The organism is Delftia sp. PE138 (genome assembly GCF_018320755.1).
Taxonomy (GTDB): Bacteria; Pseudomonadota; Gammaproteobacteria; order Burkholderiales; family Burkholderiaceae_C; genus Comamonas; species Comamonas tsuruhatensis.
Map to the genome: position 1 here is coordinate 1 of NZ_JABEPN010000010.1, position 56,620 is coordinate 56,620.

Below are 56,620 nucleotides of genomic sequence, written 5' to 3' on the forward strand. Positions count from 1 at the left end.
AGCTACGCCTACGGCGACACCGGCCGCGCCATCTTGAGCGTGCGCGGCCCGCCGGACAGCCAGCAGGAAAAAGTCACCCTGGACCTCAGCCAGCCCTGGAAGAACACCCTCACCAACAGCCTTGGGCAAACAACCACCTACCACTACGACACCATTGGCGGGCAATGGCGATTGCTTGAAGTGCGCGGCCCGGGCTGCGCCAGCTGCGGCCCCGGCGACATGCGCTACCGGTACGACGCGCAAGGGCGCCTGACCGACGCCACGCGGCTCGATCCCGCAGGCCGCCCGCTGGAAGGCACGCGCACCGAGCTGGACCCCTTCGGCCGCCCGCTGGCCGTGTACCGCATCGCCTACACACAAGGCCAAGCCCGGGCCCCGCAGCTGCAGGTGCGCTACGGCTACGGCAAGGACCCCTGGAAGCAATACGCGCCCGAACTCATCGCCCGGCCCAGCGTCGTGCCCGGGCGCGAACACCAGATCCGCATCCGCTACAACAGCAGCCGCCAGCCGCTGCAGATCACCGAGACGGGCTTCAGCCCATTGGATGCCCAGGGCCAGCCCGCAGGCAATGCGGACGGCGCCACGCCCATCGAACGCAGCACGCGCTACCGCTACACCGAGATCAACGGCCGCAGCGTGCTGGTGGACATCGACGGGCCGCTGCCCACCTCGCTGGCAGGCTATGACGACGGCAGCCCGGCGCAGAACGATCTCACGCGGCTGCGCTGGGACCGCAGCGGCAGCCACGTCACGCGCGTGCTGCAGCCCGATGGCACCGCCGTGGCGCTGGAGCATGACCAGGCCGGGCGCATCACGACCCGCACCGAAGACGACGGCGTGCGGCGCCTTCAGCGCCAAATGCGCTACAGCCCCCCGTCCGCCAACGCCCTGCAGGCCGAAGAAATCACCACCAGCGGCTGGCTGCTCGATGCCGATGGCCAGCCCCGCGCCAGCAGCCGGCTGAGCCTGAATCCATACCGCATCCGCCACGACGCCCTGGGCCGCCCCAGCCAGGCCATCGACACGGCAGGCCGCAGCATCACCTGGGCCTACCAGGGCAGCACCCAGGCTAGGCTCGATGGCCTGGGCAACCGGGGCCAGATCGAACGCGACAGCGAAGGCCGCATCAAGCGGCTGGGCCTGTACCGCGAAGGCCAGGACCTCCCCGAACGTGCGGCCTACTACGGCTGGAATGCGCAAGGGCGCCTGAGCCACCGCCTCCTGCCCGATGGGCGCCTGGACAGCTACACCTACGGCGACGCGGGCGAGTTGCTCCAGCACACCGATGGCGACGACACCCGCACGCGCTGGCTGGACAACGGCAGTCTCCATGCCAGCCTGTCGCAAACGCCCGATGGGTCGGTACGGCTGGCATTGCAAGGCCCGGCCAGCGCGGCGATGGAGCAGATCACCAGCCAATCCCGGAGCACCCAACCCGCCGAACGCCGCCAGGCCCTGCACGACGACTTCGGCCGCACCGTCTGGCTTCAGCTTGCCGATCATGGCCGCCAAAGCGCACGCTACAACGAAGCCGATCAATTGCTGGTGCACACCCGCGCCGACGGCAGCAGCACCCACTACCAGTACGCCCCCAGCGGGCGTCTGCTGGCCAAGCGCTACGAAGCGGCGCCCGGGGCAGATCGTCGCTCTTCCTCGCAAACCCGGCTGCACTACCAGGGCCGGCTGCTGCAGACCATCGACAGCAATTGGCAGCGCGAGTCCATCGAATACGACGCCCTGGGCCGCCCCTTGGCACGCACCATTGCGCTGGCCACGCCCGACGGCAAGGCCGAACATACCTATCGCACCGCCACGCGCTATGGCCCGGACGGCCGGGTCCACAGCCGCACCCTGGCCGATGGCCGCGTACTCGTCACCCGGCGCGGCCCCGCCAGCGAAGGCGCCAGCGTGCAAGGGCTGCAACTGCAAAGCGCCTGGGTGGCCGGCCTGCTGCAGGCCAGCGACCACTGGCTGGGCGCCGGCGCCACAGGCTTGCTCGAACGCCTGCTGCCCGTGCAGACGGTGGTCGGCGACATCCAAACAGACGCCTTCAACGGCCTGCAGCACTACACGGCAGGCAATGGCCTGGCCACCTCGCGCCAATACGACATTGCCGGGCGCCTCACGCAGCAGACCACCGGGCAAGGCACATCACAAGGCACATCGCAAGGCAGCGCACCCATCCTCAGCCAGCGCTACCGCTACGGCGTGGGCCCGCGCATACGCGCCATCGAGCAGGAGGGGCCACCAGCGGGCCTGCACAAGACCGACTACCGCTACCAGGGCTTCGGCAGGCTAGTGCAGGACAACGCACCGTCAGCACCAGCGCCCGTGCAGCGCGACAGCCAGGGCCGCACCGTCCAAGATGCGCTGCACCGCTACACCTACACCGAGGCAGGACAGCTCCAGGGCATCAGCGACCACCAGGACCGGCCCATCGCCAGCTACCGCTACAACAGCCTGGGCCAGCGCGTGGGCAAGACCGTGCACCAGGGCGATGGGCAAACGCACAGCCACTACCTGTGGCAGGACAACCGGCTCGTCGCGGAAATGGATGGCGAAGGCCGCATCACCAGCCAGTACCTGTACCTGAGCGAGGGGACTCGCACCCTGCCCATCGCCAAGCTGGAATCCGCGCACAACCGGGACAACGCCAGCGGCAAGGCGCGCATGCTGCACATCCACAACGACCACCGGGGCAGTCCGCAGGCCATGACGGACGCAGGCCAGCGCGTGGTCTGGCGTGCCCGCCAGACGCCCTGGGGAGCGCCGGCCATGCATCAGGCCGGCCACACAAGCCTGCCCCGGCAGCAGGCCGTGCTCAACCTGCGCCTGCCGGGCCAGTACTTCGACGAGGAAAGCGGACTGCACGACAACTGGCACCGCAGCTACGACCCGGCCAGCGGCCGCTACCTGCAGCCGGACCCGCTGGGCTACCCGGACGGGCCCGATGCCTACCTGTATGCCGGCGGCGACCCGCTCAACCGCATCGATCCCACCGGGCTGTACCAGGAGGACATGCACTACTACATGGTCTTCTTCCTGGCCCTGGCCGCCGGCCTGGACTACGAACCTGCGCGCATCACGGCGCTGGCTTCGCAGTACGTGGATGACAACCCCATCACCAAGCCGCTGGACGATGCCAACACCCTCACCACGGTGGGCTCGATCTTCAAGAACCACCGGCAACTGCTGTGGTACCACTTCACGCTGTCCGACGACAAGGGCACCACGCTGCCCCAGTACGCCAACGACAACGTCAACAGCGTGGTGGGCAACCTGAGCCCGCAACTGAACAACCTGCTCAACGCCAGCCGGCTGGGCAACCCGGCCCAGCCCTGTGCCGAATACCAGTTCCTGGGCGAATTCCTGCACTCCTACCTGGACACCTTCAGCCACCGGGACAAGGACAACCGGCCGTTCGATGCCATCAGCGCGAAGCTGGGCATAGGGCATGGGTTTGCGGGGTCCGAGCCGGATTACACCTATGACGAGGACATGCCAATACTGGGAAATATGCCTGATCCAGAAGTGCCTTATTGGGACAAGCGGGAGTATCGATCGCTGCAAGGGGAGAAGGCGGTTTATGAGTTTTTAACGGCGTATGGAACTAGCCCTGCGCTGGGGTTTGAGGAGATCAGGAATGTGCTCGAGAGATTCAATGCAATCAGGGAAGAGGGTGCGGATTTTCCTGGAAAGGCTAGATTTTTGAAAGAGACCATTAATAAACTGATTAAGGATGGAAAACTTAAACTAACCAAAAACACAGAAAATAGCGAAAAAACCAGAATTGTGGAAATAAATATAGAAAAGGGAGGTAGCGATGAATATAAAATAAAAGAGGCAGAGAAAAATAGAGGTAAATACTTAGAAAACCTTGCAGGTCAAGAACATAAATATCCAGGCGTTTGCTTGCCAGGCAGTAAAATATGCAAAGAAGTATAGTTTTTCTCTATTTTTCTGCTTTTGCTTGCATTGTCTTTGCAAGCTGCCAAGCTTTCCCCAAGAAACCACTCACGACGGAAGAATGGGCAGCGCGCCGCCATCCACCTAGCGACAAGGGCCCGCTGCCTGAGGGGTGCAAGCCCGTCAAGTATAGAGGTGGCTACTACCCTATCACGGAAGCTTTTGAAGGTTCTGGCCGTCACTGCGTCATTCATGACTTTGTGCAGCGTAAAGCGCGTGACTGGATCGAAGGGGGAATAGAACGTGGTAACCCACGAGGTGCAATTTTAGATTTCTACCACAGTAATAATGCTGACCTTGATTTGCGAGGACATCTTGTTACAGGAAGACCATTTAATAATAATAGCGGCATTGGAATATTATCTGGTGGAGAGGTAGTTTTCAATCTAAGAGTTCATAATGGAATAATAGAAACTCCAGGTCTATCGGGTATTGGCGTAGAACTTTCTCCTAAATTGGGTGCACGCAATAGAATTGAGAAACTGGAGGAAGACTTTCCTGTAATAGAAAATTCCAGATGGAACATCGAAACCCAAAAATTCAATAAAATCCCTTGGGATTATTTCCCTCCCACCTTCTACACCGCAGAAAACCTCCAAATCAAATCCGGCGGCCGCGCCGTCATCATGGCCGGCTCCGACAACGTGGTGCGCAACAACACCATCGAGGTCGATGGCCGCACCGCCGTCTATCTGTACGGCCCGCGCTCGCTGGTGGAGGGCAATACCTTCATCGTGCACATGGACCCGCGCGACAAGGCCCCGCTGCCCGCCATCCTCAAGCTGCGCGATGCCGATGGTTCCATCATCCGCAACAACCGCTTCATCGTGAAGCGCAGCGGGCTGTTCAGNATGGCCGGCTCCGACAACGTGGTGCGCAACAACACCATCGAGGTCGATGGCCGCACCGCCGTCTATCTGTACGGCCCGCGCTCGCTGGTGGAGGGCAATACCTTCATCGTGCACATGGACCCGCGCGACAAGGCCCCGCTGCCCGCCATCCTCAAGCTGCGCGATGCCGATGGTTCCATCATCCGCAACAACCGCTTCATCGTGAAGCGCAGCGGGCTGTTCAGAAAGAAGGAAGAGGAACCCCAGGCAGGCATCAACCTGCTGGAGTCCAAAGGCGTTGTGATCGAAGGCAATGTGTTTGAAGAGATCACATTGCCGGTGCGCAAGGATGCAGCCAGTACCACAACGGAGAGTGGAAACATTTCAAAAGGCAGCCCCTGATGGAATGGAGGTATTCGACGGCCATATGCGGCAACCCACTCAACCGGATCGATACCACGGGCTGTACCAGGAGGACATGCACTACTACAGGTCTTCTTCCTGGCCCTGGCCGCCGACCTGGACTACGAGCCGGGGCGCGCATCACGGTGCTGGCTTCGCAGTATGTGGAGACAACCTGTCCGACGACAGAGGAACCACGCTGCCCCAGTACGCCAACGACAACGTCAACAGCGTGGTGGGCAACCTGAGCCCGCAACTGAACAACCTGCTCAACGCCAGCCGGCTGGGCAACCCGGCCCAGCCCTGTGCCGAATACCAGTTCCTGGGCGAATTCCTGCACTCCTACCTGGACACCTTCAGCCACCGGGACAAGGACAACCGGCCGTTCGATGCCATCAGCGTGAAGCTGGGCATAGGGCATGGGTTTGCGGGGTCCGAGCCGGATTACACCTATGACGAGGACATGCCAATACTGGGGAATATGCCTGACCCAGAGGTGCCTTATTGGGACAAGCGGGAGTATCGATCGCTGCAAGGGGAGAAAGCGGTTTATGAGTTTTTGACGGCGTATGGAACTAGGCCTGCGCTGGGGTTTGAGGAGATCAGGAATGTGCTCGAGAGATTCAATGCAATTAGAGAGGAAGGGAAAGAATTTCCAAAGAAGATCGATTTCCTGCAAAAATCCGTTAATAGATTCATTGCCAATGGCAAATTAAATCCAAAAGGAAAGAATGACAAAGAAAATCAAGAAATAAATTTTCTTGATAAGATGAGCGAAAAATATGATAAAGATCAGGCGCAAATCAATAGAGAGATTTTTCTAGGAAATCTTATCGGACAGGAAGAAAAATACCCAGGGGTTTGCCTTCCGGGGAGCAGCGTATGCAAAGAGGTATGATCACTCTATTCTTGATGCTTAATTCCGCACTATTGATTGAATGTCATTCAAATCAAAAAAAACAGCCAACAACAGAAGAATGGGCGGAGCGTCGTCACCCACCTAGCGATACTTCCCCCCTACCGGAAGGGTGCAAAGCGATTAAATATCTCGGAGGCTATTACCCTATAGCAGCGGCTATTAGAGGCAATGGCCGCTATTGTGTAATTCACGATTTTATACAGCGAAAGGCCATTGACTGGATAGAGGGTGGAACAGTGCATGGCTCACCCACGGATAGTCAAGGCAATGGAAGCGTACTGACTTTTTACAAAAGCAGTCTATCTGAATTGGATTTGAGAGAACATCTAATCTCCGGTAGACCATTTAAGAATGTAAATGGAATAGGAATATTGGGCAATGATCAAGTTTTTTTAAAAGTTCATAACGGAAAAATAGAGACTCCTGGGGTTTTTGGCATAGGTGTTGAGATGGCGCCAAATATTATGATAAATAAAAGAATGAAAATGCTAACAGAAGACACTGCTGTTACAAAAGAATCCAACTGGAACCCGGAAACCGAGGCTTTTAACAAAATACCTTGGGATTATTTCCCTCCCACCTTCTACACCGCAGAAAACCTCCAAATCAAATCCGGCGGCCGCGCCGTCATCATGGCCGGCTCCGACAACGTGGTGCGCAACAACACCATCGAGGTCGATGGCCGCACCGCCGTCTATCTGTACGGCCCGCGCTCGCTGGTGGAGGGCAATACCTTCATCGTGCACATGGACCCGCGCGACAAGGCCCCGCTGCCCGCCATCCTCAAGCTGCGCGATGCCGATGGTTCCATCATCCGCAACAACCGCTTCATCGTGAAGCGCAGCGGGCTGTTCAGNATGGCCGGCTCCGACAACGTGGTGCGCAACAACACCATCGAGGTCGATGGCCGCACCGCCGTCTATCTGTACGGCCCGCGCTCGCTGGTGGAGGGCAATACCTTCATCGTGCACATGGACCCGCGCGACAAGGCCCCGCTGCCCGCCATCCTCAAGCTGCGCGATGCCGATGGTTCCATCATCCGCAACAACCGCTTCATCGTGAAGCGCAGCGGGCTGTTCAGAAAGAAGGAAGAGGAACCCCAGGCAGGCATCAACCTGCTGGAGTCCAAAGGCGTTGTGATCGAAGGCAATGTGTTCGAGCAGATCGCCGTGCCGGTGCGCAAGGATGCGGCCAGCACCACGACGGAGTACGGCAACGCCGTGGATTCTCGCTAGGAGACGATGCGCGGGCCCTGCCTGCAGGCTCAGCGCAGGGGCAGCTGCACCACATGCGCGGTGGGCATGACATCGCCGAACACATCCTCGATCTCGGCCAGCGCGGCACGGTGCAGGCTGTCGGCGTCCACGGATTCGCCATTGCTGCGCGTGATGGCACGTGTGGCCACGGCGTCGCTGGCCACGACGACCTCGAAGCCCAGCGGCGCGGCATCGCGTGCGGCGCCGGCCACGCAGGCGTGCGTCATGAGGCCGCAGATGACCACGGTGGTGATGCCACGCGCGCGCAGCTGGTCGGCCAGGTCGGTGCCGACGAAGGCGCTGACGCTGCGCTTTTGCACCACGGTGTCGCCCGCGCGCGGCTGCAGGCCGGGGTGGAACTGGACGGTGCTGCCATTGACGGCGAACACGGGTGCACCTTCCGGGGCAATGTGCTGGATGTGGAACACGGCAACCTGCCCGGCATCGGCCCATTGCAGCAGGCGCCGTGCCTGTTCCAAGGCCTGCGGGCCGCGCGGGATGGGCAGGCGGCCGCTGAAGTACTCGTTCTGGAAGTCGATGACCAGCAGCGCCGTGGCACCCCGTGGCAACTGGCTGCGCCCCGGCGCGCCTGACAGGGCGCGGAGGGTGGGATGGCTGGTGGATTGGGTGGCCTGGCTGGCCTGTTCTGCGAGGGACATGCAGCGCTCCTGGAAACGGGAAGTGGTTGATGCCTGCAGTCTAGAAACGCACAGGGCCCACCACAACGCCATGGAGCGGCCAGCATCTGTGCAGGTTCTGCACAGATCACCCATGCTTTGAAAAATGCCCCATCTCTGTGATGGCGCAAACGGCCTTGGGCCTTGCATCGCTCCAACCGGCTGCGTGCCGGTGAAGGTGGCGATGCCGCGTTGAACCATGGCCTGCGGCCCTCCCGATCGCGGAAGGGCCGCAGGCCGGCACGGCGCTAGTTCTGCAGCTGCTGCCAGACCTTGTCCAGCCGCTTGATGCTGACCGGGTAAGGCGTGCGCAGCTCCTGGGCGAAGAAGCTCACGCGCAGCTCCTCCAGCATCCAGCGGTACTCCTGCATGCGCGCATCGATGTGGCCCTTGCGCTCGGCCACCAGGCGCCAGTAGCGCTGCTCCAGCGGGCGCAGCTCGGCCAGGCGGCTGGCGTCGCGCGCAGGGTCGGCGCGGTACTTGTCCAGCCGGCTGGTGATGGCCTTGAGGTAGCGCGCGTAGTGCTGCAGCTGGGTCCAGGGCGCGGCTGCGATGAAGTTCTTGGGCACCAGGCGCTGCAGTTGCTGGGCGGCGTCGGCCGTGGCGTCGGGCGCGTTCTTGGTGTCCTTGATCTTGCGCTGGGCCGCCGCGTACTCGACCAGGATGGTGGAGGCCATGCGCGCCACCTCGTTGGCGATCAGCGTCAGCCGGCCGCGCCCGTCCTGCACGCGCTGCTTGAACTGCGCGTCGTTGGTGGGCAGCGGCTCCTGCAGGAAGGCGCGGTCTATGGCCACGTCGATGATCTGCTCGCGCAGTTCCTCCTGCGTGCCCAGCGGCATGTAGGCGACGGCCATCTTCTGCAGGTCTGGAATGTTCTTTTCCAGGTACTTGAGCGCGTCGCGGATCTGCAGCGCGAACAGGCGGCGCAGGCCCACGCGGTGGCGCGCGGCCGCGACCTCGGGCTCGTCGAAGACCTCGATGCCGACGGCATCGCCATGGTCGATCAGCGCAGGGAAGCCGATCAGCGTCTGCCCGCCCCGGCCGATCTCCATCAGCTCGGGCAGCTCGCCAAAGCTCCATTCCTTGTAGCGGCTGTCGGCGGGCTGGCTGGGCTTGGCATTCCTGGCAGGCACGGCCTGGTCGGGCTTTTCCGCCTTGGCAGCGGGCGCAGGCTTCCTGCCGGTTTCGGGTGCGGTAGCAGCGTTGGCAGCGGGTGCAGCAGGGGCCTCCGTGACCGACGCCACCTTCAGCGCGGCCAGCGCCTGGAAGGCGCCGCGCGCCTTGGCGCCCAGTTCGGCCTTGAGCGCGCCCAGGTTGCGGCCCTGGCCCAGTTGGCGTCCATGCTCGTCCGTGATGCGGAAGTTCATGAACAGGTGCGGGCTGAGCATGTCCAGCTTGAAGTCGGCGCGCTTGACGTCCAGCGAGGTCTCGTCGCGCACCTGCTTGAGCAGGGCATCGATCAGCGATCCCTGGCCCCAGCGCTCGGGCGTGGTGAAGAGTTCGGCCAGGCGCTGGGCGCTTTCGGGCAGGGGCACGAAGCGGCTGCGCGGGCGCTGCGGAAGGCTCTTGAGCAGGGCCTGGAGCTTGTCCTTGAGCATGCCGGGCACCAGCCATTCCACGCGCTCGTCGCTGACCTGGTTGAGCACGAACAGCGGCACGGTGACGGTGATGCCGTCACGCGCGTCGCCCGGGCTGTGCAGGTAGCTGGCCGTGCAGTCCACGCCGCCGAGCTTGACCACCTTGGGAAAGGCCTGGGTGGTGATGCCGGCAGCCTCGTGGCGCATCAGTTCGTCGCGCGACAGGCGCAGCAGGTCGGCGTTTTCCTTGGCCGCCTCGCGGAACCAATGGTCGAAGGTGGCGCCGCTGAACACGTCCTTGGGGATCTGCTGGTCGTAGAAGGCGTAGATCAGCTCGTCATCGACCAGCACGTCCTGGCGGCGGCTCTTGTGCTCCAGCTCCTCGACCTTGCGCACCAGCTTGAGGTTGGCGGGCAGGAAGTGCCAGCGCGTGTCCCACTGCCCCTCCACCAGGGCCTGGCGGATGAAGATCTCGCGCGCAGACTGCGGATCGATGCGGCCATAGCTCATGCGCCGGCCGTTGTAGACCACCAGGCCGTAGAGCGTGGCGCGCTCCAGCGCCACCACGTCGGCCTGGTTCTTGGACCAGTGCGGATCGAGCAGCTGCTTCTTGAGCAGGTGGGCGCCGACTTCCTCCAGCCACTGCGGATCGATGGCGGCGATGCCCCGGCCGTACAGGCGCGAGGTTTCCACCAGCTCGGCCGCCACGATCCAGCGCCCCGGCTTCTTGGACAGGTGGGCGCCCGGGTGCGGATGGAAGCGGATGCCGCGCGCGCCCAGGTAGGCGTCGCTTTCATCGCCCTTGTAGCCCAGGTTGCCCAGCAGGCCGGACAGCATGGACAGGTGCACGGCGTCGTAGCCCGCAGGCTCGGTGTTGACCTTCCACTTGTGCTCGTTGACCACGGTCAGCAGCTGCGAGTGGATGTCGCGCCATTCGCGCACGCGGCGGATGTTGATGAAGTTCTGGCGCAGCAGCTGCTCCCACTGGCGGTTGCTGAGCTTGTGCGAGGGCTCGTCATCCGTGCCGGGACCGGTGTCCTGCGGATGGAAGGCCGCCAACGCCTCGGCCGCCGGGGCGGCCACGCTCTGCCCGCCGCTGCGCTGGGCCACGGGCAGGAAGGCGGCATTGCGCGCCGACGGCTTGGCAGCCGGTGCCTGGGCCGTGGCCATTTCCTTGCGGCTCTTGGCAACCACCTTGCCACCGCGCGCATCCTGCAGCCATTTCCACAGGCGCAGGTAGCCGCTGAATTCGCTTTTCTCGTCGTCGAACTTGGCGTGCTGCTGGTCGGCCTGCTGCTGGGCCTCCAGCGGCCGGTCGCGCACGTCCTGCACGGACAGGGCGGAGGCGATGACCAGCACCTCGGCCACGGCGCCGCGCGTGCGCGCCTCCAGGATCATGCGGCCCACGCGCGGGTCCAGCGGCAGGCGCGACAGCTCGCGGCCCATGGGCAGCAGCTCGCCGCGCTCGTCCACGGCGCCCAGCTCGCCCAGCAGCTGGTAGCCGTCGGCAATGGCACGGCCCGAGGGCGCTTCGAGGAAGGGAAAGTTCACCACGTCGCCCAGGCCCAGCGACTTCATGCGCAGGATGACGCCGGCCAGCGAGGAGCGCAGGATTTCAGGGTCGGTGAAGCGCGCGCGCGTGCCGAAGTCGGCCTCGTCGTACAGGCGGATGCAGATGCCGTTGGCCACGCGGCCGCAACGGCCGGCGCGCTGGTTGGCCGCTGCCTGGCTGATGGGCTCGACCAGCAGCTGCTCGACCTTGCTGCGGAAGGAATAGCGCTTGACGCGCGCCGTGCCCGCATCGATCACATAGCGGATGCCGGGCACGGTCAGCGAGGTCTCGGCCACGTTGGTGGCCAGCACGATGCGCCGGCCCGTGTGGCTGTCGAAGATGCGGTCCTGCTCGGCCTGCGACAGGCGCGAGAACAGCGGCAGCACCTCGGCATGGCGCAGCACGGGCTGCTGTGCCAGGTGCTTGCGCAGGTGGTCGGCCGCCTCGCGGATCTCGCGCTCGCCGGGCAGGAAGACCAGGATGTCGCCACCCGCGCCGCCGGCCCACAGCTCGTCCACGCCTTCGGCGATGGCGTCGTTGAGGTCATGGTCGCGCTTTTCCTCGAACGGGCGCCAGCGCATCTCCACGGGGTAGGTGCGGCCCGAGACCATGATCACCGGCGCAGGCCCCTTGGGTCCTTCGAAGTGCCTGGCAAATCGCTCGGCATCGATGGTGGCCGATGTCACCACCACCTTGAGGTCGGGGCGCCGGGGCAGGATCTGCTTGATGTAGCCCAGCAGGAAGTCGATGTTGAGGCTGCGCTCGTGGGCCTCGTCGATGATCAGCGTGTCGTAGGCCTTGAGCAGCGGATCGGTCTGCGTCTCGGCCAGCAGGATGCCGTCCGTCATCAGCTTGACCGAGGCGTCCTTGGACAGCCGGTCCTGGAAGCGCACCTTGTAGCCCACCACATCGCCCAGCGGCGTGTTCAGCTCCTCGGCAATGCGCTTGGCCACCGAGCTGGCGGCAATGCGGCGCGGCTGCGTGTGGCCGATCAGGTGGCCGCGCACCTGGCCCTTGTCGTCGGGCGTGGCGTTGACCTTGCCCCGGCCCAGCGCCAGCGCGATCTTGGGCAGCTGCGTGGTCTTGCCCGAGCCCGTCTCGCCGCACACGATGATGACCTGGTGCCGGTCCATGGCCTCCATGATTTCCTCACGGCGGGCGGATACGGGCAGGGATTCAGGGAAGCTGATCTTCAAAGGCATAAGGGGCTGGATTATCCCCGCGCCATGCCGGCGGCGCCACGCGGCTGCAGATTTCCATACGCCGGCCCTGTGCCGCCCGCATGAAAACCCCCGCATGCCAGGGCCTTCGCCAAGTCAGGCCAGCGGCATGCAAGGCATTGCGCACAATCGGCGCTCGCCTTGCCGCCCGCTCCCGGCGCTGGCCGCCTCACCCGCCTTCCTCGATCTGCTCCCCATGGTTACTCTTGCCGCCCTCGTCATCCCGCTACTGGCCCTGTGGCTGTGGTGGCCCGTCCGCCTGATGCCGCGCCGCGCCCGCCTGATGGCGGCCGTCGCCACGGCGGCCCTGGGCTGCACGCCCGCCCTGCTGCTGGTGCTGCTGCGCGAGGGCACGGTCGAGTACCGCACGCTGGCCTATCTGCAGGTGCCGGGCGGCTGGGTGCTGGCCCTGCTGCTGATGCTGGCCGTCTTCATCGTGCTGCGCGACGGCCTCTGGGCGCTGGCCGCCGTGGCCCGGCGCGAGGACTGGAAGCAGCGCCTGCACGCACCGCTGCTCACGGCCGGCGCACTGGCCCTGGCGGGCCTGCTGTCGGCCTGGGGCGTGGCCAATGCGCTGCGCCCGCCCGAGGTGCACGAACGCACGCTGCGCCTGCCCGGCCTGCCCACCGGCCTGGAAGGCCTGCGCGTGGCCGTGCTGGCCGACATCCACGCCAGCCCCATCAACAACGCGCGCTATGTGCAGACCATCGTGGACCGCACGCTGGAGGCGCGGCCCGACCTCATCGTGCTGCCCGGCGACATGGTGGACGGCGACGTGGGCAGCGGCCGCGCCAACGTCGCGCCGCTGGCGCAGCTCAAGGCACGCCACGGCGTCTGGGCGGCGCCCGGCAACCATGAGTACTACAGCGGCTACGACGCCTGGATGGCCGAATTCCGCCGCCTGGGCCTGAACCTGCTGGAAAACCGCATGCAGCTGATCGATGTGCAGGGCGCGCGCCTGGCGCTGTCGGGCATCGGCGATCCGGCCTATGGCCGCCTGTCGCGCCAGAACACCGACCCGTCCGTGCCCGAAGGCGTGCCGCCCGACATCGACACCGTGGCCCGCCAAGCCAAAGAGGCTGGTGCGCAATACCACCTGCTGCTGGCCCACCAGCCCAAGACCGCCCGCGACAACGCGGCCCACGGCGTGGGCCTGCAGCTGTCGGGCCATACGCACGGCGGCCTGATCCTGGGCATGGACCAATGGCTGGTGGCGCCCGCCAATGACGGCTTTGTGCGCGGCGAGTACGAGGTCGGCGCCATGAAGCTCTTCGTCAGCGCCGGCGCAGGCCTGTGGGCCGGCTTTGCCGTGCGCCTGGGCGTGCCGGCCAGCATCGACCTGCTGGTGCTGCGCGGCGCCTGACCTTCAGGCCGCAGGCGCAACCGCTGCGCCCTGGATGCCGTGGCGCTGCAGTGCCTCGGCCACAAAGCCCGAGGCCTTGGCCTCTTCCACAAAGGCCGCCAGCACGCGCAGGGCCTCATCGCCCCGCCCCTTGGGCAGGCCCATGGCCTGCTGGATCACCATGAAGCGGCCCGGCAGCAGGCGCAGGCCGGGCAGGCGGGCGGCATCGGCCTCCAATTGCTGCTTGACGCCGGCGGCCACGTCGGCCGTCGATTCCACAAAGGCCTGCACCACGGCGGGCGAGGACACGGCGCGCTCTATCTGCGCATGCTTGAGCTCGCGGCTCAGGTACAGGTCATAGGCGCTGCCCTTGCCGACCACGACCGTGTGCCCGGCCCGGTCCACCTGGGCGTTGTCGGTCAGCGGCGAATCCTGGCGCACCAGGTAGCTGCCCTCGATCAGCACATAGGGTGCCGTGAAGCCGATGCCCGCGCCACGCACGGGGTCCACGGCAAAGAAGCCGAAGTCGGCCTCCTCGCGCGTGACGGCATCCACCGACTTGGCGGCCGTGTCGAAGACCACCAGTTCCAGCTCCAACCCCAGCTGCTGCGCAAAGCGCCGGGCCAGGTCGATGGACACGCCCGCAGGCCGGCCGTCGGCATCCAGCCGCGCAAGAATGGGATTGCCGGTGTTGATGGAGGCGCGGATGCGGCCAAGCGGCGCGAGGGTGGACAGCAGCTGGGAGGAATGGTTCATGGATGGCTTTCGAAGTGGCAGACAGAAGGGGCGGCGGTCTTCAAACCTTCATTGTCTGCGCACACGGCCGGTGCAAGGTCCGGGTGTCATCTCACCAGCGAGCATGGCTTGCCGGTATTGGGTCTTGGATTGCCATTGCGTCCAGCACTGGAATTGGGGTTGGACTTCATCGCAATCCCTGCTGGTCAAGCGGCATGAAATCCGCACACAACCCATTGTTATAAAAGGAAAAAACAACACCTTAAAATCAGACCATGTAGAGATCGTCTGAGGCAGAGAATGAACCTGGACAGCAAACTTCAGATATCGCTGAGCAAGCGCTCCGGCAACATCGTGCTCCGGCGTGATCTGAGCAGATTGGCAAGCGCTTCCCACCTCAGCGAGGCCTTGCATGACTTGGTCTCGGACGGCCGCCTGATCCGCCTGGGCGCCGGCATCTATGCCAAGGCAAGGCCCGACGCCAGCGGCGATCCGCAGTTGCTCGCCCCCAGCGATGAGCTGGTCAGGGAGGTGCTGGACAGACTGGGAATCAGGTTTCGCAGCGTGGATCTGGTCAACGAGGCGGGCCAGGCCACGCTGCTGATCGATGCAGGCAGCCAGCGCATCTCACGCAGGCTGAATCTGGGCGATGTCGCCGTGCGCTATGTCCGCAATCCCTCGGCACCTGATGAACCCGGCGAAACCTTGCCCGCAGACGTGAACGCCCTGCCCACCAAAGGTGTACGCCAGTTTGTCGAGCGGCTGGCCCGCACGCACCACATCCAACACCAGCGTACCGGACTGGACGACTATGCACAGGCAGTCACACGCGCTGCAGGAGATGAAGTGGAGCTCGACAGCACGGGCAAGCTGCTCGTGGCCTTGAAGAAAAAACATGTCATCAATGGCCGGCAGCTTGCCAGGCTGATGACCAATCACATGAGGGAGGTGCAGGATGTTCGATCCGTTCGGGGACTTCGAAAGCGCGGGCTACCTGCGCAACATTGAAGGACTGAAAGACGCCCGTGAGGTCAAGATCCAGGAACACCTCTTTTTCGAGGCCAACCTGGAAGAAGCACTTGCCTTTCTAGCAAGCATCCGGGGCCGGATTGGCTACCGCGATTTTTTGCGCGTTCACGCCATCCTGTTTTCCGACTTCTACCCCTGGGCCGGCCAGGACAGGCGTGCGCTGGGCGTGGGCCGGCTCGTCGGCAGGGGTGCAGGCCTGCAATTCGAAGTGTCAGAGCTGTGCCAGCGCGCCGTCGAATGGGGCCTGGACATGGGCAACGATGCAGGCACCCTGCGCGACAAACCTGGTGCTGTCATGGGCGCGTTTGCCTGGGGTCATCCCTTTCTCGACGGAAATGGACGCAGCATGCTGCTGATCCATGCCGAGCTGTGCCACCGCGCGGGCTTTGCCATCGACTGGCTGGCCTCCAACAAGGAGGCTTATCTGAAGGCACTGACCCAGGAGATCCAGAACCCGCAAGGCAGACACCTCGATGCCTATCTGCGCCCCTTGATCACCTCTGCCAACACGCAGACCACCTTGCTTGATCATCTGCGGGCATTGCCAGGGCTGAAGGGTCCGGGCGATGACGTGCATCGCCCGGACATGAACGTGGCATACCGGGCCGAAGACCAGGAAGCAGCCCAGTCCTATCTGGAGATGAAGCGCGCACGCGGCGAGCATGCCGCTTGACAGCGGTACAGCAACCCTCCCCCTCCCCTACCCCTCATTGACCAGCAACGACAGGGCATGCGCCTCGGTAGGCAAAGGCACATCCCAGCGCTGCAGCAGGCCGAGCAGGGCCGCGTTGGTCAGTGTGGTGTCGCGCGCGCGGTTGCGGGCCAGCAGGGTTGGGCGGCTGGCTTCCAGGTGCACGAGCTCCACGCGGGCGCCGTAGGCCAGGCACAGGTCCACGGTCTTGCCGCGCATCTGGCGCGACAGGTGGGTGGCGTTCCAGACGAAGGGCTGGCCCGCGCGCAGCAGGGCCTTGGCCTTGTCCACGGCGTGGTGGGCGGCCGCGCCCTCGTTCTGGCCGTGGCGCAGGCCCAGCTGCGTACGCGCATCGTCGAAGGAGACCACGGGCAGGTCGCCATGGTGGGCGGCCACCCAGGTGTTCTTGCCGCTGGCCGGCAGGCCGCACATGACGATGGCGCGCGAGCCGGCCTGCGCGTGCAGCGCATAGTCGGGATGCAGCTGCGCGCCGCGGAAGTAGCGCACCGCCGTCTCGTCCGAGGCAAAGCGGCGCGGCGTGCGCAGGCAGCCCTCTTCCAGCGCGAACTCGCGCACCAGCTCGATGTTGACCAGCACGGACGCAATGTCCGGGCAGATGCGCCCGCGCATGTCGGCCCGCGCCAGCAGGGTGAGCAGGTGCAGGTCCACCTGCCAGGACAGCTCGCGCACGATGAACTCGGGCGAGAGGCCGCGCCGCGAATCGGCAAAGGCGAAGAACGGCACCTGGTGCACGGCGATCAGCCGGCAGATGGCCTCGCGCTGGTCCACGGGCGCGCCGGCTTCCCAGAGCATGAGCCGCGCATCCAGCGCACCCCGGCGCGAATGGCCGGGCTGGCCGATGCGGCCGTCCTCGCCCACCACGGTGGTCGAGCACTTGGCCACGTCGTGCAGCAGCGCGGCCAGGAAGACCGTCTCGCACTCGGTGGCGGTGAGTGCCGCATGGTCGGGATCGGCCAGCAGCTCGCGCACCACCATCTGCGTGTGCGTCCAGACATCGCCTTCGGCGTGGTAGACCGGGTCCTGCGGCGTGGTTTTGGCCTGCTCCAGCTGGGGGAAGGCGGCCAGGCAGGCGGCGAAGTCGGGGTCGGCGCCGGGCTGCGGCACCAGGGACTGGATCTGTTTCCAGTTCGTCATGGCAATCTCCTTGCGATGGGTCTGCGCTGCAGGCCTCACCAGCTTTTTGAAATATCGGCCGCAAAGATGTCTGCGCCTTCGCGCAGCCCGTTGGGGACGATGGGCCGCTCGCTGTGGTGCGAGCCCGAGTCGAGGATGACCTGCACGAAGTCCGGCCGCACGAACTTGTAGCGCGCCACGGTCTGGCCGTCCTCCTCCACCTTGAGGTAGAGGCCTTCGGCCAGCTCGGAGCCGTCGGTCTGCCGCCAGCACAGCGGCAGGTCCAGCTTCTGGCGGGCCACCACCTGCTCGAAGGCCTGGCGCCAGCGCGCGCTGCGGCCCAGCGAGGGGGCCAGCAGCGCCAGCAGGTCCTGCATGCGCCGGGGCGCCGCCCCGCTGTAGAGCACGGGCACCGAGACCACGGGCACGCCGGCCAGCAGGGCATGGCGGCGCGGCGTGTCCAGGAAGCACTGCGCCGAGCGGTCCCAGATGTCGAACTCGCAGAACCAGTGCGGCAGCGCGTCGTAGAACAGCGAGTGCTTGGCATACATCCACTCGCCGAACACCTGGTAGCGGTCGTCCAGCAGGGACAGCAGCGCGCCCTCATGGGCCTGGGCCCATTGCTTGAAGAGGTTGAACTGGCGCTCGCGCCCGCCGGGCCGCTCGCTGTCCAGGTAGTGGCCGCGCGACTGCAGCAGCAGCTGGCCGTCGCCGGCAAAGCTCAGCGCGGCGTTGGCGCCGTCGAGCTTTTCCTCGACGACGATGTGCCGGCCGGCCAGCCGCTCATAGGGCACGGCGTCGTCCTGGTCGCCGGCCTGCAGGCGCGAGCCGCGCAGGTGCGGCGTGCGGGGGTACTTGAGGATCTCGATGCTCGAAAGAAAACGAGGGCCTGGAGAAATGGATGGGGTCATGTCGTGCTTTCCGAAAACGATGCAGCACCCCACGGCGCCATGCCATGGGGCGGGAAAAGCCGACGACGACGCCAGGCGCCGCAATGCAGGGGATACAGCGACAGCGCGGCCTGGCCCGTGGTGGCCGGGCCGGCAGGCTGTCGAAGGGGAAGATGGCAGGACTGTCGGGGCCGTCCGCAAAAAGGACGGTCAGCCGCAAGCCCTCAAAAGGCCACGCACCGCAGCGCACACGCAAAAGACATCCGGGGCAAGGCCAGGATCAGCGTATGACGAAGTCGTTCAGCAGGAAGCTGTGCGGCGGGGCATGGTGCACCTCGAAAGGGTGAGGGTGGATGGGAGGGGTGCGAGTCTATCGCCCGTTGCCCCGCAGGCACAAGCGGCTGCGCGCCATGCCGGGCCGATTGTTGGTTGCTAGCCACGCACGGCGGACTTGAAGGCGGCGCCCAGCGCATCCAGCGCTGCGCGCGGCCGGCCTTCGCGCACGCGGGTGTGCAGCAGCACCGGCAGGCGCGGCAGCGTGGGCAGGCCCAGGCGCGGGCCCACGTCCACGGCGCCCAGGGCCAGCATGCGCGGCGCCAGCGCGGCCACGCCCAGCCCCGCCATGACGGCGGCCGAGACAGCGGCCACGCCGCCGCCCACGAACACCTCGGTCCACGGCATGCGCGCCGTATCCAGCAGTTGCCCGGCCATGGCGCGCACGCCGCAGGGCTCGGCCAGCGTGGCCAGCGGCAGGGGCTCGCCCGCGCGGTGCTGCCAGCCGGGCGCGGCAAACCAGCCGAAGGGCTCCTCGGCCAGCAGCTCGCCGTCGTCACGCCCGGCATGCGTGCGAACGATCACCGTGTCGTACTCGCGCCGGTCGAATCCCTGCAGCAGCGGGCCGGACGATGCGATGCGGATGTCGATCAGCAGCTGCGGGTCCTGCGCATTCATGCGGGCGATCAGGGCCGGCAGCTCAGGCCCGGCCACGTGGTCGCTGATGCCGATGGTCAGCCGCTGGCGCGTGCTGACGGCCAGCGCCAGTGCGCGCTCATGGGCCTGCAGCAGTTCGCGCGCATGGGGCAGGAAGTCGGCACCCAGCGCCGACAGCTGCACGTGGCGCGGCGTGCGCTCGACCAGCCGGCAGCCCAGCCGCTGCTCCAGCCGCTTGAGCTTGAGGCTGACTGCGGCCTGCGTGGTCTGCATGGCTTCGGCCGCGCGCGTGAAGCTGCCCAGGTCCGCGATGTGCACGAAGCCTTGCACGGCATCCAGGTCCAGAGGTCGTTGAATCATTTCAATCCATTATTACTGATATCAGCAATCATGGCTTTTCAAAATATCTGGCGCGGCCTACCTTCGAGGCTCCCACAACGCAAAGCAACGCAACTCAACTCAACGCAAAGGAGCCACACCATGCCCATGACCCGGATCAACATGCGCGCCGGCAAGTCCCCCGCCTACCGCCAGGCCATCTGCGACAGCCTCTACCGCGCCATGCGCGAGACCTTCAACGTGCCGGAGGACGACCAGTTCATGACCATCACCGAGCATGACGGCGACAACTTCCGCTACGGCGCCTCCTACCTGGGCGTGGCGCGCAGCGACGATCTGGTGCTGGTGCAGCTCACGGTCAGCAACACCCGCAGCCTGGAGCAGAAGAAGGCGCTGTTCAGCCGCATCGCCGAGCTGCTGGTCGAAAGCCCCGGCCTGCGGCCCGAGGACGTGTTCGTCAACCTGGTCGAGGTGGACAAGGAGAACTGGTCCATGGGCCACGGGCTCGCGCAATACGCAACTTAAGACACGCGGATCGGCGCAACACCCACAGCGCCGCGCTCAGGTCGGCACCGCCAGCGCCGCCACGAATTGCTGGCCCACGGCGGTGATGATCTCGGCGCGCGCCGCCGTGCGCAGCTGCACCAGGGCGATCTGCCGGCTCTCGGCGGTCTGGGCAAGGGGCAGCACGCGCAGGCGCGGGTCGCCCTCCCAGCCATGCCGCGCCAGATTGGGCAGCATCGCCACGCCCATGCCGTCGCGCACCAGCTCCACGATGGTCTCGATGGAGTTGAGCTCCAGGAACTCCTGGGGCTTGGCGCGCAGGCGGCGCAGCGTGCGCTCCACCAGCTCGCCCGTGTGCTCGGTGCGGTCGAAGCGGATGAAGGGATAGCGCTCCACCATGTCGGCGGGCGCCGCGGGCCGGGCGGCGCGCGGCGCCAGCAGCACCATGGGCTCGGCATACAGCGGTGTCCAGACCAGCGAGGGGCGCTTGATGGCCGGGTTGTAGACCACCACGGCCGCATCCAGCTCATGGTTCTCCACCTGGGCGATCAGCCGGTTGGACTTGCCCGAGACCACATGCAGGTCCACCGCCGGATGGTGGCGCTTGAGCTCCAGCGTGGCGCGCACCAGCTGGCTCAGCGCCGAGACGATGGAGCCGAACTGCACGGTGCCGGCCAGCGGTGCGTCGGCCCGCGTGCCGTGCTTGGCCTGCTCGTACAGCGCCACCAGCTGGGTGGCAATGGGCACCAGCGCCCGGCCCTGCTCGTTGAGCGTGACCAGCTTGCCCTGGCGCGCGAACAGCTTGCGCTTGAGGTCGTTTTCCAGCGTGCGCATCTGCAGCCCCACGGCCACCTGGGTCAGCGCCACGCGCTGGCCTGCCGCGGTGAAGGAGCCCTCCGCCGCCACGGCCAGAAAAGTGCGAAGAATGCGCAGGCTTGGCATAAAAGTTTTGCTTTCAAGATTCGTAAGAAATTCCAGCTTTCACCAAACAGTTTCTATCATCAAAATCGCTGGCAACCGATAGCCGATCGTCCTGATCGCGCCCTCCCACTTCCCGGATTTCTGGAGATCTCCATGCCTGCACCCGTGTCCCGCCGCCTGCTCGTCTGCTGCGCCGCCCTGTTGACCTGCGCCACGCCCGGCTGGGCCGCGCCCGCCGCCGATGCCTGGCCCTCGCAGCCGCTGAAGATCATGGTGGGCTTTGCCGCCGGCGGTGCCAACGACATCGTGGCCCGCATCCTGGCCAAGGAGCTGCAGCAGCGCCTGGGCCAGAGCGTGGTGGTGGAGAACCGCGGCGGCGCGGGCGGCCTGATCGCCAGCGAAGTGGTGGCCAAGGCGCCCAAGAACGGCTACACGCTGCTGCTGGGCTCCATCGGCAGCAACACCGTGGCGCCCGTGCTGGCCAAGAAGCTGTCGTTCGACCCGCGCAAGGACCTGGAGCCCATCACCCTGGTGGCCGAATCCGGCAACGCGCTGCTGGTGAACGCCGCCCTGCCCTACAAGACGGTGCAGGAAATGATCGAGGCCGCGCGCAAGGCGCCGGGCAGCATCAACTACGCATCGTCGGGCAACGGCTCCACCCTGCACCTGGCCGGCGCGCTGTTCGCGCAGCAGGCCGGCGTGAACCTGGTGCACGTGCCCTACCGCGGCAACGGCCCGGCCATCACCGATGTGTCGGGCGGCCAGGTGCAGGCCATCTTCTCGGGCATTCCGCCTGCCATCACATCGGCCAAGACCGGCCAGACCCGCATCCTGGCCGTGACCACGAAGCAGCGCGTCAAGAACCTGCCCAACGTGCCCACCGTCGCCGAGGCCGGCCTGCCCGGCTATGCCTTCACGTCCTGGTACGGCCTGTTCACCACGGGCGGCACGGACCCGGCCATCGTCGAGCGGCTGGCCCAGGAAGTGCGCAAGATCATGGAGCGCCCCGAAGTGCAGGCCCAGTTCGAGGCCCAGGGCCTGGACCCCGAGACCAGCGACCCCAAGTCCTTCAAGCAGCAGATCGACCGCGAGCTGACACGCTGGAGCCGTGACGTGAAGACCATGGGCATCACCGCCGACTGAGGCAGGTTCTTTCATGCACGCCTCTTCCTCTCCCTTCACTCCCGGCAATCCCTACGACTCCAAGCGGGTGCCCGTGTTCGCGCGCAATGCCGTGTCCACTTCCCACCCGCTGGCGGCGCAGGCCGGCCTGCGCATGCTGTGGGCAGGCGGCAACGCGGTGGACGCGGCCATTGCGGCGGCGGCGGCCATGACCATCGTCGAGCCGGTGAGCAACGGCCTGGGCTCGGACGCCTTCTGCATCCTCTGGGATGGCAAGGAGCTGCACGGGCTCAACGCCAGCGGCCGCGCACCGCAGGGCTGGGCGCCCGAGTACTTCCACCAGCGCTACGGCCGCCAGGACAAGCCGCCGCGCCGGGGCGTGGACTCCATCACCGTGCCGGGCGCCGTCAGCGCCTGGGTGGCCCTGCACGAGCGCTTCGGCAAGCTGCCCTTTGACGCGCTGATGGAGCCGGCCGCCGAGATCGCCGAGCGCGGCTACCTGGTGCCGCCCGTGGTCCAGCAGAAATGGGCCGCAGGCGCGCCCGAGCTGCAATCGCAGCCGGGGTTCAGGGAAAGCTTCCTGCCCCGGGGCCGCGCGCCGGAAGTGGGCGAGCTGTTCCGCTTTCCCGCCGCAGCGCGCGCCCTGCGCGCCATTGGCGCCACGCGCGGCAAGGCCTTTTATGAAGGCGAGATTGCCCGGGCCGTGACCTCGTTCGTGCAGCAGCACGGCGGCTGCCTGGGCATGGCCGACATGGCCGCGCACGAGGTGCAATGGGTGCAGCCGCTGGCCAAGGACTATCGCGGCCACACGCTGCACGAGATCCCGCCGGGCGGGCAAGGCATTGCCGCGCAGATCGCGCTGGGCATTCTGTCCAACTTCGACCTGGCCAGCCTGCCCGTGGATGGCGTGGCCTCCCAGCATCTGCAGATCGAGGCCATGAAGCTGGCCTTTGCCGACATCTACCGCTACGTGGCCGATGCGGACATGGAGGTGACGCCCGCACAGATGCTCGACGACGCCTACCTGGCCTCGCGCGCCAGGCTCATCGATCCGCGCCGTGCGCAGGACTTCAAGGCCGGCAACCCCGTGCGCGGCGGCACCATCTACCTGACGGCGGCCGACGAGAACGGCATGATGGTCAGCTTCATCCAGAGCAACTTCTCGGGCTTTGGCTCGGGCGTGGTGGAACCGAGCTTCGGCATCAGCCTGCAAAACCGCGGCCACGGCTTCGGCACCGACCCCCAGCACCCCAACCGCGCCAACCTGGTGGGCCCGGGCAAGCGCCCCTTCCACACCATCATTCCGGCCTTCCTGACCCGCGACGGCCAGCCCGTGATGAGCTTCGGCGTCATGGGCGGCAACATGCAGCCCCAGGGCCACATGCAGACTGTGGTGCGCATGCTGGACTACCGCCAGTCGCCCCAGGCGGCCTGCGATGCGCCGCGCTGGCGCGTCAACGAAGGCCTGTCCATCAACGTGGAAGGCGGCATGGACCCGTCCACCATCGCCGGCCTGCAGGCGCTGGGCCACCAGGTGGAGGTCATCCACGACCCCTACCAGGACTTCGGCGCCGGCCAGTTCATCTGGCGCATGGGCGATCCCGCCGTGGAGGGCTACCAGATCGCCAGCGACCCGCGCCGCGACGGGCTGGCGGCCGGGTACTAGAGGAACGGAAAAATGCGCGCGGCGGCTACTCCGCGCGCAGACGCCCCTGGCGGGTCAGCCGCGCCGCCAGCGCGGCTTCTTCGCTGACCAGGCGCTGCAGCACGGCCGCGCTGGCCGGGAAGGGCTCGCTGCCCAGCTCGCGGATCAGGCGGCTGAACTCCGGGTCGGCCACAGACTGGGAGATCCAGCCATACAGGCTGTCCACGCTGGCCGTGGGCGCACCCTTGGGCGCGAACACGCCCACGAAGGTGGTGGCATCGAACACCGGCAGGCCCAGCTGGGCCAGGTCGGGCACATCGGCCAGCCCGCCCCCGGCGCGCGGCCCCAGCACGAACAGCGCGCGCAAGGCGCCGCTCTTGATATGCGGCGTGGAGCTGGTGATCTGGTCCACCACGGCATCGATCTGCCCGCCGATCAGATCGACCAGGGCCGGCCCCGATCCCTTGTAGGGCACGGGATTGACGCGCACCTTCACCGCATCTTCCAGCTGCAGCACGGCCAGGTGATTGGGCGAGCCCGGGCCGGCATGGCCCACGGTCACGCTGCCATCCCTGGCCTTCATCGCCTTGATGAAATCGGCAGCGGTCTTGAAGCGCGCGTCGTTGGCGCGCACCACCACGACCACGGGCGTGCGGCTGACCACGGCAATGGGCGCAAAGCTGTCGGCGCGGTAGGGCAGCTTGATCATCTCGGGCAAGGTGCCCAACTGGCCCGGCGTGGCCACCAGCAGCGTATGCCCGTCCGGCTCGGCGCGCGCCACCCAGCCCGAGCCCACGGCACCACCGCCGCCCGCACGGTTGTCCACGATCACGGACTGCCCCGCATGCCGGGCCAGCGGAATGCCCAGCGTGCGGGCCACGATGTCCACGTTGCCGCCCGGCGCAAAGGGCACGACCAGCGTGAGCGGCTTGGCGGGAAATGCGCGCGCCTGCACTGCCGATGCAGCCGATGCCGCAGCCAGCGCCGCGAAAGATACCGCCGTGCGGATAAAGCCTCTGCGGTCCGATGTGATTCGATTCATTTTCTCTGTCTCCTGCTATTTGAAAATCAATGACCCCAATACAGGCACGCGGGGTTATCGACCAATACCGTGTGCCTGTGTTCCTCTGGAACCCAATCCACCAGTGCCTGCGCCAATTCGCCAGCGGAATTCGAACGGGCCTTTATTCCGGGATGCGGCCAGTCCGACCCCCATACGATCCGGTGCGGATTGGCCTGCACCAGGGCATGTGCAATGGGAGTCACGGCCGGGTCCACGGCCGATGCCGTTGCCGATATCCGGTAGGCGCCCGAGAACTTCACCCAGGCCCGCCCTTCCTTCATCAGCGCCTGCAGGTTGCAGCTGCCCGGCCCGCCGGCGCCCAGCTGGCGCGACGGGTGGCCGAAGTGATCCACCACCACGGCCACGCCCATGTCGGCCACGCGCTGCGCCAGGCCAGGGTCGTCATCCACATTCACCAGCAACTGCATGTGCCAGCCCAGGCCCCGGATGCGGTCGGCCACGGCCCGCAGGCTGGAGACGGAGACCCCGCCCGAAAACAGCGCATTGCACCGAGCGCCGCGCACGCCCAGGGCGTGCAGCGCTTCGATCTCCGCATCCGGCGTGTCCTCGTAGATCACGGCCACGCCACGCATGCGGCCCGCTTCGGCATGGCGCAGCGTCTGCTTGAGAAGGCCGTGGTCGCGGCCATACACGCTGGGCTGGACCAGAACGCAGCGGGCCACGCCCAATGGGCGAAAGGCTTTCCAATAATCGTCCATGGACGCGACAGCCGGCGTATAGGCGCGTTCCGCAATCAACGGAAAATCATCGGAACGACCAAATACATGGAAATGGGTATCACAGGAATTTTCTGGAAACAGATATTGTTCCGTTGGATTTTCGACTGCGTCGCAATCAACGGCACAGCGGTTGAAACTGGGTGAATTCATGGGCATTCATTTCAAAGCTGGTGCATTGTCGTGACGCACGTAAAATTCAGTCAAGCTCATCTTTGTCATCATCAAAATGAACAGCATTCAACATGCAGACGGCGCGCCTCGGGCCCCGGTCAACCTGCGCAGCATCGACCTCAACCTGCTGGTGATCTTCGAGGCCCTGGTGGAGGAACGCAGCGTGGGCAAGGCCGCCGCGCGGCTGGGCATCACCTCCTCGGCCGTCAGCCATGCGCTGCGCCGGCTGCGCACCCAGTTCAACGACCCGCTGCTGCTGCGCACGGCCGAAGGCATGTCGCCCACGCCCGAGGCCGTGCGCCTGGCGCGCAGCTTCCGCAAGGCCTTCAGCGAGATCGAAAGCGCCATCGAGGTCAGCAAGGGCTTCGATCCGGCCACGGCGCGGCGCAATTTCCACCTGCGCCTGTCCGACTACGTGGGCGTGCTGCTGCTCCCGCAGCTGTGCATCCATCTGCGTGCGGTGGCGCCGGGCATCAGCCTGTCGGTGCAGTCCTTCGACGGCCGCCAGCCCTCGGACCGCGTCGAGTACGAAGGCGTGGAAATCCGCCTTTCCGTCTCGCGCGGGCGCTCGGTGCTGTCGGCGTCACGCCGCCTGCTGGACGACCAGTGGATGGTGCTGATGCGCAAGGACCATCCGGCCGCCGCCTCCCCGCTCACCCTGGAAAAATACCTGGAGCAAGGCCACCTGAAGGTCACGGGCGTGGGCAGCAGCATCGTGGATGAACTCCTGGCCGAGCGCGGGCTGGCGCGGCGCGTGATGTTCCAGGTGCCCACTTGGCTGGGCATGGTGCCCGTCATCGAATCCACCGACCTGGTGGCCGCCATGCCCGCGCACTGGATGCACAGCGTGCTGTCCGGCTCCAACTGCGTGGCGCGCCCCATGCCCCTGCCCGAGCTGGCCCTGTCCATCGACGCCGTCTGGCATCCGCGCAACGACCATGACGCGGGGCACAAATGGTTCAGGGAGCTGATCCACCAGATCTTTCAGGAGGCGTACAGCAAGTCACAGCGCGGATATATACTTTGATACATACCAGCAGGAGGAATCACCGTGACGCAGACTGCCAAGCTTTTCACCACCGGTCGCAGCCAGGCCGTGCGCCTTCCCTATGAATTCCGGTTCGAGGAAAAAGAGGTCTACATACGTCGCGACCCCATCACGGGCGACGTGATCCTGTCGCGCCGTCCCGACTCATGGCAAGAGTTCTTTGCGCTCGACGCCACCACCGACGTGCCGGCCGATTTCATGGACACCGCTGACCGAGCGCAGCCAGAGTCAGGCCGCGATCCGTTTGCCGACGAAGGCAGTACGCGATGACACGCTACCTGCTGGACACCAACATCGCCAGCCACATCATCAAAGGCGATATCCCTGCCGTGCGCGAACAGCTGGTTCGCGTACCCATGCACCAGATCGCAGTGTCGGCGGTCACGCAGGCCGAACTGATGTACGGGGTCGCCAAGCGCGGCCACCCTGCCGGGCTGTCGCTGCGGGTGACAGGGTTCCTGGCCCGCGTCGAGGTGCTGCCCTGGACGGCCCAGGTGGCCGATGCCTACGGCCACCTGCGCGCCGCCTGCGAGGCGGCCGGCATCACGCTGGCCTCCATGGACATGATGATTGCCGCGCACGCCCTGCTCCTGCAGCAGCAGGCCGCGCAGGCCGGCGAGCGCTCGGTACTGGTCACAAGAGACCGGGTGTTCAGCCGCATTCCCGAACCCGGACTGGCCATCGCGGACTGGACGACCGGCCCGGCTGGCTGAATCGGCGCTTAACCCAGCCCTCATGCTTTTCGGTGAAGATGCGGTCTTTCCGCCGCACAAGCCATGACACCAGAACAACATACTCCAGCGCTGCAGCGCCGCAACCTCGGCCTGCTCGTGGCCGCGCAATCGCTGGGGGGCGCGTCGCCGCCCATCATCATTTCGCTGGGCGGCCTGGTCGGCCAGCAGCTGTCCACCAATCCCACGGCCACCACGCTGCCGGTCAGCATCTACCAGCTGGGCCTGGCGCTGTCCACGCTGCCCGCGGCCTGGCTGATGCAGCGCATGGGGCGGCGCACGGCCTATGTGCTGGGTGCCATCCTGGGCGTGGTCTCGGGCGTGATCGCGGCCCAGGGCATTGCGCACTCCGATTTCGTGACCTTCTGCATCGGCACGGCGCTGGCGGGCTTTTACGCGGCCTGCGTGCAGAGCTACCGCTTCGCGGCCACCGACGCCATGACCGACCCCGCCGAGCAGGCGCGCGCCATCTCGCGCGTGATGATCGGCGGGCTGATCGCGGCCATCATCGGCCCGCAGGTGGTGATCTGGACGCGCGACGCCCTGCCCATGACGCCGTTCGCTGGCAGCTTCTACAGCCAGGCCGTTCTCGCCCTGCTGGCCCTGCCGCTGCTGCTGGGCCTGAAGCTGCCGCCGCCCCAGGCCCGCGCCGTGGCGGGCGAGGCCCGGCCGCTGGCCGAGATTGCGCGCACACCGCAGTTCATCGTGGCGGCTTCGGCCGGCGTGGTCAGCTACGGCCTCATGGCCTTTCTGATGACGGCCGCGCCCATGGCCATGGTGGGCTGCGGCCACACGGTGGGCGAGGCGGCGCTGGGCATCCAGTGGCATGTGCTGGCCATGTTCGCACCCAGCTTCTTCACGGGCCGGCTGATCGCGCGCTTTGGCAAGCGCCGCATCACGGCGCTGGGGCTGGTGATGATCGCGGCCTCGGCCCTGATGGCGTTGATGGGGCTGGAGCTGCTGCACTTCTGGGGCTCCCTGGTGCTGCTGGGCGTGGGCTGGAACTTCGGCTTCATCGGCGCCACGGCCATGGTCACCGAGTGCTACCGCCCTGCCGAGCGCGCCAAGGTGCAGGCGCTCAATGACTTCCTGGTCTTCGGCACCGTGGCCGTGGCCTCGTTCGGCTCGGGCCAGTTGCTGCACACGGCCGGCTGGGACGGCATCAACACCTGGCTGCTGCCCATCGTGGGCGTGGTGCTGCTGATGCTGGCCATGCAGGGACGGGGTCGCGGCGCGGGCGCGCCGGCCTGAAGCCCCGACCGGTCAATCGCCAGGGTCCGCACGGCGGCTGCCCAGCCAGAGAACGGCCACCCAGCCCAGCAGCGCCAGGGCCAGCAGCACGGACAGATGCCATAGCGCCGCCTCCAGCGGCGCGCCGGCCTGGTTCAGTCGCAGCGAGGCCTGGATGGCCGCCGTGCTGGGCGACAGCCAGCGCAGCGCCTGCAGCAGTTGCGGCAGGGCCTCGGCCGGCCAGCTGAAGCCGCCGACGAAGGCCAGCGGGATGGAGGTAAACAGCACCACCTGCATGGCGCGCTCGCGGTTGGCCAGCCACCAGCCCAGCAGCGCCGCCGCTCCCGCCACAGCCGGGACGAAGACGGCCAGCAGTGCCAGCGCGCCCCAGGGATTGCCGCCGCGCGGATAGTCGTGCCAGACGAAGATCCAGCCGAAGTAGTACAGGCCCGAGAGCCAGCCCAGCGTGCACAGCGCCAGCAGCCGCGCCAGCCAGGTGCGTGCCGGCGCCCGGTCCAACCCCTGCTCGCGCCAGGTTCCCACCAGCAGCGCGCCGCCCATGAGCAGTGTCTGCTGCAGGATGATGATGGCCACGGCGGCGACGACGAAGCTGCCGTAGCCTTCCGTCGGATTGAACAGGGCCTGCATCTGCAGGTTGACGGGCGAGCGGCTGGCCTGGGCCTGCAATGCGCTCTGTCCGCCGGCCGTCAGCCGCCGCAGCTCCACGCCTGCCGAGACCGTGCCAAAGGCCTCGGCAAAGCCGTACTGCACCTGCTTGGCGGCCAGCGGGTAGGCACCGTTGGCATAGACGGGGACCACGGCCTCTTCGCTGCGCACCACGCGGCGCTTGAGGTCGCGCGGCAGCAGCGCGTAGCCCATGACGCGGCCATCCAGCAGGGCCTGCTGCGCCTGGGCCTCGTCGCCCGTGACCAGGGTCACCTCGATGCGCGGGCTGGCCTGGGCAAAGCGCAGCATCTGGCGCGCCAGGCCGCTGCCGTCGTGCTGCACCACGGCCACGGGCACGCGCTGCACGACCTCCTGCCCATAGAACCAGGGATAGAAGAAGCCGTAGAGCACGGGTGCGCCCACCAGCAGCATGAGCACGCCCACGTCGCCGAACACGGCACGCAGGGCGCTGATGAAGTCTTGCGCAAAGCCCCTGGCCATCTCAGCGCCCTCCCCATTTGTCGGGGCGGGAAAGGCCGCGCGCCAGGCCTGCCGTGGCCAGCAGCAGCAACACCAGCGCGGCCAGCAGCAGTCCGGCCACCACGGGCAGGCTCTGCACGATGGGCGCGCCCATCTGCAGCTGCTCTATCTGCAGCCGCGCATAGTGGGTATAGGGCATGGACAGGGCCCAGGCACGTGCCGAATCCGGCATGGCCAGCAGCGGAAAGCCCACGCCGCTGAACGCAAAGGCCGGCGCCGACAGCAGGCCCGCCCCCGAAAGCGCCGTGCGCAGCGACAGCGTGAGCGCCGCCAGCAGCGCCCCCGCCGCCAGGCTCACGGCGATCAGCAGCAGCAGGGCCAGCGCCACCCAGGCCAGGCTGGCAGCGCCCTGCCCCGGATGCCAGCCCCGTCCGGCCGTGAGCCACAGCATGGCCAGCGTACCGCCCAGGCCCAGGCTGGCCCAGGACAGCGCCAGCTTGCCCGCCAAGGCGCCCGCAATGGCGCTCCAGCCGGGCTTTCCCGGGCCCGCAGCCTCGGCCATCCACTGGCCCAGCGTGCGGTCGCGCAGCTCGCGCCCCACGGACCAGGCGCCGGCCGTCATGCCCAGGATGTGCAGCAGCGCGGGAATCAGCGCCGCCGCCAGGAACTGCTCGTAATTGGTGGAGATGTTGAACAGCGACACCAGGTTGGTGCGTATGGGCTCCATGCGCACGCGCAGCGCCTGGGCCGGGTCGCCGCGCTTGGCACGGGCCTGCATTTCCACGCCGGCCGACAGCGTTCCCACCACCTGGCGCAGGTCGCGCTGGATCAGGCTGGAATGCGTGGCCAGCTGGGCGTTGTGCATGAGCACCACGTCGGCCCCCTGGCCCCGCTTGATGTCGCGCGCAAAGCCGGGCGGGATCTGCACCACGGCGTAGGCATTCATGGACTGCAGCGCCCATTGCGCCTCCGAGGCATTGAGCGCCTGCGACTGCACGGCCAGGCCCGGCGTGGCGTCCAGCATGCGCACCAGCTGGCGCGACAGGGCGCTGTGGTCCTGGTCCCAGACGGCGACGGGCAGACGCTGGACCAGGCCTGCCGAGAAGATCCAGACCATGAGCAGCAGCGCCAGCAGCGGCACCCAGCTGACCATGGCCAGGTCCCAGGGCCGCCCGCGCAGCAGACGCCATTCGCGCCGCAGGCTGGCGGCAAAGGCCATGGGCGGGTTCGCGCTCACTGCCGCCGGCCGCTCAACGGCCGCCTTCCACGACCACGCTCATGCCGGGCCGCGCGCCTGCAATGGGCTGCTGCGGCCGCGCGCGGACCTCGAAGGTGCGCGCATCGAAGCCTTGGCCGGCGCGCGTGGCGCGCCAGGTGGCGAAGTCGGGCAGCACACCCAGGTAGTAGACCTCGAAGCCGGCCTCGCGGTTGTCCAGGCCCGGCAGGCGGCCGGTGAAACGGCTGCCCTGGGCAAAGCGTGCAAGCTGGTCCTCGCGCACATTGAGCACCACCCACTGGTCGGCCAGGTCCACCACGGTGACCACGGCCACGCCCTGCGGGGACAGCTCGCCCTGGCGGGCCAGCACCTGGACCACCTCGCCGCCCACGGGGCTGCGCAGCTCGGTCTCGGCACGCGCGGCCTCCACCTCGGCGACCACGCCCTGCACCTGGCGTGCCTGGGCCTGGGCGGCACTGCGATCCTCCTGGCGCGCGCCCGAAGCCGCCATTTCATACTGCGCGCGCGCAGCCAGCGCCTGGTCGCGCGAGGCACGCCAGTTGGCATCGGCTTCATCGCGTTTCTGGGCCGCAACCAGTCCCTGGTCGAAGAGGCTTTGCACGCGGCGCAGCGAGGTCTGGGCCAGGTCGGCGGCCGTCTGGGCGCGCTGCCAGTTCAGGCGCGCCATCTGCACTTCCTGCGGGCGGGCGCCGGCCTGCGCCTTGTCGGCCTGGGCCTGGGCGGCATCGCGGGCTGCCTCGGCCTGGGCCAGCTTGGCGCGCACCTCGGGGCTGTCCATCTCCACCAGCAGATCGCCGGGCTGGATCTTCTGGCCTTCGGTGACCCGCACCTTGGCGATGCGCGCCGTGACCTTGGGCGCGATGTCGGTCTCGCGAGCCTCCATCTGGCCCTGGAAATACAGGGGGGCGGGCTGCGCCGCACGCCAAAAGCCCCAGGCCACGAGCAGCAGCACGGCCAGCACGATGGCCAGGGCCAGCCAGGGGCGCCTGCGCCCCGGCGGCACGGGCGCGGGGCCGGGTGCTTCGGTGGCGCTGCGGGGATGGTCGGGCGTGGCTGTGCTCATGGTGCGTCGGGTGGGATCTGTATGTCGGCCTGGGCCATGAATCGGTCGAATTCCTCGCTCTGGCCCGTGCTCTCCAGCAGTGCGGCCAGGGCCTGCACATACTGGTTGGCCAGTTCGGCACGCTGGGTCTGGACCTTGGCGAGATTGAGGCTGGCATCGATCAGGTCCAGCGTGGTGCTGGTGCCTTCCCGCAGGCCGGCCTCGCGCAGCCGCAGCAGCTCGCGCGCAAGATCCTCCTGGGCCTGCTGGGCCTGGTACTGGCGGCGTGCCTGCTCCACGCCCAGCCAGTTCTTCTCGACCAGCAGCGCAATGTCGCTGAGCGCCTGGGCTTGGGTCAGCTCGGCCTGCTCGATCTTGCGCTGCGAGGAGGCGGCCAGCGCATCGCGGTCGATGCTGTCCCACAGCGTCCAGCGCACGGCCACGCCTGCCACCCAGTTGGGCTTGCCGCTGGTGTTGACCTCGCGCGAACCGAAGGCCAGCAGCTGCGGCCGGCGCAGCGCCTCCTGGGCGTCGTGCAGGGACTCGGCCTGGCGCTTCTTGGCCTGGACCTTGTCCAGACCCGGATGGTGCGACTGGGCCGCGGTGACGAAGCCGTCCAGCGGCGGCAAAGGCCGGCTGCTGACGAACAGCGGCGTGCTGGGCAGCACCTGCCGCTGCGCCTTGACCGTGCGCGCCAGCGCCGCTGCGGCCAGGTCTGCGTCGTCGCGCGATTTGCGCGCCTGCTGCTCGGCGTCGGCCAGCGCGGCACGGGCCTGCAGGCGCTCCAGCCGGGAGATCACGCCCGCCTTGAGCATGCTTTGCGCGGCCGCGTCATGCACGCGCACGCCCTCAAGCGCACGCTCGCGCAGCCGTGCGGCCCGCTCGGCCAGCTGGGCGCCGAAGTAGCGCTGCACCAGCAGCGAATGCAGGGCGTGGCTGCTGCTGGCCGCATCGGCCAGGGCTTCGTCGGTGGCAGCGTCCAGGCCACTGCGCACCGCATCGGACAGGCCGCCCAGGTACAGCGGCCAGACCAGGGACAGGCTGGCCGAGGCGTTCGTGCTCTTGCGCTGCAAGGCATAGGAGGTGGGCAGTTGCGGCAGCGAGGGAATGGCCGGCCCCACCGAGGGCGGCAGCTGGCTGAGGACGCCGTCCAGGGTGCGCCGCGCAGGATCGAGATCGATGTCGGCATTGGCCGAGTAGCGGTAGCCCAGGCCCGTGATGGCCACGGAAGGCCCGCCCAGCCCCTGCGTACCCTGGCGTCTGAGCCGCGCGCTTTCCACGGCCTTGGCCGAGGCGGCCAGCTGGTCGGAGCCCTGCAGCAGCGCCTGGCGGGCCTGCACGAAGCTCATCGCGGCGGCAGCCTGGGAGGCCGGAGCCTCCCCTGCAGCCTGGGCCGCCCCTGCGACCATGCCCAGCGCCGCCAGCCACGGCACAAGGCGCGCGGGCCGCGCAAGCAACGGAAAAAACATGGAAGCGCTCAATGGCATGAATGGGGGCGCCTTGCGTGGTTCACCGATGGTGGCGAAGCTTACACGGGCTTGCAGGCGGGCCCCCGTCGGACAAGGTCCTGTGCCTTGTGCCCCCGGCACTGTGCAGCAGGGTCGATTTGCCTGGCGTTCCATTCCATTTCTGCGCGCAGGTGCCGCGCCATGCCGCTACACTGGCGCCTGCCTGCGCGAGCATGTCCTGGCGGACCTGTCCGCAGGCCTTTTTTTTCTGCCCGGCATCGGCCCGATGCCCCGACTGACCACCATGTCCACCGTCTTCAACTTCACCTTCGTCCCCTGGTTCCGGTCCGTGGCTCCCTATATCCACAAGTTCCGACACCAGACCTTTGTGGTGGGACTGACGGGCGAGGCCATCGCATCGGGCAAGCTCAGCTCCATCGTCCAGGACCTGGCCATGATCCAGGCCATGGGCGTGAAGATCGTGCTGGTCCATGGCTTCCGTCCCCAGGTCAACGAGCAGCTTGCCGCCAAGGGCCATGAGGCCCAGTACTCGCGCGGCGTGCGCATCACCGACTCCGTGGCGCTGGACTGCGCCCAGGAAGCCGCCGGCCAGTTGCGCTACGAGATCGAGGCCGCCTTCAGCCAAGGCCTGCCCAATACGCCCATGGCCGGCGCGCGGGTGCGGGTGATCTCGGGCAACTTCCTCACGGCGCGGCCCGTGGGCATCGTGGACGGCGTGGATTTCAAGCATTCGGGCCTGGTGCGCAAGGTCGATGTCAGCGGCATCCGCAGCGCCCTGGACATGGATGCCATGGTGCTGATGTCGCCCTTCGGCTTCTCGCCCACCGGCGAGGCCTTCAACCTGAGCATGGAAGAGGTGGCCACGCGCGTGGCCATCGAGCTGAAGGCCGACAAGCTGATCTTCATGACCGAGGTGCCGGGCATCCGCATGGACCCCACGGGCCCGGCCGACGAGACCAACCCCATCGACACCGAGCTGCCGCTGGCAACGGCCCGCCGCATGCTGGCCGAGCTGCCCACGCCCGAGCAGCCCACGGACACGGGCTTTTACCTGCAGCACTGCGTGCATGCCTGCGAGCACGGCGTGGAGCGCAGCCACATCCTGCCCTTCGCTATCGACGGCGCGCTGCTGCTGGAGATCTATGTGCACGATGGCATTGGCACCATGATCATCGACGAGAAGCTGGAAGAGCTGCGCGAGGCCACGCCCGACGACGTGGCCGGCATCATCCAGCTGATCGAGCCCTTCGAGAAGGACGGCACCCTGGTCAAGCGCAGCCGCACCGAGATCGAGCGCGACATCGCCCACTACACCATCATCGAACACGATGGCGTGATCTTCGGCTGCGCCGCGCTCTACCCCTATCCCAGCGCCAGGACGGCCGAGATGGCGGCCGTCACCGTCTCGCCCAAGAGCCAGGGCACGGGCGACGGCGAGAAGCTGCTCAAGCGCATAGAGCAGCGCGCCAAGGCCCAGGGCCTGGACAGCCTGTTCGTGCTGACCACGCGCACCATGCACTGGTTCATCAAGCGCGGCTTCCAGCCCGTGGACCCCGACTGGCTGCCCGAGGCGCGCAAGGCCAAGTACAACTGGGACCGCAAAAGTCAGGTCCTGGTCAAGAAGTTGTAACCCCCTGAGGCGCTGTGCGCCTTCCCCCTCACGAGGGGGGCATACGGGCGGCCAGCGACACCCTAGGTGCGGGGGCGGCGCGGCCGGCCCAGGCCCTTCCTCGGTGTCTCTCGTCTTCAGGCCGCGCCAACTTTTTTGAAATCGCCCAAATCAAGCGACATGGTGGCGCAACTCAGCCTTGCACTGCTGCCTGCCAGCGTGCGGCCGCCTTGCCGGCCGCTGCCAGCGCCGCATCGCGCTGCGGCGCGTCGGCCGGGCATTCGGTGAGGTAGCCCGTCACCAGCAGCGGTGCGCTTTGCGGCGTGGGCCAGGCGATGACGGCATCGTTGGCCGTGCCGCGATCGCCGGTGCCCGTCTTTCCACCCACGCGCCAGCCGGCCGGCATGCCCGCGCGCAGGCGCTTGTCGCCCGTGCGGCTGGCCACCAGCCATTGCTGCAGCAGCGCGCGGCCATGGCCGTCCAGCACCGATCCCAGCAGCAGGCGTTGCATGCTTTGCACCATGGCCAGGGGCGTGGTGGTGTCGCGCTCGTCGCCGGGCAGGCCTTCGTTGAGCTCGGGCTCCATGCGGTCCAGGCGCGTGGTCTCGTCGCCGCTGGCGCGCAGCCACTGCGTCAGCGCCTGCGGGCCGCCGCTGGCGTCCAGCAGCAGGTTGGCGGCCGTGTTGTCGCTGAGCACCACGGCGGCCTCGCACAGCTCGGAGATGGTCATGCCGCCGCCATCGCCGGCACGCGGGCCGCTGGCCGGCGAGTAGGGAACCAGCCGGGAGCTGGCGTAGCGCACGCGGCGCGACAGGCGCTCATCGCCCTGCTGCACGCGGTCCAACACCTGGGCGGCCAGCAGCAGCTTGAAGGTGCTGCACATGACAAAGCGCTCGTCGCCGCGGTGGTCCACGCTGGCGCCCGACTCCACCTCCAGCACGGCCACGCCGAGCCGGCCGCCCACACTTTTCTCGATGCGCGCCAGCTCGGTCCTGAAGGCCTGGTCGGCAGCCCCCTGTTTTTTTGATGGCAGGGCGCAGCCGGCCAGCCCGGCCGCCATCCAGGCGGCCGCGCCGCCCGTCATCAGAAAATCGCGTCTTTGCATTGTTTTTCCTTTTCAGTTGCAGATCGACAACCGCAACGATAGCGCCGCGCCCAATCTGCGACCAGCGTGAATAATTGGCAGCATCCCTTAGAAAAACTATTGGCTCACCATGCAACTGCCCCTCAATGCCCTGCGCATGTTCGACGCGGCCGCGCGCCATCTCAACCTGACGCGGGCGGCCGACGAGCTGTGCGTGACCCAGGCCGCCGTCAGCCAGCACATCCGCAACCTGGAGGAGCGCCTGGGCAAGCCGCTGTTCCGGCGCCTGCCGCGCGGCCTGGCGCTGACCGACGAAGGCCATGCGCTGTGGCCTGCCGTGGCCGAGAGCTTTGCGCGCATAGAGCATTCGCTGCAGCAGGTGGCCGAACCGCGCCCGCGCGAGGTCCTCACCGTGGGCGTGGTCGGCACCTTCGCCATCGGCTGGCTGATTCCCAGGCTGGGACAGTTCCAGCAGCAGCACCCCTACATCGACCTGCGACTGCTCACGCACAACAACCGCGTGGACCTGGCCGGCGAAGGGCTGGATGCGGCCGTGCGCTTCGGCGACGGCGCCTGGCAGGGCACGCGCGCCGAGCTGCTGCTGCGCGCGCCGCTGACGCCCATGTGCACCCCGGCCCTGGCCCAGCGCCTGCGCCAGCCGGCCGACCTGGCCGGGCAGACGCTGCTGCGCTCGTACCGCCTGCAGGAGTGGGAGAGCTGGTTTGCCACGCTGGACCAGAGCGCGCCGCTGGCGCGCGGGGCCATGTTCGACTCCTCGCTGACGCTGGCCGAGGCGGCCGCCCAGGGCGCGGGCGTGGCCCTGCTGCCGGCGCGCATGTTCCAGCACCTGCTGCAGCAGGGCCGGCTGGTGCGCCCCTTCGAGCAGGAGGTGGACACGGGCGCCTACTGGCTGACCCACCTGCGCTCGCGCGCACCCAGTGCGGCGCTCAAGACCTTCAGGCAATGGCTGCTGGCGCAGTTGCAATAGCCACGGACGCCCGCGGCAAGACCCGCAGGCCGCCCGACTTTGGCCCCGGCGCTATCATCTGCCGCTTTTGGCCCCTAGCCCCGTTCCCGCTCCATGACCCAGACCCTGCCGGTTCTCTACTCGTTTCGCCGCTGCCCCTACGCCATCCGCGCCCGCCTGGCGCTGGCCCATGCCGGCCTGGCCTGCGAGCTGCGCGAAATCAACCTGCGCAACAAGCCGCAGGCGCTGCTCGACGCTTCGCCCAAGGGCACGGTGCCCGTGCTGGTGCTGGAGGACGGCCGCGTGATCGAGCAGAGCCTGGATGTCATGCTGCACGCGCTGCGCGCCAATGACCCGGACGGCTGGCTGGCACCGACCAGCGGCTCGCTGCCGGACATGCTGGCGCTGATCGAGCGCAACGACGGCTTTTTCAAGCACGCCCTCGACCGCTGCAAGTACCCCGAGCGCTATACGGCCGAAGATGTCAACCACGCCCAGGCCGATGCCCTGACCTGGCTGGCCGAGCTGGACGACCAGCTGGAGGCCACCGGCTACCTGTTCGGCCAGAACCCCAGCCTGGCCGACATGGCGCTGCGCCCCTTCGTGCGCCAGTACGCGCGCATCGACGAGTCGCAATGGAACGAGCAGCCCTGGCCGCACCTGCAGGCCTGGCTGCAGCGCTGGATCGACTCGGCCCTGTTCGCCGAAGTGATGGAAACCTACCCGGGCTGGGTGCCCGGCACGCACGGCCCGGTCTTTGCCGCCGGAGGCGTGGGCAGCGACTGACGCCTGCCCGCCCCGTGTGCCCTGCCCCGGGTCGGCAGGGGCTGCGCACGGCAGGCAAAGCTGGCACAGTGGCAGGCTGTTGCCAACCGCATGAGCCTTCGCCGACATGACCCTCGCCACCCTGCTCGTCTTCTCCCTGGTCGCGCTGATCGCGATCATCACCCCCGGCCCCACCGTGCTGCTGGCCCTGGCCAATGGCTCGCGCCACGGCGTGCGCCGCGCCCTGCCGGGCATGCTGGGCGCCGTGCTGTCGGACTTCGTGCTGGTCGGCGCGGTCGCGCTGGGCCTGGGCGCGCTGCTGGCGGCCTCGGAGTTCTGGTTCTCGGTAGTCAAGTGGGCGGGAGCGGCGTACCTGGCCTGGCTGGGCCTGCGCATGCTGCGCAGCCAGGGCGGATCGCTGTCGGCACCCCAGGGTGACGGCAAGGCAGAGGTCGGCACCGACGGCTACAGCGCCCGCACCGTGCTGCTCAAGTCGTTCCTGGTCGCCGTGACCAATCCCAAGGGCTACCTGTTCTGCTCGGCCCTGCTGCCCCAGTTCATCGACCCGGCGGCCGCCCAGGCGCCGCAGTACATCGCCATTGCGCTGGTGTTCGCGCTCATCGATTTCCTGGTGATGCTGGCCTATGCCTTCGCCGGATCACGCGCGGCGCGGCTGCTGCGCGGGCGGGCCGTGATGTGGCTGGACCGCCTGTGCGGCGGCATGCTGCTGGCGCTGGCAGGCTCGCTGGCCTTCTACCGCCGCGCGTCGAACTAGGCGCGCCGCCCAAGAGCCGCGCCTCCCCCGCTGCGTCAGCGCGTCGTCCCCATGACATCGTCCAGCTGCAGCACGGCCGCCGCGTTGGCCGTGGTGGTGGCAAGGGTGTCGATGGCGCCGGTGCGCAGGGCGCCCAGGATGGCCGTGACCTTGCTGGATTCGGCCGCCACGGCGATGACGTTGGGTATGCGCAGCAGGTCCTCGCGGCTCAGGCCGATGACGCGGTCCTGCATGGGGGTTGCGGCCGGCTGGCCGTGGATGTCGATGAAGTCGTAGCCCATCATGTCGCCCACCGTGCCCGCGCGGCGGGCGTCCGAGATCTCCTGCGCGGAAAACCAGCCCATGCGGGCCATGTTGCTGTCCACGCTGACATCGCCCACGCCGATGAGGGCGATGTCGGCGCGGCGCGCCTTGTCCAGGGTGTGCCTGACGGTGTCGTTGTCCAGCAGCGCCTTGCGCAGTTGCGGATCGCCCACCAGGGCCGGCGCATAGAGCGATTCGGACTTGCCGCCAAAGCGCGCGGCCAGGCGGCGCGCGATGTGGTCGGCGTTCATCGCCTCCCCGCCGCGGTAGGAGCCGCCGATGGCGCTGACGAAGTGGCATTCCCGCCGTGTGGCGGACAAGGCGTGCTCGGAGACCGAGGACACGTTGCGCCCCATGCCCACGGCCACGATGGAGCCATCGACCAGGATGCGCTCCAGCTCGCTGGCCACCAGCCCTGCCAGCAGTTCGCGCTGCCGGTCGGCATCCTTGTGGTCCACCGCGATCAGCGCGCGCTTGATGTGAAAGCGCTCGGTCAACTGCCGCTCCAGGTCGGCGGAAACCAGCGAATGCGGCCGCACGCGGATCTCGACAATGCCCTCTTCCTGCGCCCGGCGCAGCAGCCGCCCGACGGTGGCGCGCGAGATGCCGAACTCCTTGGACAGTTGGTCCTGCGTGCATCCATCGACGTAGTACAGGGTCGCCAGTCGCGTCAGGTCGCTTTCAGTCAAGGGTGCCTCCAAGGGTGCCGGGAAAGGCGCGCAGTGTAGCGCCGCTCACCGGGCCTCGCCAGCGTGGGGCAGCAGCAGGACCTTGACCGAGTCCATGGAATCGGCCACCCGGATGGCGCTCTCCCAGTCCGACAGCGCATAGCGGTGGGTGACGATGCCCTCGGAGGTGACCAGCCCGCGCGCCAGCAGGTCGATGGCGATGGGGTAGCAATGGGCGCTCAGGTGGGCGCCGCGCAGGTCCAGCTCCTTTTCCTCGCCGATGATGGACCAGTCCACCGTGGTCTCGCGCCCGAAGACGCTGAACTCCACGAAGCGGCCGAGCTTGCGCACCAGGTCCAGCCCCTGCGTCACCCCCGAGGGCGCGCCCGTGGTCTCTATGTACACATCGCAGCCATAGCCGTCGGTCAGCGCACGCACGATGGCGCGGGCATCCTCGCGCGCGGGGTTGATGGTCACGTCGGCGCCGCAGCGGCGTGCCAGCGCCAGGCGCTGGTCCGACAGGTCCATGACCACCAGCCGGCGCGGCGTCTTCAGGCGCGCCACCTGGGCCATGAGCAGGCCCAGAGTGCCCGCGCCGGCGATCACAACCACATCATCGAGCTGGATGTCGCCGCGGTTGACGGCATGGATGGCGCAGGACAGCGGCTCGGTGATGGCCGCATCCTCGAAGTCCACGCTCTCGGGAATCCGGTGCACCACGGCGCGGGCGGACAGGCGCATGTACTCGGCCATGCCGCCATCGGCCACCTGGCCCTGGAAGCCGTAGACATCGTGCACCTCGCACATCCAGCGAAAGCCGGTCCTGCAATAGCGGCAGGCATGGCAGGGCACGATCTGCTCGGCGATCACCCGGTCACCCAGCTGCACGCCGTGGTGCTCCTGGGCACCCTCGCCCACCTGCACCACATGGCCCCAGAACTCGTGGCCCGCGATCACCGGCGGGCGCACATAGGCGGGGCGGCCTTTTTCCGGATCTCCCCAGAAGCGCGGCGCGCCGGCCCAGCATTTGCAGTCGCCCGCGCAAATGCCGCAGGAAGCCACGCGGATGACCAGCTCGCGCGGCCCGGCCTGCGGACGCGCGACGCGTTCGAGCCGGTAATCCCTGGGGCCGTGGCAGACCACGGCCAGCATGTTCGTATCGGCGGCATCAGGCAGGGTGTTTTGCATGGAACTCTCCCGGGTTGCAGATGGTGGACAGGACGTGGGCGCAGCGCTTCATGCCCTGCGGCGCGAACTGTCGAGCAGCACGGCGCCGACGATGATCACGCCCTTGATCAGCTGCTGGTAGTACGAGGACACGCCCAGCAGGTTCAGCCCGTTGTTGATCACGCCGATGAGCAGGGCGCCGACGACCGTGCCGCCCAGGCTGCCCGTGCCGCCCGACAGGCTGGTGCCGCCGATCACCACGGCCGCGATGGCGTCCAGCTCGTAGGACACGCCGGCCTGCGGCAGCGCCGCCGTGGTGCGCGACGCCAGCAAAATGCCGGCCAGCCCCGCGAGCAGGCCGCTGACCACATAGACCAGCAGCACGATGGCGCGGGTGTTGATGCCGCTGGTCTTGGCGCTGCGCAGGTTGCCGCCCACGGCGTAGATGTAGCGGCCATACACGGTGTAGCGCAGCACGAAGGCGAACACCGCGACGGCAACGGCAAAGATCACGATGGGCATGGGCACGGGGCCCAGCTGGCCGGCGCCGATGGCAAGAAAGCCGTCGGGCAGCTCGGACACCGGCATGCCGTCGTTGTAGATGTAGGTCAGGCCGCGCGCCGCACTGAGCATGCCCAGCGTGGCCACGAAGGGCGGCACCGCGAACCAGGCCACCAGCAGGCCGTTGACGCCGCCCAGCAGCATGCCCACGCCCAGCCCGGCGCCCACGCTCACCGCCAGCCCCTGGCCATCGGCCGCCAGCCAGGCGCCGACCATGCCGGCCAGCGCCAGGATGGCGCCCACCGACAGGTCGATGCCCGCCGTCAGCACCACGCACGTCATGCCGATGGCCAGGATCCCGTTGATGGAGGTCTGGCGCAGGATGTCGGCCCAGTTGCCCCAGGTCATGAAATGGGGGTTGGCCAGCGCCAGCGCGGCGCACAGTGCAACCAGCGCGAGGACCACGCCGTAGCGCTCGCGCAGTCTGCGCAGGTCCAGCGCGCGCCGCCCCAAGAGCGGCGGCGAAGATGCGGCTTGAAGATTCGTCATGGAGGACTCCCGCGTTGATGGAAGAAAGGCGTGGGGCCGGCAGGCCGCTCACTGGATGGAGTAGCCCCCGTCGATGACGATGTTCTCGCCCGTCAGCATGCCGGCCTGCGTACCGGCTAGGAACACGGCCAGCCGCGCCACCTCCTCGGGCTGCGCAAAGCGGCCCGTGGGAATGAGTGCGCGCATGGCCTCCCCCACCTGCCCGGCCCAGGCCTTGCGGCCCAGCGGCGTGTCCACCACGGTCGGCGAGATGGCGTTGACGGTGATGCCGTCCGTCGCCCACTCCAGCGCCAGCACGCGCGTCAGCCCCACCAGGCCCGCCTTGCTGGCGCAATAGGCGGCATGGCGCCGGAGCGCGACCACGCTGGCCTGCGAGGCCAGGTTGATGATGCGGCCGTGGCGCTGGCGGCGCATGGCCGGTGCCACCGCCTGGGCCATCAGCAGCGGCGCCGTGAGGTTGACGGCCAGCGTGCGCTCCCAGGCCGCCTCGCTGACTTCGCCGGCCGGCTCCAGCAGCGCCACGCCGGCGCTGTTGACCAGAATGTCGATGCGGCCCGTGGCCTCCAGCACCGTGGCCACGGCCTGCTCCACGCCCTCGGGCCTGGTCACATCCACCGCCAGCGCCAGGTGGTGCCGGGGCTCCGCCAGGCTGGCAGCGGCCACGTCCAGTGCCTGCCGCTCCAGGTCCACCAGGACGACACGCGCACCGCCTTGGGCGAGCTGCCGGGCAATCGCCAGGCCGATGCCGCCCGCGCCGCCGGTGACCAGGGCCGTGCGGCCGTCGAAGTCCCGCTCCAGGCCGGCGGCGCTCATTTGCGCACCTTCTGCAAGAAGGCGTCGGCATTGGCGGGCACGATGGCGGTCCAGGGCACCTCGTAGGATTTGGCCGTGCCATCGCCCCAGGGCATGGCCTGGGCATACTCGCTCCATACCACCGAGCGCGGCCGGTAGGACGGGCCGACAAGGTGGCGCAGCAGCACATCCAGCGCGCCCTGCGCCTGGGCCTGGGCGTCCTGGAAATGGGTGGTCATCTCGCCGCGCTTGACGGCCGTGATGGCGGCGGCCACGCCGTCCACGCCCACCACCGGGATGGTCTTGATATCGATGCCCTTGGTCTTGATGGCCTGCACCGCGCCCAGGGCCTCGTCGTCGTTCTGGGCGATCACGCCCTGGATCTGGCCCGGGAATGCGGTCAGCCAGTTCTCCATCAGTCCCATGGACTCGGCACGCGACCAGTTGGCGGTCTTGCGCGCCAGCACCTTCACGTCCTTGTGGCGGGCCAGCACCTCGTCATTGCCGCGCGCCCGCTCGATCTGTGCCGACTGGCCTATGGGCCCCTCGATGACGACGATATTGCCCTTGCCGCCGATGGCCTTCATCAATGCCTCGGCCTGCATGCGGCCGGCCACCACATCGTCATTGCCCACGTAGGAGGTCAGCACATCGCCCTGCACGCGCGTGTTGGAGCCCACCACGGGAATGCCGGCCTTCACCGCCTTGTGCACGGGCGCCGCGCCCGCCTTGAGGTCGATGGGCACGAAGAGGATGCCGTCGTACTTCTGCGTGATCATGGTGTCGAACTGGTTGCTCTGCGTCAGCGCGTCGTAGTTGCCGTCGAACACGGTGATCTGCACCGTGCCGTCCTTCACGGCCGGATGCGCCTTCAGCTCCTTGGTCCACATCTGCATGAACTCGCCCTTGAGCCCATAGACGGCCGCGCCTATGCGGTAGGGCTTGGCCGGTGCGGGCACTGGCGCTGGTGCCGACAGCGGGGCCGGAGCCTGGGCCCGGACCTGCGCTGCGGCCAAGAACAGCCCACCGGCAAGCGCGGCTGCAAGCACGGTGGTGAAGCGGAAAAACGGCATGGTCATGTCTCCTGTGTGTTGTGAAAGGCAAGGGGAAAAACGCTGCGCGGGCATCGCCCGGGCTCAGGACGCGAGGTGCATCAGCGCCTCCTGCGTGATGCCGTGGCCGGCCACCACGCGGTCAAGCCGGCCTTTGCGGAAGATGGCGATGCGGTCGCTCAGCTCCAGCAGTTCCGGCGCCTCGGACGACACCACCACCACGGCATGGCCTTGCGCGGCCAGCGAGGCCAGGAAGGCGTACACCTCGCGCTTGGCGCCTTCGTCGATGCCGCGCGTGGGCTCGTCGCACAGCAGGCAGACGGGATTGGTGGCCATGCAGCGGGCCAGCACCACCTTCTGCTGGTTGCCGCCGCTCAGGCCCGACACCGGCATGGCCGGGCTGGCCAGCTTCACGCGCAGGCGCTGCAGCAGGCCGCCCACCAGCACGCGCTCTGCCGCGCCATCCACCACCCCGGCGCGCTGCAGGCCCGGCAGTGCGGGCAAGCTGGTGTTGAAGCGCACCGAGGAACTGATCACCAGCCCCGTGGCCTTGCGGTCCTCGGTCACCAGGGCCAGGCCCGCCTTGATCGACGCCGCCGGATTGCCGCGCGGCAGGGGCCGTCCGCCCAGGCTCGCCCGCCCCTGGTCGGCGCGCGTGAGGCCGTACAGGCAGTTGAGGAATTCGCTGCGGCCCGATCCCATCAGTCCGTAGATGCCCAGCACCTCGCCGGGGGCGACGTCCAGGCTGATGTCCTCGAACTCGCCCCGGCGCGTGAGCCCCTGCACCGACAGCAGCGGCTCGCCCGGCGCCGCAGCCCTGCGCTCGCTGGCGGCAGCGCGGACCTCCCGGCCCACGATGAGCTTCACCAGCTGCCGCCGGTCGATATCGGCCAGCGCGCCGGTCTGCACGAAGCCGCCATCGCGGAACACCGTGTAGCTGTCGGCAATGGTGAAGATCTCCGTCAGGCGGTGCGACACGTAGAGGATGCCGGCGCCCTGCGCGGTCACGCGGCGTATCGCGTCGAAGAGGATGGCGGTCTCGCTTTCGCCAATGGCCGAGGTGGGCTCGTCCATGATGATCAGCTCGCTTTGCCGGCTCAGGGCCTTGGCAATCTCCACCAGCTGGGTCTGCGCCAGGCTCAGGCGGCCCATCTGCGCACGCGGATCGATATCGAAGCCCAGCTGCCTGAGCAGCGCATCCGCCTGCTCCAGCAGCGCGGCATGGCGGACCACCACGCCGGCGCGCCGGGGCTCGCGGCCCAGGAAGATGTTCTCGGCCACGCTCATGCCCGGGATGGGCGACAGCTCCTGCGTGATGATGGACAGGCGGTGCGCCAGCGCCTCGTGCGGCGTGGCGAAATCCACCGGCCGGCCCTTGAGCAATATTTCGCCGGCATCGCGCCGCAACAGGCCCATCACGATGTTCAGGAAGGTGGACTTGCCTGCGCCATTGCCGCCGCACAGCGCGTGCACGCTGCCGGCCTGCAGCTCAAGGCAGCCGTTGCGCAGCGCAGGGACGCCGCCAAAGCTCTTGGCCACGCCGCGCGCCTGCAGCAGTGCGGTGCCGGTGCTGGTGCCGGTGTCCATGGTCACGCGCCCTGCCCGCGCCCGGCCGCGGCGGCCTGCGAGCGTTCGAAGCCGGTGATGGCATCCACCTTCAGGGCCGAGCTGCCGCCATCGAAGCGCGATGCGAGGAAGCGGTCCACGATGGCCTTGGCCAGCTCCACCCCAATCACGCGCGAGCCCAGCGTGATGATCTGCGCGTCGTTGCTGCGGCTGGCGCGCTCGGCCGAATAGGTGTCATGCGCCTGCGCGGCGCGGATGCCTGCCACCTTGTTGGCCGCAATGGCCATGCCTATGCCCGTGCCGCACAGGAGAACGCCGCGCTCATGGCGGCCCTGGACGATGGCCTGCGCCACCGCGATGCCGATGTCGGGGTAGAGCACCGGCTCGCCGTCATGCGTGCCGAAGTCGGCCACTTCGTGGCCCTGGGCCAGCAGATGCTGCTTCACGGCGTTCTTGAGGTCGCAGGCGGCTTCGTCGCAGCCGATGGCCAGCTTCATGGCATCCCCTTCATTACAAAAGACCAACACATGATCATTTGATCAATGTTTTATGAGAGTCTTCTCAATCGAAGAGCAGTTGTCAAACAACGATAGCTATGTGAGTCGGCAAGATGAATACGTAACCTGTTGAATTTTCTACAAAATTCATCAAATCCTATCGTTTTCCCTTGGCTATTGAATAGCCAAAAGGCATTGACATGCCAATTTCAACAAATCAAAAATGACCACTCAATGATCATATGAACAGTCTTCGGCACACCCGCCGGGACTGCACTTGGAGGAGACAACGGCATGACGACCAACCGCGTGATCAACGACCCCGACCGGGTGGTGGAGGACATGCTCCAGGGATGGATCGCCGCCCATGGCGACACCCTGCGCATCGACGAAGGCAACCCCCGCGTCGTGCGCCTGCATGGCGCGCCACGCAGGGGCAAGGTGGGCATCGTGACGGGCGGCGGGTCGGGACACGAACCGGCCTTTCTGGGCTATGTGGGCGCAGGCCTGTGCGACGCCGCCGCCGTGGGCGAGGTCTTCTCGTCCCCCACGGCCAGAAGCTTCTACGACGCCATGCGCGCGGCCGATGGCGGCGCCGGCGTGGCCTGCCTGTATGGCAACTACGCAGGCGACAACATGAATGTGGCCATGGCCGTGCAGATGGCGACAGCCGAAGGCATGGCGGTCAGGACCGTGGTGGCCAACGACGACGTGCCTTCTGCCGCGCGGGGCGACGAGGCCAGCCGCCGCGGCGTGGCCGGCGAGATCCTGATGTGGAAGGTGGCGGGCGCCCGGGCGGCCATGGGCGCCAGCCTCGACGAAGTCATCGCCATCGCCCGGCACGCCATGGCCCGCACGCGCAGCATCGGCATCGGCCTGTCGGCATGCACCATTCCCGCCGTGGGCAAGGCCAATTTCCATATCGAGCGCGGCAGCATGGAGGTGGGCATAGGCCACCATGGCGAGCCCGGCATGTCCGTGCACCGCACGGCCACGGCGGCCGATATGGCCGAGCGCATGCTGGACACCCTGCTGCCCGACCTGCCCTTCTGCCCGGGCGACCGCGTGGCCGTGCTGCTGTCCGGCCTGGGCGCCACGCCGCTGATGGAGCAGTACATCCTCTATGGCGAGGTCGCCCGGCGCCTGCAAGAACGCGGCATGCAGGTGGCCTTCCGGCTGGTGGGCAATCTCTTCACCTCGCTGGAGATGATGGGCATCACGCTCACGCTGATGCAGCTGGACGACGAGCTGCTGGCCTGCCTCAACGCGCCCTGCCAGTCAGTCGCCCTCACCGTGGCCGGCGGGCTGCCGCCCCAGCCGCAGGAGGCCATTCCAACGCCGCCCTCTGTTCCGGCAAGGACGCCGGCACAGGCCCAGGAACAGGCACAAACCGCCCGTCCCCAAGCCGCAAGGCGCACCAGCGAAGGGCCGGCCATCGCGCTTGATGACGCGGGCAGCATCGTGCGCGAGCTGATCACGGCCATCGTCGGCCACCGGGAGTTCCTGAGCGAGATCGACGGCCTGATCGGCGATGGCGATCACGGCATCAACATGGCCAAGGGCTTTTCCGGCTGCGGCGCACGGCTCGATGCCATGGACGCCGGCCAGGCGGCGCAGCTGCCTGCGGCGCTGCAGCAGCTGTCCCAGGCCTTGATGGACGATATCGGCGGCTCCATGGGCCCGCTGTACGGCAGCTTCTTCCAAGGCTTCGCCGATGTTCTTGGGCCGGAGCAGGAGATGGATGCCGCCCTGTTCGGCCAGGCGCTGGCGCGGGCCGTCGCCGATGTGCAGGAGATGGGCAAGGCCCGGGTGGGCGACAAGACCCTCATCGATACGCTGGCCCCGGCCCTGCAGGCCTACCGGCAATCGCTGCAGGCCGGCGCCGGTTTCCGCGAGGCGCTGCAGGCCATGGAGGCCGCGGCCGAGGCAGGCAAGGAATCCACGCGCCACCTGCAGGCCCGCATCGGGCGCTCGGCCCGGCTGGGGCCGCGCTCCATCGGCGTGCTGGACGCGGGCGCCACGTCCTGCTGGCTGATTCTGAGCACCCTGGCGCAGTCGCTGCAGCGGCGACTGGCGCAAGCCTCAGCCTAGGCCTCAGCGCCTGCGGGCAGCGCCGCGCACCAGCAGCACCAAGACGGCCACGCTCATGATGGCGAAGCAGATGAAGGACCAGTTGGCGATGGAGCCGCCCAGGAAGCTCCAGTCCACGGCAACGCAGTCACCCGAGCCACGGAAGATCATGGGCACGGCACGGCTGATGGAGTAGTTCTCGATCATTCCGTAGAAGTCGCGCCCGCAGGTGGCGAACTCGGGCGGATACCACTGCAGCCAGCTCTGGCGCGCGGCGACGAAGGCGCCAAAGCCTGCGGCGACCAGCGCCGCGATGCCCCAACCCATCAGCCAGCCGCGCCCGCCGCGTACGCTGCCCAGGCCCGCGAAGATGGCCACGCCGATCAGCGCGTAGCGCTGCACGATGCACATCGGGCAGGGCTCCAGCCCGACCACATGCTGCAGATACATGCCGAAGGCCAGCATGGCTACGCAGGCCAGGCTGATGAGCGCCAGGATGCGGCGCGGAGCGTTGTCAAACCATTGAAGCATTCTTGTCTTTCGTCACCCGGTTGAATGAAATCAGGGCTGCGGCGCCGGCCCGGCGCTGCAGCCCTGTTCAGCGGGTGCAGGAAACCGTTGCCGCGCCGTCAGATGCCAGCCGCCTCGTCCAGGAACACCTTGGCGCGGCGCGGTGTCACCACCAGGGTTTCCCCCTCGCGCAGCGCCATGTCCCTGAACTGCTGCGCAGGAATCTGCGCCTCGATCAGGCCACCCTCTTCGGCATTGTCCGTGCTTTCGGTGCTCTCCGAAGGAATAAGTTCCAGGCGCGCAATGGGCCCCACGACGATGGCGCGGGCCAGCTGCACGACGATGCCCGTGGGCCGTCCCTGGACGTCCAGGTTCTGTCCTGGCGAGTAGCGCTCCACCTCCAGATCATGCGGGCGCACATAGGCGAAGGCCTTGCTGTCGCTGGCGCCCTTGGCGTCGTGGCTGTCCAGCTGGGTGCCGTCGTCCAGGTAGACACGGCCATCGCTAGCGCGGCCCTTGAAGAGGTTGACATCGCCCAGGAAGCCGTAGACGAAGGGCGTGGCCGGGTTGTCCCAGACCTGCTGGGGCGTGCCTTCCTGCTCGATGCGGCCCTGGTTGATGACGACCACGCGGTCGGCCACTTCCAGTGCCTCTTCCTGGTCGTGGGTCACGAAGATGGAGGTCACATGCAGCTCGTCATGCAGGTGGCGCAACCAGCGGCGCAGCTCCTTGCGCACCTTGGCATCCAGCGCGCCGAAGGGCTCGTCGAGCAGCAGCACCTTGGGCTCCACCGCCAGGGCGCGGGCCAGCGCGATGCGCTGGCGCTGGCCACCCGACAGCTGGGACGGAAAGCGGTCCGCGATCCAGTCCAGCTGCACCAGCTTGAGCAGGCTCATCACCTTGTCGCGGATCTGGGCTTCGCTGGGGCGCTGGCTGCGGGGCTTCACGCGCAGGCCGAAGGCCACGTTCTCGAACACCGTCATGTGGCGGAACAGCGCGTAGTGCTGGAACACGAATCCCACGTTGCGCTCGCGCACATGGACGTCGGTCGTGTCCTCGCCGCTGAAGTGGATGCTGCCCACGTCGGGCGTCTCCAGCCCCGCGATGATGCGCAGCAGCGTGGTCTTGCCGCAGCCCGAGGGGCCGAGCAGCGCGATGAGTTCGCCGGACTGGATGTCCAGGCTCACATCGCGCAGGGCCTGGAAATCGCCGAACTGCTTGCTGACGTTGCGTATTTCAATGCTCATGGTCTTGCTCTTGCTCTTTTCTGGTCGGGGCGGGCCTCAGGACACCTGCGGCACACGGGATGCCTGGGAAGCCGGCGTGGGGCGCTCGGGAGGCAGCTCGGCTGCGGCCTTGGCCTGGTGCTCGGCACGCCACTCGGCCACCGACTTGATGACCAGGGTCACCAGGGCCAGCAGAGCCAGCAGCGATGCGGCAGCGAAGGCGGCAACGGACTGGTACTCGTTGTAGAGGATCTCCACATGCAGCGGAATGGTGTTGGTCTGGCCGCGGATGTGGCCCGAGACCACCGACACCGCTCCGAACTCGCCCATGGCACGCGCATTGCACAGGATCACGCCGTACAGCAGGCCCCACTTGATGTTGGGCACGGTGACCTTCCAGAAGGTCTGCCAGCCCGTGGCACCCAGCACGATGGCGGCCTGCTCCTCGTCGCTGCCCTGCGCCTGCATCAGCGGGATCAGCTCGCGGGCGATGAAGGGGAAGGTCACGAAGATGGTGGCCAGCACGATGCCGGGCACGGCGAAGATGATCTTGATGTCATGCTCGGCCAGCCAGGGGCCGAACCAGCCGTGGGCACCGAACACCAGCACGTACATCAGGCCCGCCACCACGGGCGAGATTGAGAACGGCAGGTCGATCAGCGTGATCAGAAAGGCCTTGCCACGGAACTGGAACTTGGCAATGCACCAGGCCGCCGCCACGCCGAACACCAGGTTCACCGGCACGGCGATCAGCGCCGTGATCAGCGTCAGCTTGATGGCCGACCAGGCATCGGGCTCCTGCAGGCCGGCGACATAGGCATCCCAGCCCTTGCGCAGCGCCTCGGTGAACACGGCCGCCAGCGGCAGCACCAGGAACAGGCCGATGAAGGTCAGCGCAATGCCCGTGAGAATCCAGCGCACGGCGCGCGGCTCGGTGGTGGAGAGCTTTTCACGCCGGCCCTTCGGGGGCGCCGTGAGCCTGTACAGCACCAGCACGGCGACCAGCACCGCGCCAATGATCTTGAGAAGCAATGCTTCCTGTGGAGACAACGCCATCTCAAGCCCCTCCCGAATGCTTGCGCTGCCATGCCTGCAGCGCGTTGATGACCAGCAGCATCACGAAGGAGAACAGCAGCATCACCACGGCCACGGCCGTGGCGCCTGCGTAGTCGTATTGCTCCAGCTTGCCGATGATGATCAGCGGTGTGATCTCGGAAATCATGGGCATGTTGCCCGCGATGAAGATGACCGATCCGTACTCGCCGATGGCGCGTGCAAACGCCATGGCAAAGCCCGTGAGCAGCGCGGGCGTGATGGCCGGCAGGATCACCTTGTAGAAGATCTGCCAGCGCGAGGCGCCCAGGCTGGTGGCCGCCTCCTCCAGCTCCTTCTCGGAGTCTTCCAGCACCGGCTGCACCGTGCGCACGACAAAGGGCAGGCCGATGAAGATCAGCGCAATCACCACGCCGTTCGGGTTGAAGGCCAGCTGGATGCCGTAGGGCTCCAGGTACTGGCCCACCCAGCCATTGCCGGCCAGCAAGGCGGTCAGCGAAATGCCGGCCACGGCCGTGGGCAGGGCAAAGGGCAGATCGACGAGCGCATCGACGATCTTCTTGCCCGGGAACTTGTAGCGCACCAGCACCCAGGCGATCAGCAGGCCGAACACCAGGTTCACGCAGGCCGCCGCGAACGAGGCGCCAAACGTCAGCCGGTACGAGGCCAGCACGCGCGGCGAGGCCACGGCCTCCCAGAACTGGGGCCAGGTGAGCGAGAAGGTCTTGAACAGCAGTGCCGACAGCGGGATCAGCACGATCAGGCTCAGATAAAACAGCGTATAGCCCAAGGTCAGCCCGAAGCCGGGCAAAACGCGCTTGGCGCCGCGCCCCTTGCGCGCCGCACCGGACGGTGCGGGCACAGGAGCGTCGGCGCCAGGCCTTGGGCTGGTCGGAACGGCAGACACCATGTTGGATTCCAAATCAGCCAATGTGGGGAGGGGGCCTCAGGCGGACTGCGCCGCCTTCATGCCTGCTTGCGTGCTTACTTGCCGGGGACGTAGATCTTGTCGAACTGTCCGCCGTCGTTGAAGTGCACCTTCTGGGCTTCGGACAGCGAGCCGAAATACTTGGCCACGGTGAACTGCTTGATGGGCTTGAACACATCGGCATGCTTCTTGAGCACGGTCTCGGAGCGGGGGCGCAGCGCGTGCTGTGCGGCGATTTCCTGGGCTTCGTCGGAGTACAGCCAGGCCAGGTAGTCGTGCGCCAGCTGGCCCGTGCCCTTCTTGGCCACGGTGCGCTCGACCACGGCCACGGGGTTCTCGGCCACGATGGACACCGAGGGATGGACGGCATCGACCTTGCCCTTGCCGAATTCGCGATCCACGGAAACCACTTCGGACTCGAACGTGATCAGCACGTCGCCGATGTTGCGCTGCAGGAAGATGCTGGTCGCGTCGCGACCGCCCTTGCCCAGCACGGGCACGTTCTTGTAGAGCTGCTGCACGAACTCGGCCGCCTGCGCATCGGTGCCGCCCTTCTCGCGCACCGAACCCCAGGCCGCCAGGTAGGCGTAGCGGCCATTGCCGCCGGTCTTGGGATTGACCACCACGACCTTCACGTCGGGACGGATCAGGTCGCTCCAGTCCTTGATGTTCTTGGGATTGCCGTTGCGCACCAGGAACAGCATGGTCGATGTGGTGGGGGAGGCGTCATTGGGGAATTTCTTGGCCCAGTCCTTGGCGACCACGCCGCTGTCGGCCAGGAACTGCACGTCGGTGGTGGTGTTGAAGGTCACCACGTCGGCGGCCAGGCCGTCGTTGACGGCACGCGCCTGGGCGCTGGAGCCACCGTGCGACTGGTCCACCTTGATGTCAACGCCCTTGGTCTTCTTGTAGTGGGCGACGAAGGCGGCGTTGTAGTCCTTGTAGAACTCGCGTGCCACGTCGTAGGAGACGTTGAGCAGCTGGTTCTGCGCCGATACGGTTCCTGCGGCGGCCAGCGCCAGGGTGGCCAACAAAGTCTTGAGCTTCAAAGAATGCATGGTTCGCTGCCTTTTATTAGTGGACATCTCTGCGGTGGATTCACAGACAGTCACATTGTGCGAACGCTGGCTTAAAACTCAAAAGAATATATTTTTGTTTGTTAATGGCCTGCTTCCATATAAGAAGCCTGACCCACCGTCTTCGCCAGCCGCCACCTCACAGCCCGGCGGCCCAGGGGGCGCCCGCGCCTGCCGGCACCGCTGCCCGTGCACCGGCAACGCGCGGCGCACGCACGGCAGGCCGGGGTTGCGCGGGCTGCCAGCTGTCACCCTGCATCAACGACTGCAGCAGCGCCAGGCCCAGGGGCCAGTCGCCGAAACCCGATTCGACATTGATGTGCCCCGCGTTCTGCAGCCGCACGAACTCGCTTCCCCAGGCCCGCGCATAGGCACCGGCCCGGCGGATCGGACAGTAGGGGTCGTTGCTGCTGGCCACCAGCACGCTGCGGTACGGCAGCGGCGCATAGGGCACGGGCGCAAAGTCGGCCAGTTGGGCACGGCGCTCGGGATCGGCCGGCGCCACCAGCAGCGCACCGCGCACGCGCGCACTGGCCTCGGGACCCAGGTGCGCGGCCGTGATGCAGCCCAGGCTGTGGGCGGCCAGCACCACGGGCTCGGGCCGGGACAGCACCAGTTGCTCCAGCGCGGCCACCCAGGGTTCGCGGTGCGGCACGAGCCAGTCGTCCTGCTCCACGCGCTCGGCATGCGGCAGCTGCTGCGCCCACAGGCTTTGCCAGTGGTCAGGACCGGAGTTGCGCCAGCCGGGCACGATGATGATGCGGTGGGGATTCATGGGTTCTCCTGGACTGTCCATTGCTGGACATGGGCCCCGATTGTGGAGAACGCCGCCGACGATCCCAACGAACGATTTGTTGTTTTCTTATGGCGTGGCGGGGTGCAGCCTCAGCGCACCGCCGGCTCGCGCGTGGCGTGGCTGTTTCGCCCCGGCACGGTCTCGCCGAGGAAGTCCAGGAAATGCCGCACGGCCGGCGCCAGGCCGCGCCGCGAGGGGAAGACCGCATGCACGATGCCCTGCGGCGGCTCCCAGCCCGGCAGCAGATGGACCAGCCGGCCTTCGGCCAGTTCCTCATGGCACATGTAGTCGGGCAGCCAGCACATGCCGCTGCCGGCCAGCGCCGCGAATTTCAGCGTCAGCAGGTCATCCACCACATAGCGCGGCTGCAGCTGCAGGCGTTGCTCGCGGCCTTCGGGGCCGACCAGCAGCAGGCTGGACTGGCCATCCACCGCCGACATGGACATGCTGTCCAGGTGCTGCAGGTCGGCCAGTGCACGCGGCGTGCCCTGGCGCTCCAGCAGCTCCGGGCTGGCCACGAGGATCTGGCGCGCCACATCCAGCCGCTTGACGACCATGGAGCCGCTGTCCTCCAGGCTGGGGCGCACGCGCAGCGCCACGTCGATGCCCTCCTCCACCAGGTTCACGGGCCGGTTGGTCACCTGCATCTCCACATGCACCAGCGGGCAACGCTGCAGGAACTGGGGCATGAGCTCGCCCAGCACGGTCTGGGCCAGGGTGACGGGACAGCTCACGCGGATGGTGCCGCGCGGCTCGGTCTGCACCTCGGCCACGGTGTCGGCGGCGGCCAGGGCCGCATCGCGCATGGCCTGGCAATGGCGCAGATAGGCCTCGCCCACCTGGGTCAGCGAGAGCTTGCGCGTGGTGCGCTGCAGCAGGCGCACTCCGAGCCGGGCCTCCAGCTCCGCCACGCGCCGCGACAGCCTGGACTTGGGTATGCCCAGCGCCCGCCCGGCAGAGGCGAAGCCGCCGCGCTCCACGACCTCGGCGAAGTACAGCATGTCGTTGAGATCCATCATGTCGCTCGTCCCTCCCTGTGCTCATTGGCTGCAAATTCAGGACAATCTATCGCAATTTCTGCGGCTTATCAAAGACTCTGTCCAAATTCACAATTGATCCCATCGTCGGCCCTACAAGCTTTCCCGAATGGCCGATCCCAACCGCGATCCCAACCGACATCCCAGGAGCTTTTCCATGCAAGTGCTGCACATCGACTCTTCCATCACCGGCGCCGCTTCGGTGTCCCGCCAGCTGACCGCCCAGACCGTGGCCGCCCTGGTGGCCGCCAATCCCGGCGCCAAGGTCGAGTACCTGGATCTGGCCGTGAACGCCCCCGACCACCTGAACGCAGTGTCCATGGGCTTTCGCACCGGCCAGGCCGCCACGACGGAAGCCGAGCGCGCACAGAACGCCATCTCCGAAGCCCTGGTGAGCCAGTTCCTGGCGGCCGATGTGGTCGTGGTCGGCGCTCCGTTCTACAACTTCACCATCTCCAGCCAGCTCAAGGCCTGGATCGACCGCATCGCCCAGGGCGGCCGCACCTTCCGCTACACCGCAGCCGGCCCCGAAGGCCTGGCCAAGGGCAAGAAGGTCATCGTGGCCTCCACGCGCGGCGGTGTGTACTCCACCAGCGAAATGGGCCAGGCCCTGGAGCACCAGGAAAGCTACCTGAAGACGGTGTTCGGCTTCCTGGGCATCACCGATGTGAGCATCGTGCGCGCAGAAGGCGTGGCCATGGGCGATGAGTCCAAGGCCAAGGCCCTGGAATCGGCCCGCAACGACATCGTGCGTGCAGCGGCTGCCGCCAATCAGGAAGCGGCCATCGCCGCCTGATTGCGGATCGCGGTCAGCCGAGGGCTGTACGCCCAAAGAACAAGCGCCTGGGTTTCGGCCCCGGCGCTTTTTCTTTGGACGGCGCCCGAGAGCGACCGGCCCCGGGCAGCCCGGATTGCTCCCGATGGACTGGTGCGAATAAAAGAGGTATCCGCCCTAGCGCCTCCTTTGAAAAATGCAATGCGCTGCGCGCTTTTACAGACACGTGAAGCTGATAGGCTGGGCCATCGCTGCTTTTTTGCGGCCTTGTCCGACACGAACCGACTGCATTTCAGAAAGCCGGCAGACCTGCCGATATCCATGCAGTCTCATTGTTTTTCCCTGCGCTCCATCCATGCCAGCCACAAGTCCCCGCCCCCATGTCCGGCCCCGCGGCCCTGTCCATGCCCGCCCTCCGTCCGATGAAAACCTGGTGATCACGGTGATCGCCGTGTCCCTGCTGGCCATCACCGTGGTGGGCATTGGCGTCTACCAGTTCCTGCAGTACCAGCGCGAGCAGGATCAGGAGCAGCTCAATTCCCGCGTGTACCGCAGCTATGTGCGCAACACCGACGAGGCACCTGCGCCCGAGGAGTCCGAGCAGCCTGCCGCAGCGCCCACCCCCGCCAAGCCCAGCCAGCAGCAGCTGAACCAGGAAATGACGCGCAAGCTGCTGGCCCATCCCGGTGTGACGCCCGGTGCCGGCTTTTCGGCGCCCGGTGTCAAGTCGACCGGCGTGGTGATCATCGACGCCATCGACCAGGCCCAGGCGCGCGAGAAGGCATCGTCCGCCGCGCGCCCTGCTGCGGCGATTGCCAACCCGTCTCCCGCTTCCTGACGCTGCCTGAGCTCTGCGCTCGCAGGCCCCACAACGCAAAAGCCCGGCATTGCCGGGCTTTTTTGTGTCTTGAGCGGCCTTGCCGCACCGCTCACTGGTGCTTGCGCGCCCAGGCCGCGAACTTCTGCACGAAGCCGTTCACGAAGTCGCGGCTGCCGGCGCCAATGGAGCCGTCTTCGGCAAACAGGCCGTCCTTGGCCTGGATGAAGATTTCGGGCTGGGCCAGCGTGGGCATGTCCAGGTAGGCCAGCACATTGCGCAGGTGCTGCTGCGCCAGCGCCGTGCCGATGGCACCCACGGAGACACCGGCCACGGCAGCGGGCTTGCCGGCCCAGACGCTCTTGCCGTAGGGGCGCGAGCCCTGGTCCAGCGCGTTCTTGAGCACGCCGGGAATCGAGCGGTTGTACTCGGGTGTCAGGAACAGCACGGCCTGGGCCGACTGGATCTGGGCGCGGAAC

Annotated in this window: 50 protein-coding genes (1 of these 50 cut by a window edge); 21 read left to right on the forward strand and 29 right to left on the reverse strand. The window is 67.3% G+C overall.

Annotation, left to right across the window (positions count from 1 at the left end; translation table 11 throughout):
* From HFGMBDPB_RS25780 to HFGMBDPB_RS25795, 4 genes are all read left to right on the forward strand, one after another.
* Positions 1-3,945: RHS repeat-associated core domain-containing protein (locus HFGMBDPB_RS25780; RefSeq protein ID WP_212646546.1), on the forward strand; the 3,945-nt coding region annotated here is incomplete at its 5' end.
* Entirely contained in the window at positions 3,930-5,198 is a 1,269-nt protein-coding gene (locus HFGMBDPB_RS29945) for a right-handed parallel beta-helix repeat-containing protein (protein WP_283248057.1), read from the forward strand. The genes HFGMBDPB_RS25780 and HFGMBDPB_RS29945, both read left to right, overlap by 16 nt.
* A gap of 76 nt (positions 5,199-5,274) precedes the next feature.
* The gene (locus tag HFGMBDPB_RS25790) at positions 5,275-6,096 is read left to right on the forward strand and encodes a DUF3939 domain-containing protein (RefSeq protein WP_249343707.1); all 822 of its coding nucleotides are present in this window, start codon (positions 5,275-5,277) and stop codon (positions 6,094-6,096) included.
* Between the two features lie 506 nt (positions 6,097-6,602).
* Positions 6,603-7,352 (forward strand): right-handed parallel beta-helix repeat-containing protein, encoded by a 750-nt coding sequence (locus tag HFGMBDPB_RS25795; RefSeq protein ID WP_212646547.1) that lies wholly within the window; start codon positions 6,603-6,605, stop codon positions 7,350-7,352.
* Between the two features lie 29 nt (positions 7,353-7,381).
* Here HFGMBDPB_RS25795 and HFGMBDPB_RS25800 read toward each other — a convergent pair whose 3' ends face one another.
* Both HFGMBDPB_RS25800 and hrpA read right to left on the reverse strand, forming a co-directional pair.
* The gene (locus tag HFGMBDPB_RS25800; protein WP_212646548.1) at positions 7,382-8,032 is read right to left on the reverse strand and encodes a cysteine hydrolase family protein; all 651 of its coding nucleotides are present in this window, start codon (positions 8,030-8,032) and stop codon (positions 7,382-7,384) included.
* A gap of 266 nt (positions 8,033-8,298) precedes the next feature.
* Positions 8,299-12,381 (reverse strand): ATP-dependent RNA helicase HrpA, encoded by a 4,083-nt coding sequence (gene hrpA, locus HFGMBDPB_RS25805; protein WP_212646549.1) that lies wholly within the window; start codon positions 12,379-12,381, stop codon positions 8,299-8,301.
* A gap of 214 nt (positions 12,382-12,595) precedes the next feature.
* Here hrpA and HFGMBDPB_RS25810 point away from each other — a divergent pair, with 214 nt between their 5' ends.
* Positions 12,596-13,762 (forward strand): metallophosphoesterase, encoded by a 1,167-nt coding sequence (locus HFGMBDPB_RS25810; RefSeq protein WP_249343712.1) that lies wholly within the window; start codon positions 12,596-12,598, stop codon positions 13,760-13,762.
* A 3-nt stretch (positions 13,763-13,765) separates the two neighbouring features.
* Here HFGMBDPB_RS25810 and HFGMBDPB_RS25815 read toward each other — a convergent pair whose 3' ends face one another.
* The gene (locus tag HFGMBDPB_RS25815; RefSeq protein WP_212646551.1) at positions 13,766-14,497 is read right to left on the reverse strand and encodes an ABC transporter substrate-binding protein; all 732 of its coding nucleotides are present in this window, start codon (positions 14,495-14,497) and stop codon (positions 13,766-13,768) included.
* Between the two features lie 279 nt (positions 14,498-14,776).
* Between HFGMBDPB_RS25815 and HFGMBDPB_RS25820 the strand changes: the two genes are divergently transcribed.
* Positions 14,777-15,484 (forward strand): hypothetical protein, encoded by a 708-nt coding sequence (locus tag HFGMBDPB_RS25820; protein ID WP_016448230.1) that lies wholly within the window; start codon positions 14,777-14,779, stop codon positions 15,482-15,484.
* Entirely contained in the window at positions 15,432-16,178 is a 747-nt protein-coding gene (locus HFGMBDPB_RS25825) for a Fic/DOC family protein (protein WP_212646552.1), read from the forward strand. The genes HFGMBDPB_RS25820 and HFGMBDPB_RS25825 overlap by 53 nt, the downstream gene beginning before the upstream one ends.
* 27 nt (positions 16,179-16,205) lie before the next feature.
* Here HFGMBDPB_RS25825 and HFGMBDPB_RS25830 read toward each other — a convergent pair whose 3' ends face one another.
* From HFGMBDPB_RS25830 to HFGMBDPB_RS25840, 3 genes are all read right to left on the reverse strand, one after another.
* Entirely contained in the window at positions 16,206-17,351 is a 1,146-nt protein-coding gene (locus tag HFGMBDPB_RS25830; RefSeq protein WP_047219870.1) for an ATP-binding protein, read from the reverse strand.
* 35 nt (positions 17,352-17,386) lie between these two features.
* A complete protein-coding gene (locus HFGMBDPB_RS25835; RefSeq protein ID WP_034395448.1) occupies positions 17,387-18,241 on the reverse strand; it encodes an RNA ligase family protein in 855 nt (284 codons plus the stop codon).
* Positions 18,242-18,652: 411 nt separating this feature from the next.
* The gene (locus HFGMBDPB_RS25840) at positions 18,653-19,510 is read right to left on the reverse strand and encodes a LysR family transcriptional regulator (protein ID WP_016448234.1); all 858 of its coding nucleotides are present in this window, start codon (positions 19,508-19,510) and stop codon (positions 18,653-18,655) included.
* 120 nt (positions 19,511-19,630) lie between these two features.
* On the opposite strand from HFGMBDPB_RS25840, the gene HFGMBDPB_RS25845 reads away from it, so the two are divergent.
* Positions 19,631-20,014 (forward strand): tautomerase family protein, encoded by a 384-nt coding sequence (locus tag HFGMBDPB_RS25845; RefSeq protein ID WP_034395446.1) that lies wholly within the window; start codon positions 19,631-19,633, stop codon positions 20,012-20,014.
* Positions 20,015-20,050: 36 nt separating this feature from the next.
* Here HFGMBDPB_RS25845 and HFGMBDPB_RS25850 read toward each other — a convergent pair whose 3' ends face one another.
* Positions 20,051-20,935, reverse strand: coding sequence for a LysR family transcriptional regulator (locus HFGMBDPB_RS25850; RefSeq protein WP_046987343.1), 885 nt, complete (start codon positions 20,933-20,935; stop codon positions 20,051-20,053).
* 132 nt (positions 20,936-21,067) lie between these two features.
* Here HFGMBDPB_RS25850 and HFGMBDPB_RS25855 point away from each other — a divergent pair, with 132 nt between their 5' ends.
* Together HFGMBDPB_RS25855 and HFGMBDPB_RS25860 are read left to right on the forward strand one after the other, a co-directional pair.
* Positions 21,068-22,057: a Bug family tripartite tricarboxylate transporter substrate binding protein gene (locus HFGMBDPB_RS25855; protein ID WP_013801719.1), complete on the forward strand. Its 990-nt coding sequence runs from the start codon at positions 21,068-21,070 to the stop codon at positions 22,055-22,057.
* A gap of 13 nt (positions 22,058-22,070) precedes the next feature.
* A complete protein-coding gene (locus tag HFGMBDPB_RS25860; protein WP_212646553.1) occupies positions 22,071-23,702 on the forward strand; it encodes a gamma-glutamyltransferase family protein in 1,632 nt (543 codons plus the stop codon).
* A gap of 25 nt (positions 23,703-23,727) precedes the next feature.
* Here HFGMBDPB_RS25860 and HFGMBDPB_RS25865 read toward each other — a convergent pair whose 3' ends face one another.
* The gene (locus HFGMBDPB_RS25865; protein ID WP_212646554.1) at positions 23,728-24,723 is read right to left on the reverse strand and encodes a tripartite tricarboxylate transporter substrate binding protein; all 996 of its coding nucleotides are present in this window, start codon (positions 24,721-24,723) and stop codon (positions 23,728-23,730) included.
* A 26-nt stretch (positions 24,724-24,749) separates the two neighbouring features.
* A complete protein-coding gene (locus HFGMBDPB_RS25870; protein WP_212646555.1) occupies positions 24,750-25,634 on the reverse strand; it encodes an amidohydrolase family protein in 885 nt (294 codons plus the stop codon).
* Between the two features lie 76 nt (positions 25,635-25,710).
* Between HFGMBDPB_RS25870 and HFGMBDPB_RS25875 the strand changes: the two genes are divergently transcribed.
* From HFGMBDPB_RS25875 to HFGMBDPB_RS25890, 4 genes are all read left to right on the forward strand, one after another.
* Positions 25,711-26,682: a LysR family transcriptional regulator gene (locus HFGMBDPB_RS25875; protein ID WP_046988493.1), complete on the forward strand. Its 972-nt coding sequence runs from the start codon at positions 25,711-25,713 to the stop codon at positions 26,680-26,682.
* A gap of 24 nt (positions 26,683-26,706) precedes the next feature.
* Complete coding sequence (locus HFGMBDPB_RS25880) at positions 26,707-26,973, forward strand: antitoxin (RefSeq protein WP_047467905.1); 267 nt, start codon at positions 26,707-26,709, stop codon at positions 26,971-26,973.
* Positions 26,970-27,416, forward strand: coding sequence for a type II toxin-antitoxin system VapC family toxin (locus HFGMBDPB_RS25885; protein WP_034367439.1), 447 nt, complete (start codon positions 26,970-26,972; stop codon positions 27,414-27,416). The genes HFGMBDPB_RS25880 and HFGMBDPB_RS25885 overlap by 4 nt, the downstream gene beginning before the upstream one ends.
* Positions 27,417-27,479: 63 nt before the next feature.
* Complete coding sequence (locus HFGMBDPB_RS25890; RefSeq protein WP_016448243.1) at positions 27,480-28,685, forward strand: MFS transporter; 1,206 nt, start codon at positions 27,480-27,482, stop codon at positions 28,683-28,685.
* 12 nt (positions 28,686-28,697) lie between these two features.
* On the opposite strand, the gene HFGMBDPB_RS25895 is transcribed toward HFGMBDPB_RS25890, so the two are convergent.
* The 4 genes from HFGMBDPB_RS25895 to HFGMBDPB_RS25910 are packed head-to-tail and all read right to left on the reverse strand — an operon-like array spanning position 28,698 to position 33,558.
* Entirely contained in the window at positions 28,698-29,831 is a 1,134-nt protein-coding gene (locus tag HFGMBDPB_RS25895) for an ABC transporter permease (protein WP_097201932.1), read from the reverse strand.
* A gap of 1 nt (position 29,832) precedes the next feature.
* Positions 29,833-31,047, reverse strand: a complete 1,215-nt coding sequence (locus HFGMBDPB_RS25900; protein ID WP_212646556.1) for an ABC transporter permease — start codon at positions 31,045-31,047, stop codon at positions 29,833-29,835.
* Positions 31,048-31,060: 13 nt separating this feature from the next.
* Positions 31,061-32,110, reverse strand: a complete 1,050-nt coding sequence (locus tag HFGMBDPB_RS25905; protein ID WP_016448246.1) for an HlyD family secretion protein — start codon at positions 32,108-32,110, stop codon at positions 31,061-31,063.
* A complete protein-coding gene (locus tag HFGMBDPB_RS25910; RefSeq protein ID WP_070080303.1) occupies positions 32,107-33,558 on the reverse strand; it encodes a TolC family protein in 1,452 nt (483 codons plus the stop codon). The genes HFGMBDPB_RS25905 and HFGMBDPB_RS25910 overlap by 4 nt, the downstream gene beginning before the upstream one ends.
* Before the next feature lie 283 nt (positions 33,559-33,841).
* Between HFGMBDPB_RS25910 and argA the strand changes: the two genes are divergently transcribed.
* A complete protein-coding gene (gene argA, locus HFGMBDPB_RS25915; protein ID WP_012206372.1) occupies positions 33,842-35,188 on the forward strand; it encodes an amino-acid N-acetyltransferase in 1,347 nt (448 codons plus the stop codon).
* A gap of 172 nt (positions 35,189-35,360) precedes the next feature.
* Here the strand turns inward: argA and bla are convergent, their stop codons facing one another.
* A complete protein-coding gene (gene bla, locus HFGMBDPB_RS25920) occupies positions 35,361-36,272 on the reverse strand; it encodes a class A beta-lactamase (protein WP_212646557.1) in 912 nt (303 codons plus the stop codon).
* Positions 36,273-36,381: 109 nt separating this feature from the next.
* Between bla and HFGMBDPB_RS25925 the strand changes: the two genes are divergently transcribed.
* From HFGMBDPB_RS25925 to HFGMBDPB_RS25935, 3 genes are all read left to right on the forward strand, one after another.
* On the forward strand, positions 36,382-37,239 hold the full coding sequence (locus tag HFGMBDPB_RS25925; RefSeq protein ID WP_012206374.1) for a LysR family transcriptional regulator: 858 nt from the start codon (positions 36,382-36,384) through the stop codon (positions 37,237-37,239).
* 93 nt (positions 37,240-37,332) lie between these two features.
* On the forward strand, positions 37,333-38,004 hold the full coding sequence (locus tag HFGMBDPB_RS25930; RefSeq protein WP_212646558.1) for a glutathione S-transferase: 672 nt from the start codon (positions 37,333-37,335) through the stop codon (positions 38,002-38,004).
* Positions 38,005-38,110: 106 nt separating this feature from the next.
* Positions 38,111-38,758 (forward strand): LysE family translocator, encoded by a 648-nt coding sequence (locus HFGMBDPB_RS25935; protein ID WP_212646559.1) that lies wholly within the window; start codon positions 38,111-38,113, stop codon positions 38,756-38,758.
* Positions 38,759-38,793: 35 nt separating this feature from the next.
* On the opposite strand, the gene HFGMBDPB_RS25940 is transcribed toward HFGMBDPB_RS25935, so the two are convergent.
* From HFGMBDPB_RS25940 to rpiB, 7 genes are all read right to left on the reverse strand, one after another.
* On the reverse strand, positions 38,794-39,750 hold the full coding sequence (locus HFGMBDPB_RS25940; RefSeq protein WP_012206377.1) for a sugar-binding transcriptional regulator: 957 nt from the start codon (positions 39,748-39,750) through the stop codon (positions 38,794-38,796).
* A gap of 45 nt (positions 39,751-39,795) precedes the next feature.
* The gene (locus HFGMBDPB_RS25945; RefSeq protein WP_209802805.1) at positions 39,796-40,917 is read right to left on the reverse strand and encodes an alcohol dehydrogenase catalytic domain-containing protein; all 1,122 of its coding nucleotides are present in this window, start codon (positions 40,915-40,917) and stop codon (positions 39,796-39,798) included.
* Positions 40,918-40,965: 48 nt separating this feature from the next.
* Positions 40,966-41,946, reverse strand: a complete 981-nt coding sequence (locus HFGMBDPB_RS25950; RefSeq protein ID WP_034367426.1) for an ABC transporter permease — start codon at positions 41,944-41,946, stop codon at positions 40,966-40,968.
* Positions 41,947-41,994: 48 nt separating this feature from the next.
* Positions 41,995-42,759, reverse strand: coding sequence for a GolD/DthD family dehydrogenase (locus HFGMBDPB_RS25955; RefSeq protein WP_034367424.1), 765 nt, complete (start codon positions 42,757-42,759; stop codon positions 41,995-41,997).
* On the reverse strand, positions 42,756-43,811 hold the full coding sequence (locus tag HFGMBDPB_RS25960; protein ID WP_212646560.1) for a substrate-binding domain-containing protein: 1,056 nt from the start codon (positions 43,809-43,811) through the stop codon (positions 42,756-42,758). Before HFGMBDPB_RS25960 ends, HFGMBDPB_RS25955 begins: the two co-directional genes overlap by 4 nt.
* Positions 43,812-43,874: 63 nt before the next feature.
* Positions 43,875-45,377, reverse strand: coding sequence for a sugar ABC transporter ATP-binding protein (locus tag HFGMBDPB_RS25965; protein WP_034367422.1), 1,503 nt, complete (start codon positions 45,375-45,377; stop codon positions 43,875-43,877).
* A 2-nt stretch (positions 45,378-45,379) separates the two neighbouring features.
* Positions 45,380-45,853 (reverse strand): ribose 5-phosphate isomerase B, encoded by a 474-nt coding sequence (rpiB, locus tag HFGMBDPB_RS25970; RefSeq protein ID WP_012206383.1) that lies wholly within the window; start codon positions 45,851-45,853, stop codon positions 45,380-45,382.
* 294 nt (positions 45,854-46,147) lie between these two features.
* On the opposite strand from rpiB, the gene dhaL reads away from it, so the two are divergent.
* The gene (dhaL, locus tag HFGMBDPB_RS25975) at positions 46,148-47,944 is read left to right on the forward strand and encodes a dihydroxyacetone kinase subunit DhaL (protein WP_212646561.1); all 1,797 of its coding nucleotides are present in this window, start codon (positions 46,148-46,150) and stop codon (positions 47,942-47,944) included.
* Positions 47,945-47,947: 3 nt separating this feature from the next.
* Here the strand turns inward: dhaL and HFGMBDPB_RS25980 are convergent, their stop codons facing one another.
* The 7 genes from HFGMBDPB_RS25980 to HFGMBDPB_RS26010 all read right to left on the reverse strand — a co-directional run bounded on the left by HFGMBDPB_RS25980 (position 47,948) and on the right by HFGMBDPB_RS26010 (position 54,531).
* Complete coding sequence (locus tag HFGMBDPB_RS25980; protein WP_034364539.1) at positions 47,948-48,454, reverse strand: disulfide bond formation protein B; 507 nt, start codon at positions 48,452-48,454, stop codon at positions 47,948-47,950.
* 98 nt (positions 48,455-48,552) lie between these two features.
* Entirely contained in the window at positions 48,553-49,680 is a 1,128-nt protein-coding gene (locus tag HFGMBDPB_RS25985; protein WP_016448258.1) for a sulfate/molybdate ABC transporter ATP-binding protein, read from the reverse strand.
* Between the two features lie 36 nt (positions 49,681-49,716).
* Complete coding sequence (gene cysW, locus HFGMBDPB_RS25990) at positions 49,717-50,715, reverse strand: sulfate ABC transporter permease subunit CysW (protein ID WP_016453281.1); 999 nt, start codon at positions 50,713-50,715, stop codon at positions 49,717-49,719.
* 1 nt (position 50,716) lies between these two features.
* Positions 50,717-51,622: a sulfate ABC transporter permease subunit CysT gene (gene cysT / locus HFGMBDPB_RS25995; protein WP_013801696.1), complete on the reverse strand. Its 906-nt coding sequence runs from the start codon at positions 51,620-51,622 to the stop codon at positions 50,717-50,719.
* A gap of 74 nt (positions 51,623-51,696) precedes the next feature.
* Entirely contained in the window at positions 51,697-52,698 is a 1,002-nt protein-coding gene (locus HFGMBDPB_RS26000) for a sulfate ABC transporter substrate-binding protein (protein WP_063325738.1), read from the reverse strand.
* Between the two features lie 157 nt (positions 52,699-52,855).
* The gene (locus HFGMBDPB_RS26005) at positions 52,856-53,491 is read right to left on the reverse strand and encodes an RBBP9/YdeN family alpha/beta hydrolase (RefSeq protein ID WP_209672338.1); all 636 of its coding nucleotides are present in this window, start codon (positions 53,489-53,491) and stop codon (positions 52,856-52,858) included.
* Positions 53,492-53,601: 110 nt separating this feature from the next.
* Positions 53,602-54,531: a LysR family transcriptional regulator gene (locus tag HFGMBDPB_RS26010; RefSeq protein WP_016453282.1), complete on the reverse strand. Its 930-nt coding sequence runs from the start codon at positions 54,529-54,531 to the stop codon at positions 53,602-53,604.
* Positions 54,532-54,706: 175 nt separating this feature from the next.
* Between HFGMBDPB_RS26010 and HFGMBDPB_RS26015 the strand changes: the two genes are divergently transcribed.
* Positions 54,707-55,345 carry an FMN-dependent NADH-azoreductase gene (locus HFGMBDPB_RS26015; RefSeq protein ID WP_016448263.1) on the forward strand — a complete coding sequence of 213 codons (639 nt, stop codon included), beginning with the start codon at positions 54,707-54,709 and terminating at the stop codon, positions 55,343-55,345.
* Between the two features lie 412 nt (positions 55,346-55,757).
* Positions 55,758-56,162, forward strand: a complete 405-nt coding sequence (locus HFGMBDPB_RS26020) for a hypothetical protein (protein ID WP_502757482.1) — start codon at positions 55,758-55,760, stop codon at positions 56,160-56,162.
* A 91-nt stretch (positions 56,163-56,253) separates the two neighbouring features.
* Here HFGMBDPB_RS26020 and HFGMBDPB_RS26025 read toward each other — a convergent pair whose 3' ends face one another.
* Positions 56,254-56,620, reverse strand: the 3' portion of a protein-coding gene (locus HFGMBDPB_RS26025; RefSeq protein WP_160853550.1) for an NADPH-dependent FMN reductase. Its footprint extends 182 nt past the window's final position; 367 of the gene's 549 nt are visible here — the last part of the coding sequence; its start codon lies beyond the right edge, outside the window — the gene reads right to left on this strand; the stop codon is at positions 56,254-56,256.

Coding starts and splice junctions, on each gene's coding strand:
- bla (WP_212646557.1), bottom strand. CDS start 36,272: ATGCAAAGACGCGATTTTCTGATGACGGGCGGCGCGGCCGCCTGGATG.
- HFGMBDPB_RS25895 (WP_097201932.1), bottom strand. CDS start 29,831: ATGGCCAGGGGCTTTGCGCAAGACTTCATCAGCGCCCTGCGTGCCGTG.
- HFGMBDPB_RS25845 (WP_034395446.1), top strand. CDS start 19,631: ATGCCCATGACCCGGATCAACATGCGCGCCGGCAAGTCCCCCGCCTAC.
- HFGMBDPB_RS25875 (WP_046988493.1), top strand. CDS start 25,711: ATGAACAGCATTCAACATGCAGACGGCGCGCCTCGGGCCCCGGTCAAC.
- HFGMBDPB_RS25885 (WP_034367439.1), top strand. CDS start 26,970: ATGACACGCTACCTGCTGGACACCAACATCGCCAGCCACATCATCAAA.
- HFGMBDPB_RS25820 (WP_016448230.1), top strand. CDS start 14,777: ATGAACCTGGACAGCAAACTTCAGATATCGCTGAGCAAGCGCTCCGGC.
- HFGMBDPB_RS25985 (WP_016448258.1), bottom strand. CDS start 49,680: ATGAGCATTGAAATACGCAACGTCAGCAAGCAGTTCGGCGATTTCCAG.
- HFGMBDPB_RS25935 (WP_212646559.1), top strand. CDS start 38,111: ATGACCCTCGCCACCCTGCTCGTCTTCTCCCTGGTCGCGCTGATCGCG.
- dhaL (WP_212646561.1), top strand. CDS start 46,148: ATGACGACCAACCGCGTGATCAACGACCCCGACCGGGTGGTGGAGGAC.
- HFGMBDPB_RS25860 (WP_212646553.1), top strand. CDS start 22,071: ATGCACGCCTCTTCCTCTCCCTTCACTCCCGGCAATCCCTACGACTCC.
- HFGMBDPB_RS25800 (WP_212646548.1), bottom strand. CDS start 8,032: ATGTCCCTCGCAGAACAGGCCAGCCAGGCCACCCAATCCACCAGCCAT.
- HFGMBDPB_RS25930 (WP_212646558.1), top strand. CDS start 37,333: ATGACCCAGACCCTGCCGGTTCTCTACTCGTTTCGCCGCTGCCCCTAC.
- HFGMBDPB_RS25965 (WP_034367422.1), bottom strand. CDS start 45,377: ATGGACACCGGCACCAGCACCGGCACCGCACTGCTGCAGGCGCGCGGC.
- cysW (WP_016453281.1), bottom strand. CDS start 50,715: ATGGCGTTGTCTCCACAGGAAGCATTGCTTCTCAAGATCATTGGCGCG.
- HFGMBDPB_RS25945 (WP_209802805.1), bottom strand. CDS start 40,917: ATGCAAAACACCCTGCCTGATGCCGCCGATACGAACATGCTGGCCGTG.
- HFGMBDPB_RS25835 (WP_034395448.1), bottom strand. CDS start 18,241: ATGACCCCATCCATTTCTCCAGGCCCTCGTTTTCTTTCGAGCATCGAG.
- HFGMBDPB_RS25790 (WP_249343707.1), top strand. CDS start 5,275: ATGCACTACTACAGGTCTTCTTCCTGGCCCTGGCCGCCGACCTGGACT.
- HFGMBDPB_RS25810 (WP_249343712.1), top strand. CDS start 12,596: ATGGTTACTCTTGCCGCCCTCGTCATCCCGCTACTGGCCCTGTGGCTG.
- hrpA (WP_212646549.1), bottom strand. CDS start 12,381: ATGCCTTTGAAGATCAGCTTCCCTGAATCCCTGCCCGTATCCGCCCGC.
- HFGMBDPB_RS25865 (WP_212646554.1), bottom strand. CDS start 24,723: ATGAATCGAATCACATCGGACCGCAGAGGCTTTATCCGCACGGCGGTA.
- HFGMBDPB_RS26000 (WP_063325738.1), bottom strand. CDS start 52,698: ATGCATTCTTTGAAGCTCAAGACTTTGTTGGCCACCCTGGCGCTGGCC.
- HFGMBDPB_RS25910 (WP_070080303.1), bottom strand. CDS start 33,558: ATGTTTTTTCCGTTGCTTGCGCGGCCCGCGCGCCTTGTGCCGTGGCTG.
- HFGMBDPB_RS26005 (WP_209672338.1), bottom strand. CDS start 53,491: ATGAATCCCCACCGCATCATCATCGTGCCCGGCTGGCGCAACTCCGGT.
- HFGMBDPB_RS25830 (WP_047219870.1), bottom strand. CDS start 17,351: ATGACGAACTGGAAACAGATCCAGTCCCTGGTGCCGCAGCCCGGCGCC.
- HFGMBDPB_RS25855 (WP_013801719.1), top strand. CDS start 21,068: ATGCCTGCACCCGTGTCCCGCCGCCTGCTCGTCTGCTGCGCCGCCCTG.
- cysT (WP_013801696.1), bottom strand. CDS start 51,622: ATGGTGTCTGCCGTTCCGACCAGCCCAAGGCCTGGCGCCGACGCTCCT.
- HFGMBDPB_RS25840 (WP_016448234.1), bottom strand. CDS start 19,510: ATGATTCAACGACCTCTGGACCTGGATGCCGTGCAAGGCTTCGTGCAC.
- HFGMBDPB_RS25955 (WP_034367424.1), bottom strand. CDS start 42,759: ATGAGCGCCGCCGGCCTGGAGCGGGACTTCGACGGCCGCACGGCCCTG.
- HFGMBDPB_RS25890 (WP_016448243.1), top strand. CDS start 27,480: ATGACACCAGAACAACATACTCCAGCGCTGCAGCGCCGCAACCTCGGC.
- HFGMBDPB_RS25925 (WP_012206374.1), top strand. CDS start 36,382: ATGCAACTGCCCCTCAATGCCCTGCGCATGTTCGACGCGGCCGCGCGC.
- HFGMBDPB_RS25825 (WP_212646552.1), top strand. CDS start 15,432: ATGTTCGATCCGTTCGGGGACTTCGAAAGCGCGGGCTACCTGCGCAAC.
- HFGMBDPB_RS25870 (WP_212646555.1), bottom strand. CDS start 25,634: ATGAATTCACCCAGTTTCAACCGCTGTGCCGTTGATTGCGACGCAGTC.
- HFGMBDPB_RS25905 (WP_016448246.1), bottom strand. CDS start 32,110: ATGAGCACAGCCACGCCCGACCATCCCCGCAGCGCCACCGAAGCACCC.
- HFGMBDPB_RS25980 (WP_034364539.1), bottom strand. CDS start 48,454: ATGCTTCAATGGTTTGACAACGCTCCGCGCCGCATCCTGGCGCTCATC.
- HFGMBDPB_RS25850 (WP_046987343.1), bottom strand. CDS start 20,935: ATGCCAAGCCTGCGCATTCTTCGCACTTTTCTGGCCGTGGCGGCGGAG.
- rpiB (WP_012206383.1), bottom strand. CDS start 45,853: ATGAAGCTGGCCATCGGCTGCGACGAAGCCGCCTGCGACCTCAAGAAC.
- HFGMBDPB_RS26010 (WP_016453282.1), bottom strand. CDS start 54,531: ATGATGGATCTCAACGACATGCTGTACTTCGCCGAGGTCGTGGAGCGC.
- HFGMBDPB_RS25960 (WP_212646560.1), bottom strand. CDS start 43,811: ATGCCGTTTTTCCGCTTCACCACCGTGCTTGCAGCCGCGCTTGCCGGT.
- argA (WP_012206372.1), top strand. CDS start 33,842: ATGTCCACCGTCTTCAACTTCACCTTCGTCCCCTGGTTCCGGTCCGTG.
- HFGMBDPB_RS25950 (WP_034367426.1), bottom strand. CDS start 41,946: ATGACGAATCTTCAAGCCGCATCTTCGCCGCCGCTCTTGGGGCGGCGC.
- HFGMBDPB_RS26015 (WP_016448263.1), top strand. CDS start 54,707: ATGCAAGTGCTGCACATCGACTCTTCCATCACCGGCGCCGCTTCGGTG.
- HFGMBDPB_RS25815 (WP_212646551.1), bottom strand. CDS start 14,497: ATGAACCATTCCTCCCAGCTGCTGTCCACCCTCGCGCCGCTTGGCCGC.